Raw genomic sequence first — 57,671 nt, 5'->3', positions numbered from 1 at the left:
ACACCTGCCAGCCCTGCACGACCACCAGGCCCAGCAGCGCGATGGATGCCACGCCAACGGCGGTATCGGAAACGCGGTCCAGCGCGCGCTGCAACGGCGGGACCGGGACGGCGACGGTCTCGGGTTCGGTCATCGGGTCACCTCTATGCAAAATCGCGGATGCGGCGGTACAGCGCTTCGATCTCCGGCTGCTTGCGGTACTCGGCCAGCAGCGGCGCGGCGGCGGCGCGGAACGCCGGCATGTCGACCTGATTGAGCTTGACGCCGTAATCGATCACCTGCTTGCGCGCCACGGTCTCCGAGGCATCCCACAGAGTGCGCATCACCGGTACCGAGGCGCGTGCCAGTTCCACCACCAGGGCGCGATCGTCCGGGCGCAGCGATTCGAAACTCTGCCGCGACATCACCAGGATGTCCGGCGCATAGGAATGCTCGCTCTGCGACCAGTAATGCGCGGCTTCGAAGTGCCGGCTGGACTGGAAGCTGCGCATGTTGTTTTCCGCACCGTCGATCATGTGCGTTTCCATCGCCGAGAACGTCTCGCCCAGCGACATCGGGGTGGGGTTGGCACCCAGCATGCGCATCAGCTTGAGGAAGATGTCCGACGAGGCCACACGCAGTTTCAGGCCCTTGAGATCTTCCGGGCGGTGCAGCGGGTGCTTGGTGTTGTAGAAGCAACGCGCACCGGAATCGTAGATCGCCAGGCCCACCAGGTCGCGCTGCTCGAAGCTGCGCAGCACGCTGTCGCCGACATGGCCGTCGATGGCGCGGCGCAGATGCGGCACCGAGTCGAACACGTACGGCAGGCACAGCGCCTGGGTCAGCGGAAAGGTGTTGTTCAACGCGCCCGAATACACCCGGGTGATGTCGATGGCGCCAAAGCGCGCCATGTCGATCGCCTCGGACTCGCGGCCCAGCTGGCCGGAGTGGTACTGGCGCAGCTTGAGCCGGCCGTTGCTGCGTTGCTCCAGCTGCTTGCCGAACCACCGCACCGCCTCCACGGTAGGGTAGTCGCCGACATGCACGTCGGTGGCGGTCAGCAGCTGCCCGCCGGGGATCGGCGTGGTGGCACCCGCGCCCAGCCAGGGGCCGGCGGCGGCGGCACCGAGCCCGGCACCGAGGAAATGTCTGCGTGTGATCATTGGCGCCCTCCCAAGCGTCTGGTCACTGGGTCCGGCGTTACTTGGCGGACACAGCCGTACAGGAAATGTCGCCGATGCCGGCGAAGCGAATCAGGGCATGCTGTCCCACTTCGATGTCATGGATACCGGTGGCATTGCCCGTGGCGATGAGATCACCGCGCTTGAGCGGACGCCCGCGCCGGGCCGAACGACTAAGCGCAAATGCGTAGGCCGCGCGCAAGCCGCCCGGCAGCGTGGTGGCCCCGCCGGTGCCGACCAGCTGGTCGTCGATCAGGGTTTCGGCGGTCAGCGCGGATTCGTCGCGCGCCAGCCAATCGGTCACTTCCGGCCCCAGGATCAGGCCGTTGTTGTTGCCGAAGTCGGAGATCACCACGCGCGGGCCTAGCTTGTTGATGGTCGCCAGCGGACTGCTGGCGATTTCCACGCCGATGAACAGCGTGGCCGGCAGCTGCGCCGCCTGGTCAGGAGTGAAGTGGGTCTGCTCGGCCGGCGCGTCTGCGTCCAGGCGCAGCACGTACTCGGCCTCGACCGCACCGAAGCCGCCTTCGTAGATCGGGAATTCGGTTGTTCCACCGGTAGCATTCCAGAGCTTGTGCGAGAAGATCGGGCCCAGCAGGCGCTCGTCGCCCGATGCATCACGGCGCTCGGCGGCGATATAGCCCACCTTCCAGCCGACCACCTGGTCGTCCCACTGGCTGATGGCGATATCCTGCACCTGGTAGGCGGTGAGCAGATCGTCGGGGATCTGCCCTGGAAAGTCCGGCAGCGATGCCCCTGCACGGCGTGCCTCCACAAAGCGCTGGGCGATCTGCGACAGCGAGGATGTGGAGGATGGTGGGGTGGCGGCGTCGTTGCTCAAGGGTGTCTCCCTGATAGGTGTTTTTGTTGCACTGCCAATCGACAGTGGCACGGTGTGCTGTATATGGTAAACCGGTGTCATTGGCAATGTGCAGTGCGGCAAAACTGGCCGCAGCAACGAAGCAACCCTGGGAGGGGTGGATGGAACAGACAAGCCAGACGCGTGTGTTTGCCGCGTTTTCGAGCGTCATGCGCCGGTGCATGACGGTGGTGGTGATGGCGGGAGCGCTGCTGGCCGGACCAGTGCTGGCGGCCGAGGTGCCCGGCGCCGATACCGCAGCCGAGCAGGCCAGCCGGATCCTGCTATGGCCCAAGGGGATGGCACCGGGTGACAAGCCGCTGCAGCAGCCACAGCGCATCGTCCAACGCAGCAGCGACCCGGCCCTGCCCGATCGCTACATCCAGCAGATCAGCACGCCTTACCTGGTGGTCTACCGGCCCAAGCGGCCGAACGGCACCGCCCTGCTGGTCACCCCCGGCGGCGGCTACCAGCGCATCGTGCTCGACAACGAGGGCAGCGCACTGGTGCCCAGCTTCGTCGACCAGGCCGGCATCACCCTGTTCGTGCTGCGCTACCGCTTGCCCGGCGAAGGCCACCCGAACGGCGCCGACGTGCCGCTGGCCGATGCACAGCGCGCGCTGCGGCTGATCCGCGCCAACGCCACCCGCTACGGCATCGACCCCCAGCGGGTCGGGGTGATGGGGTTCTCGGCCGGCGGCCATGTCGCCGCCAGCCTGGCCACCCGCTACGCCGCGCAGGTCTACCCCAAGGTGGATGCGGCCGATGCACTGAGCGCGCGGCCGGATTTTGCGCTGCTGATCTACCCGGTCATCGACATGGACAGCGCCAACGCGCACCCGGGCTCGCGCGAGCGCCTGCTCGGCAGCAGTCCAGCCGATGCGCAGGTGCGCGCGTATTCGCCGCAACTGCATGTGGATGCGCGCACCCCGCCCAGTTTTCTGCTGCATGCGCAGGACGACACCGTGGTGTCGGTGCGCAACAGCATGCTGATGCACGACGCGCTGCTGCGCGCCGGCGTGCCGAGCGAGCTGCACGTCTTCCCGCAGGGCGGCCATGGCTTCGGCACCGCCAGCGGCAGCGGCCTGACCGTGGCCGCCTGGCCGCAGCTGGCACAAGCCTGGATCGCGCATGTCACCAAGGCGCAGCCGCCGGCAGCTGCATCGGGACCGGCGCAGGACGTGGCGCGATGACAGCGCCGTCCACTCCCGACGCGCGCCGACGCACGCTGCTGCGTGGCGGCCTGCTCGCCACTGCCGCCGCAGCGCTCCCCGGCTTTGCTGGCACCGCCGTCCCGCCGCCGCCGCGCGAGGCCAGCGCGCCGCTGGCACGCGTGCGTGGCGGCGCTTTGCGCGGTCATCGCGACCAGGGCATCTGCGTGTTCAAGGGCATCCCGTACGGCGGCGATACCGCCGCGCGGCGCTTCCAGGCAGCCGTGCCGGAAAATCCATGGCAGGACGTGCGCGATGCCAGCGCCTACGCGGCGGCTGCGCCGCAGCTCAAGGCCAGCGAACCCACCAGCGAGGACTGCCTGTTCCTCAACGTATGGACGCCGGGCCTGCGCGATGGCGGCAAGCGCCCGATCCTGTTCTATATCCACGGCGGCGGCTACACCACCGGCTCCGGCAGCGACCCGCTGTACGACGGCGTGCGTCTATGCAAACGCGGCGATGTGGTGGTGATCACCGTCAATCACCGGCTCAACCTGTTCGGCTACCTGTCGCTGGCGCAGCTGGGCGATGCCGGCTTTGCCGACTCCGGCAATGCCGGGCAGCTGGACCTGATCCAGGCACTGCAGTGGGTGCGCCAGCACGCGGGCGAATTCGGCGGCGATGCCGGCAATGTCACCGTGTTCGGCCAGTCCGGTGGCGGCGCCAAGATCGCCACCCTGATGGCGATGCCGGCCGCGCGTGGCCTGTTCCACCGTGCCTGGACCATGAGCGGGCAGCAGGTCACCGTGGCCGGCCCGCGTGCGGCCACGCAGCGTGCGCAGTTGCTGCTGGATGCCTTGAAACTCGCGCCCGGCGAGCTTGCGCGCATCCGCACGCTGCCGGTTGCGCAGCTGCTGGCTGCCGCGCAACTGCGCGACCCCTCGCGGGTGGAAAACAGCGCGCTGTACTTCGGCCCGGTGCTGGATGCACGCAATGTGCCGGTGCATCCGTTCTGGCCGACCGCGCCACTGCAATCGGCCAGGATTCCGCTGGTGATCGGCAATACCCGCGACGAGACGCGCGCGTTTCTCGGCAACGACGCGAAGAACTTTGCGTTGAGCTGGGACGAGCTGCCGGCCAGGCTGGAAAGCCAGCAGTACGTCGACCTGCTGCCGCAGGTGGTGATTGCCGAATATCGCCGGCTGTATCCGCAGTACTCGCCATCGGACGTGTTCTTTGCCGCGACCACGGCGGGCCGCTCGTGGCGCGGCGCGGTCGAGGAGGCCGAGGCGCGTGCACGCCAGGGCGCACCGACCTGGGTGTATCAGCTGGACTGGGGCTCGCCGTTGGACGGCGGCAAGTTCGGCGCCTTCCACACGCTGGATATCCCGCTGGTCTTCGACACCATTGCGCAGCCCGGCTCGCGCACCGGCGACGGCGCCGCTGCGCAGCGTATGGCCGAGCAGATGAGCGAGGCGCTGCTCGCCTTCGCACGCAGTGGCGACCCGAATCATCGCGGCCTGCCACGCTGGCGCCAGTACTCGCTGCAGCACCGCGACACGTTGCTGTTCGATGTGCCGAGCCGGATGGACAACGACCCGCGCGGTGGCGAACGACGGCTCTACCAGCAGGCGCCCTTCATCCAGCGCGGTACGTTCTGAGCGCTTTCGTTCCGGCGGGGCGATCAGCACGTGGTGTGCGGTCGCCACACGGGTACGAACGTTCCAGACCGGAATGTCTGCGCAGGACACGCCAATTCCGCAGCGCTGGCCGCCCCTATTCCGGCGAGCGCGCAGCCGTGTTTCAGTCGTTTTCGAGGTGATGCATGCGTAAGTACTCTGTTGTTGCACCGATGCTGCTGACAGCGCTGGCCGCTGCCTGCCTGATGTTTGCCGATGCGGCCGCTGCCGCACAGGTCGGCACACCGCGCGCATCCAGGGCATCAGCCTCCACCGCCGCTGCGCCCGCGCTTGCCGCCAGCAAGATCGTGCTGGTCGGCGACTCCACCACCGCCGTGCAGGGCGGCTGGGGACCGAGCTTTTGCGCGCAGCATGTGACCTCATTTCTGAGCTGCCTCAATCTGGCGCGCGGCGGCCGCAGCACGTCCAACTACCGTGCCGAAGGTTCGTGGGACATCGCGTTGCACGAGCTGCGCAGCGGCGGGTATCGCCAGGTGTATGTGCTGATCCAGTTCGGCCACAACGATCAACCGGGCAAGCCGGGGCGTTCCACCGACCTGGCGACCGAATTCCCCGCCAACCTGCGCCGCTATGTGGCCGAGGCGCGTGCTGCCGGTGCGATTCCGGTGCTGGTCACGCCGTTGACGCGGCGGCAGTTCGCGCGCGGTCAGCTGCTGGACGATCTGGCGCCCTGGGCCGAGGCCACGCGCACGCTCGCGCAGGAATTGCAGGTGCCGTTGATCGACCTGCACGCGCGCAGCCGCGCCCTGGTGCAAGGCATGGGCCCGGTGCTGGCAATGCGCCTGGCGCAGCGGCCGGCCGACCCGGAGCAGGTGCTAGCCGCGCAATCGGGCACCACCATCGGCAAGACCCCGGCGCAGACCACATCGACGCCCGCCACGCCCGCTGTCGCCACTGCGCGTGCACAGGACAACGCCAGTGCCGAGCCGATGGGCCAGGCCAAGCTGGCATTCGATTACACCCATCTGGGTGCCGAAGGTGCCGATCTGTTCGCGGCGATTGTCGCCGACGAGCTGGCCAGGCAAGTGCCTGCGTTGCGGCCGCTGTTGATTCCGTGATGGGTGAGGTGATGCCTGCAATGTGACGTGATGCATCGCAAGCGCAGGGGTTTGCGATGCACCCACCACGTGTGAGCCTCAGCCCCGCATAGGCACCGGTGCATCCGCTTCGATCACCTGCTCGCGCTTGAGCTCTTCCCATACCGCTGCCGGAATCGCCACGCGCATCGAGGCCGCATTCGCAAGCGCCTGCTCGGCCGTGCGCGCACCCGGAATCACTGCGGACACCACCTTGGGCGCGGCGGCAAACTGCAGCGACACTGTGCGCAGATCCACGCCGTGGCGCTCGCAGATGGCGAGTGCTTTCTGGCGCTTGGCCGGCGCCCATTCCGGCACGGTGCCGTCGTAGAGATATCGCTCGCGCCCGGCCAGATAGCCCGCCAGCAGCGGCGCACCGACCACTACCGACGCACCATGCTTTGCAATCTTCGGGAAGGTGTCGTGCAGCGCCTGCGCGTGATCGAGCAACGAGTACTGGCAGGCCAGCAGGAAGATGTCCGGGTCGGCCTCTTCGATCGCACGCAGGGCCGGCTCGGGGCGATTGACGCCAAAGCCCCAGGCCTTGATCAGGCCCTCCTTGCGCATCTTGGTCAGCTCGGGCATCGCGCCTTTCACCGCTTCGGCAAAGCGCTGCTCCCACGGCATGCCCAGGTCTTTCTCGTTCTCCGGCGACAGGTCGTGGATGTAGGCGATATCGATCTGCGACACGCCCAGGCGTTGCAGGCTGTCCTCGATCGAGCGACGCACACCGGAGGCGCTGTAGTCGTAGCGATAATCGAAGGGCGACGGCTGCTGCCACATTGTCTTCGGCGGTTTGTCGGTGGCGGTCAGCAGGCGCCCGACCTTGGTCGATAGCACATAGTCGTCTGCAGCGTGATTGTGCAGATGGTGACCGGTACGGCGCTCGGACAGGCCCAGGCCGTACCACGGCGAGGTATCGAAGTACCGCACGCCCGATTCCCACGCCGCAGCCAGGGTCGCTTCGCTTTGCGCATCGCTGGTGGGCGCAAAGCCATTGCCGATCGCCACGCCACCAAAGCCCAGTCGACTCGAGGGCCGATAGCGTGCGCCCTTGCTTGCGGAATTGGTCGGCAACGCCGATGCGGCGGACTTGCCGCGCGTGGGCATCACGCTGCCCGGTGCGGAAGTCTGTGCCAGCAACGGGGCGGCGGCCAATGCGGCGGTGCCGGCAGCAGCGGCGGAAAGGAACTGGCGACGGGTATTCATGGGGGAAATCCTTGCGGCGACTCGATGCACAAGGATGGTCCCGCCTGCGTGCAGACAAGGTCAGTGCAGGGACCGCGGACCTACACATGCAGGCAACGAACGACTCGCGTGCGGGTTTGGACAAGCAGGCACGTCAGCACAGGTTGTCAGCGGTCGCTGCTGCTGGTCATCGCATGCACCGCAAGCTTAGGACATGCGGCGGTGGCCTGTGCGCCGGGCCGATGCACTTCATCGCACGGCATTGTCTAAAAGCGGCCAACAAAACGTAGCGATCTTCAGGTGGGTGCGGACGGCGCGCTCAGAAGCGCAGTGCACGCATGGCACATGCCGATTCCGGGCAGCGACCGCGCCCGTCTGACGCCCGCGCAGTCGTTTTGTTAGCCGCTGCAGATCCCTGCACAAGTCTCTGTTACACGGAATCCAACTTCCATCAGCGTATTTCCAGCAATTGCAGCTGCGCACGCGGCGGGCCATCGCCCAGCCACAGCGTGCCCACACTGATCGGCAAGCTGAAGCGACGCGGACCGGCGCTGCCCGGATTGATGTACAGCACACCGTCGTGCGTGTGTATCGACGGTTTGTGCGAATGCCCACTGATGATCACATCGGCAGCAACATCCGCTGCCAGCGTTTTCAGATCGTGCAACACATGGATGCGCACGCCTGCGATCAGCAGATCCAGCGTTTGCGGAAGCTGCGCTGCCCAGGGCTTGTTGTCGATATTGCCGGCGATCGCATGCAGCGGTGCCAGCGCCTGCAGCGCGGTGAGGATCTCCGGCTTGCCCACATCGCCGGCATGGATGATCGCCGCGCAGCCCTGCAAGGCAGCCACCGCCTCTGGCCGCAGCATGCCGTGCGTGTCGGAGATCAGGCCAATGCGTAAGACGGCAGCCGTCATCGGGTGTGGGTGAAGGTGGCGGGCGATCAGGATGCACGGCCCGGCGATGCCGTCGCGTCAACGGGCCAGGTTGTCGGGCTAGCCGCATGGTCGGCGACCAAGTGCTCCGCCGCAGCTGATGCCCGGCACACCATAGCGTGCCAGGCATCAATCACGTCAGTGCGTCGACTCAGCGCGTTGCGCGCGCTTCCACGCCCAGACGCTGTTGGGATCGCCCTGCAGCCCGCGCCGCTTGCTTGCACGCGCCAGTTGCCAGTACGCCCATGCCAACACCAAGGCGATCAGGTCCACGACCAGCACCGTTGCGTCCTGCCACGGCAGCACCACGCCATGCGCCGAAACACAGCTGGCCAGTGGAATCAGCGCCGTGAGGACAGCGCAGGCCAGCAACGCCTCGTACGCACCGCGTGCGGTGGGGCGGACCAGCGCCCACACCAGCACGGCCGCAAAGACCGCGTAATAGACATAGCGCTCCTGTCCTTGCGCAAGCAAGCGTGCGGCGATGAACAAGGCCGAGATGCCGGCGACGCTGCCCAGGCAGACGCCGATGGTCAGGCGTGCCATCGCGTGGGTGCGGCGCGGTTGATCCACCAGCCGACGCTTGCGCCGAGTTTCGATCCACAACAGGTTGCCGCTGTAGAACAGGAACGCACCGCCCAACCCGAGCAGGAAATACAACCACTGCACCGGCGCGTGCCCGAAGTTGCCGAAGTGCAGCCCTTGCAGCCCGCGCAAGGCGGCGGTGCCTGGTGACATCGTTCTTGGTTCGAGCACGCGCAGGACCTGGCCGGTTGCCGCGTCCAAGGCCACGCCACCGAGTGTGTTGAGGCGGCGCTGATCGTTGTGGCCATACACTTCCGCGCGTGCATGGGCATCGCCTGCATCATGGAACCCGATGCTCTCCGGTACAAAGCCCGGGCTGGCTGCGCGCGCCTTGTCCAGCAGCACCGCAACCGGCAGCACCGGCGCCGCACGCCTGGCCGCTTGCACATGCGGGGTGAGTTCGAACTCCGGTGCCAGGATCTGCATCAGCTTGCCGTCGAACACCAGGAACTGGAACGGCGCCAGCAACAGCACGCCCAGGCACAACACCGCGCCGGACCAGGCAAAGATCACATGGAACGGCAGCGACAACATGCCAACCACGTTGTGCGCGTCCTGCCACAGCCGCTTGAGGTTATGGCCCGGCCTCAGCGCGAACAGGTCCTTGAAGAACACCGGCGCGTACAGCACCACCCCGCTGAGCAACGCCAGCCCGTACAGCACGCTCACCACACCGAACAGATAGGTGCCGAACACGCGTGGCAGGCCGGCGGTGAAGTGCAGGTCGTAGAGGAAATCGGCAAAGCCCACGCGCTGCGGCAATTCCAGCAGGCGGCCATCGGCGGCCTGTTGATACTGCCGCATGCCGCCACTGGCCTCGGCCTGCGGCCCATACCAGTACAGCCGCGGAGTCGGCCCGTGCTCGCCGGGCAGCAGCACCAGGAAGGATTCGGCCACCTGCGGATGCTGGGCGATCACCGCATCCAGCAAGGTCTGCGTGGCGGCGACAGGATCTTCCGGCGCAGGCTGTGTGACAGGCGGCGTGGCCTGCCAGCCGCTCAATTCATGCGTGAACACGGTGATGGCGCCGGCGTAGAAGGCGATGAACAAGGCCATGCCCGCCAACAGACCCATCCAGCTGTGGACCGACAGAAACGCGCGCAAGGTCGATGCTTTCATGCGCCCAGCTCCGTCCAACCCAATGCCTTGATGCCCGCAAGCGCGAGGTAGCACAGCAGCGTCAGCCCACCGAGCACGACCCAGGCGCGCGATGCGCGACGGAACACGAACGGCAGCGCCATCGCACCCACCCAGGCCGGAAACATCAGCAGCAGCCATGCCAGCGTGTAACTCTGCTGCGGCCCCGGCAGCAACAGGGCGCACAGGCCCACCACGCCGACCGCCAGCGGCAGACCCAGCACCACTGCAGCCAGCCATCTAGCCCACATGGCGCACCTGCCTGCGTTGCGTACGCGCCTGCTGCCAGGCATCCAGATACGGCAGCGCCACCGCCACCAGCATCAGCGCCGTCACTGCGGCGAAGATGCCGGCCCAGGTGCCCAAGGCCTGCATGGCGCAACCCAGCGACAGCAGCAGCAATGCGCTGGCGACGATGCGTAGCGCGCGCGCCGACAGCCGGCGCTGCGGCCACAGGCGCTGATGCCGTGTTGCCAGATAGAACGCCAGCGCCGACGCCGCAGCGGCGAGCAGGTAGCACCAGGTCATCAAACCGCTCATGCCTGCGCCCGCGTCGAAGCGGAGAAACGCAACACACCGAGCTGCGCTGGCCGCGCGCCGCCACCTTGCGCGCCGGCACACAGCGAATATGTAACCCACACCAGTGCATGCGCGCATCCAGCGATGCGCACAACATGGATAAATGGCTCAATCATCGAAGAAGCCACAGCCATCAAAACGCCCACGCACAACACTCCCGTACACACGGTCGACGGAAGGCATGGCGGCGGCTGTGCCCGGCAGCCCTCCGGGCTGCCTAAGTAGCGGGTGGCACTCCTGCTGCACCGCCCGGTGGGTGGGCGCAGCGAGGTGTTGGCCGCTCTACGGCGCGCAATCTAACAGGTGCCACAGCGCCGGACCAGCGGTCCGGCGCTGTGTGTGCTGCATCAGCCCTGCGGCGTCAGCACGATGACGCCCAGCGGCGGCAATAGCAGCGGCAGGGATTGCGCATGGCCATGCATGGACTGCTGCTCGGCGCTCACCACACCGCCATTGCCCAGATTCGCGCCGCCGTAGATGCCGGCATCGCTATTGAACACCTCGCGCCACTGGCCGCCTTGCGGCACGCCGATGCGGTAGCCGTGCTGCACGATCGGGGTGAAGTTGATCACCACCAGCACCGGCGCATCGCCGCGCTTTGCCTTGCGCAGGAACGCGACCACGCTGTTGGCCGCGTCATCGCCGACCACCCAGGCAAACCCGGCCGGGTCGTCGTCCTGCGCGTGCAGCGCGGGGTATTCGACATACAGCCGATTCAGATCGCGCACCAGGGTCTGCACGCCGCGATGGCGCGGGTCGTCGAGCAGATGCCAGGGGATACCGCCGTCGTGGTTCCACTCGGTGGGCTGGCCGAATTCGCAGCCCATGAACAGCAACTTGCGGCCCGGGTGGGTGAACATGTAACCCAGGTAGGCGCGCAGGTTGGCAAAGCGCTGCCAGTCGTCGCCCGGCATGCGGCCGAGCAACGAACCCTTGCCGTGCACCACTTCGTCGTGCGAGATCGGCAGCACGAAGCGCTCCGAATACGCATAGACCATGCTGAAAGTCAGCTCGCCATGGTGGTAACGGCGGTAGATCGGATCCAGCGCCGCGTAATGCAGGGTGTCGTGCATCCAGCCCATGTTCCACTTGTAGTGGAAGCCCAGGCCGCCGTGCGCCACATCGGCAGTGACGCCGGGGAACGCGGTGGATTCCTCGGCAATCATCACCGCACCCGGGGTGTGCTCGCGCACTACCTCGTTGAGCCGGCGCAGGAAGGCGATGGTCTCGTAGTTCTCGCGGCCGCCATGGATGTTGGGCACCCACTCGCCGGCATTGCGGCTGTAGTCGCGGTACAGCATCGAGGCCACCGCATCCACGCGCAGGCCGTCGACGTGGAAGCGCTGCAGGAACTCCAGCGCACTGGCGATCAGGAACCCGGACACCTCGCGCCGCCCGTGGTTGTAGATCAGCGTATTCCAGTCGCGGTGGAAGCCTTCGCGCGGGTCGGCATGTTCGTACAGCGCGGTGCCGTCGAAATGCGCCAGGCCATGGGCGTCGGTGGGGAAATGCGCCGGTACCCAGTCGACGATCACGCCGATGCCTTCGCGGTGGCAGCGATCGACGAAGCGGGCAAAGCCATCCGGCGAGCCGAAGCGCGCGGTCGGCGCGAACAGGCCCAGCGGCTGATAGCCCCACGAGCCACCGAACGGATGCTCGGTCACCGGCATCAGCTCGACATGGGTGAAGCCCATATCGGCCACGTACGGAATCAAGCGGTCGGCCAGGCCATCCCAGTCCAGGTCCACGCCTTCCTCGCGCAGCCAGGAACCGGCATGGATCTCGTAGATGCTCATCGGTGCGTCGTGCGCCTGGCGGCGCGCGCGCGTGGCCATCCAGCCATCATCGCTCCACTGATGCGGGGTGGGATCGGCCACGATCGAGGCGGTGCCCGGCGCCAGCTCGGCACGCCGCGCCACCGGGTCGGCCTTGGCCGGCAACTCGTTCCCATGCGGGCCGCGCAGCTGGTACTTGTAATGCGCACCGGGGCCGACGTCGGGCACGAACAGCTCCCACACGCCGGACTGGTGCCGCAGCCGCATCGGATGCCGACGCGCGTCCCAACTGTTGAAATCGCCCACCACCGCCACGCGCGTGGCGTTGGGTGCCCATACCGCAAAGCGCGTGCCGCGTACGCCATCGACTTCGATCGCGTTGGCGCCGAGCGCATCGGCCAACTGCAGATGATGGCCTTCGCTGATCAGATGCAGGTCGAAGTCGCTGAGTTGCGGGCCGAACGCATACGGGTCGGCGGTGTCCTGCTCGCCGCCGGGCCAGCCGATGCGCAGGCGGTAGCCGCCCTGCGCCGGCAACGCGCCGGCGAACAGGCCCGGCTCCGGGCCCGCCTCCAGCGCGATGACCTGGCCATCGTCGAGCACGGCATTGACGTAGTTGGCACCCGGTTGATAGGTGCGCAGCAGCCGACCGCTGTCGGTCGGGTGCGCGCCCAGGATGGCGAATGCATCGCCATGGCGTGCCTCGGCCAGGGCGCGGGTTGCGCCGGGATCCCATCGATTGGTCACTGCTGTCATCACTCCACTCATCATGTGTCTCCCGCACCAGCGCGCGCGCGGTGCAGGATGCGTCGCAAGCCCTCGATCGGCACCATCAGCCAGCCGGGGCGGTTGGCAGCCTCGTAACGCACCTCGTAACAGGCCTTCTCCACCAGGAACAGCAAGGTGGCTGCGTTGAACGCTGCCGGTGCGATCCACGGGTGCGTACTGGCGTCGAGCACGGCATGGTACGCGTCCAGAAACGCCTGTGTGGAGCGGCGACGGAACTGCACCAGGAACTCGTCCAGATGCGTGTCCACGCCCACGCCCGCACGGGCGGCGGTGCCTTCCTCGCCACGTGCCGACACTTCGCTGGCGTAATCGAGCGAGCGCAGGAAGCCGGCCACATCGCGCAGCGGGCTGGCCTTGGCGCGCCGCTCGGATAGCGGCTTGGCCGGCTCGCCTTCGAAGTCGATCAGCACCACATCGTCGAAGGCCACCAGGATCTGGCCCAGGTGGAAGTCGCCGTGCACGCGGGTCAGCAAGGAATCGGCCAGCACGCTCGGTGCCTGGGCGAGCAAGGCATCCAGCTGCGGGCGCTCGGCCAGCACCGCCTGCAGCGCTTCGCGTTCGGTCGCATCGTCGCTGCCGGCCAGGCGTGCATTGACCGTGTCCCACATCTCTTCGACCTGGCGTGCAACGCCGGCCACCACATCGTTGGCGGTTGGCAGGTCGATGCGCTGCGGGGCGAAGTCGGCATCGTCGGTGTCGCGCGACAAGGCCTCGTGCAGCTCGGCCAGGCGCTTGCCGACCACTGCGGCGAAGGCGTCGTAGCCGGCGATGGCCTCGGCACGCGATTCGTCGGTCTGCGCGGTGGCGTACTCGTCGAAGCTGCGTGCCAGATGGTCCAGCGTCCAGCGCCAGGCATCGCCCTGGTTGCGGATGAAGCCCTGCAACAGCGCGATCGTGGTGATGGTGCCTTGCGCATCGATACGGCTGACGCTGCCCAGCAAGGGCGCAGCGTTGGCGTAGCCCATCTCGGTCAGGCGACGGCCGATCTCGATCTCCGGGTTGGCGCCGTTGGCCACGTGCCGCAGCAGCTTGAACACCGCCTTGTCGGCGACCACCAGCGAACTGTTGCTCTGCTCGGCCGACAGCCAGCGGATCTCCGGATCCTGCGGTATCTCCAGCGTGGCCAGCGCCGGTGTCGCTTCGAAGCGCACCTGTCCCTGCTGCGAGGCATCGTCGCCATCGCAGAACTCCAGCGCGGCGTTGTCGCGCAAGGCGTCGATCACCCCGCGCACCATCGGCTTGAGCGCGAAGGCATCGGTGAGGTAACCCACCTCGCGGCCCTGGCGCACGCGGGCCAGCGCAAGCTGCTCGGCCAGGGTGCTGGGCTGGTCGCGCTCCCACACGATGCCGACCGGCAACATGTAGCTCTCGTGGTGGCCGTCTTCCAGCTCCACCTCCAGCTCCAGCAGACTCATCGGCTCTGCGCCCGGCAGCGGCGTACGGCGCGAGATGCGCACGTGCTTGAGTGCCTGGTCCTTGGCCGAGAACCAGCGCCGTGCCGACAACCAGGCCGGCAGGATCTCCGCTTCCAGCGTGGGCAGATGCGGCAGCAGCGCATTGCTCTCGTCGGTATCGCTGCGCAACACCAGCGTGCGGTAGTCCGGCAACGGCACCGGGCTGGGCACATGCCAGTCCGGCAAGGTGCCCTCGCTGACCAGCTGGAACGCGTAGAAGCCGAACGGCGGCACGGTGAGCAGATAGGTCAGCCGCCCGACCGGCGGGAAGCTGCCGCCGCCGATGATGTCCACCGGCACGCGGCCCTCGAACTCGGACAGGTCCAGCTCCACCGCCTGCAGCGTATGCGACAGGTTGGCCATGCACAGCACCGTCTCGTCCTGGTAGCACCGCAAGTAGGCCAGCATGCGGCGGTTGCCCGGATACAGAAAGCGCAGGCTGCCACGGCCGAAGGCCTGGTAGCGCTTGCGCACGCTGAGCACGCGGCGGGTCCAGGTCAGCAGCGAGTGCTGGTCGCGGATCTGCGCTTCCACATTGACCGCCTGGAAGCCGTACAGCGGGTCCATCACCGGCGGCAGCACCAGCTGCGCCGGGTCGGCGCGCGAGAAGCCGCCATTGCGGTCGATCGACCACTGCATCGGCGTGCGCACGCCATCGCGGTCGCCCAGATGGATGTTGTCGCCCATGCCGATCTCGTCGCCGTAATACAGCACCGGCGTGCCGGGCATGGTCAGCAACAGGGAGGTCATCAATTCGATGCGGCGGCGGTCGCGCTCCAGCAGCGGCGCCAGCCGGCGCCGGATGCCCAGATTGATGCGCGCGCGGCGGTCGGCGGCATAGGTCTGCCACAGGTAATCGCGCTCCGAGTCGGTGACCATTTCCAGCGTCAACTCATCGTGGTTGCGCAGGAAGATTGCCCACTGGCAGCTCTCCGGAATCTCCGGTGTCTGGCGCATGATGTCGGTGATCGGGAAGCGGTCTTCGCGCGCGATCGCCATGTACATGCGCGGCATCAGCGGGAAGTGGAACGCCATATGGCATTCGTCGGCGTTCTGGCCGAAATACTGCTGGGTGTCTTCCGGCCACATGTTGGCCTCGGCCAGCAGCATGCGGTCCGGGTACTCGGCATCCAGCGTGGCGCGGATCTTGCGCAGGATCGCGTGGGTTTCCGGCAGGTTCTCGTTGGAGGTGCCGGAGCGCTCGATCAGGTACGGCACCGCGTCCAGACGCAGGCCGTCCACACCGCGGTCCAGCCAAAAGCGCATCACTTCCAGCACCGCTTCCAGCACCGCCGGGTTGTCGAAGTTCAGATCCGGCTGGTGCGAGTAGAAGCGGTGCCAGAAGTACTGCCCGGCCACCGGGTCCCAGGTCCAGTTGGATTTTTCGGTATCGCAGAAAATGATCCGCGTGCCTTCGTATTCCTGGTCGGTGTCCGACCACACATAGAAGTCGCGCTCCGGCGAACCGGCCGGCGCGTTGCGTGCGCGCTGGAACCACGGATGCAGATCGGAGGTGTGGTTGATCACTAGCTCGGTGACGATGCGGATACCGCGTGCATGCGCCTGCGCCACCAGCTGCTCGAAGTCTTCGATGCTTCCGTAGTCCGGATGCACCGCCATGTATTCGGCGATGTCGTAGCCGTCGTCGCGGCGCGGGCTGGGGTAGAACGGCAGCAGCCAGATGGTGTCCACGCCGAGTTCGGCGATGTAGTCCAACTTGGAAATCAGCCCCGGGAAATCGCCGATGCCATCGTCGTTGGAGTCGAAGAACGACTTGACGTGCACCTGATAGATGATCGCGTCTTTGTACCAAAGCTGGTCTGCAACCACCGCGGACTGTTCCGCGTCGGCTTGTAACGATGGGACTGCATTCATGCGACCTCTCCTGCGCGGATGCGCCATAACGCGAACGGCCGCGTCGCCTCTAAACGGATGTGTTGCTGTTTTCCCTGCCATGTGAAGCGGTGGCCGTCCCACAGGTCGTCCACTGCCACGCTGGCGTGATCGGGCAGGCCCAACTCCCACAATGGCACTTCGATTGCGGCATCCTGCGCAGCGTTGGGGTCCAGGTTGATCGCCACCAACACCATGCTGCGGCTGCGCGACAGGTAGCCGGCATCCAGGAACTTGCCGAAGTACAGCACCTGGTCGTTGTGCGCCTGGTAGAAGCGCGTGCCCAGGTGCGACTGCAGCTCCGGGTGCATGCGGCGCAGCTGATTGAAGCGGGTGATCTCATCGACGATGTCGCCGGGCGCACGCTCGGGCCAGGCGCGCAGCTGGAACTTCTCCGAGTCCAGATACTCTTCCTTGCCCGGCGCCAGCGGCGTGGCCTCGCACAGCTCAAAGCCCTGATACATGCCCCACAGACCCGACAGCGTGGTCGCCAGCGCGGCGCGGATCAGATGCCCGTTACGCCCGCTGGTCTGCAGGAACAGCGGATTGATGTCCGGCGTGTTGACGAAGAAGTGCGGGCGGAAGCATTCACGCGGCACGCCCTGGTTCAACTCTTCCACATACTCCTGCAGCTCGTGCTTGTGGTTGCGCCAGGTGAAGTAGGTGTAGGACTGCGAGAAACCGCACTTGGCCAGGCGGTACATCATTTTCGGCCGGGTGAAGGCCTCCGACAGGAACACCACATCCGGCCGGCGCCCGCGGATATCGGCAATCAACCACTCCCAGAACGGGAACGGCTTGGTATGCGGGTTGTCGACGCGGAACAGCGTCACGCCCTCGTTGACCCAGAACAGCACCGCATCGCGCAGCGTGTTCCACAGGTCCGGCACCGCGCCGCTGGCATAGAAGTCGACGTTGACGATGTCCTGGTACTTCTTCGGCGGGTTCTCCGCATACGGAATCGAGCCATCTGCGCGCCAGGTGAACCAGTCCTTGTGGTCCTTCAACCACGGGTGATCTGGCGCGCACTGGATGGCGAAGTCCAGTGCCACTTCCAGCCCATGCGCACGTGCGGCCTGGATCAACCTGCGGAAGCCTCCGAGCCCGCCGAGCTCGGCATGCACCTCGGTATGCCCGCCATCGGCCGCGCCGATCGCATACGGGCTGCCCGGCTCGCCGTCGACCGCGGTGACCGAGTTGTTGCGGCCCTTGCGGTTCTTCGCGCCGATCGGGTGGATTGGCGGCATGTACAGCACGTCGAAGTTCATCGCGCGGATATGCGCCAGGCGCTTGATCACATCGTCGAAGGTGCCGTGTTGCTGCGGATCGCCGCTTTGCGAGCGCGGGAACAATTCGTACCAGCTGGCGAAATGCGCCGCGCGCCGCTCGGACTCCACCCGGAAGGTCACCGGCGTCTCGGAGCGGAACGGCTTGTCGTCGGCCGCTGCCATCGCCTGCGCGGTGTCCGGCTCCAGCACGATCGCCAGCTGCTGCAGCGGCTCGCTCTGCGCGCCGATACGCGTGAGGACGGCCTGCAGGCGCTCGGCCAAGGCACCGCTGCTGCGTGCATGCGCGGCCTGCACCACGGCCACCGCTTCCTGCACGTCCACCGGCAGCACCGTGTTGGCGGCACGCTTCTTTTCCAGATCCGCATGCAAGGTGGCGAACACATCGCGCCAGCCTTCCACCCGGAACTCATAGGTGCCGATGCGCTCCAGCGGGAACTCTGCACGCCAGCGATCGTTGCCCAACGCACGCATCGGCGCGCTGGCCCAGGTCTTGGCATCGGCCGGGCGCCACAGCACCGCCACCGCGATGCGGTCGTGCCCATCGCAGAACGCGTCGGCTTCCACGCATATGCGGTCGCCCACGGTGCGCTTGACCGGGAAGCGGCCGTTATCGACCGACGGCGTCACCGACTCGATGCACACGCGCGGCCAGGCGGCCGCGGTCTGCGGGCGCGGGCGCATGCGCGGCACCGCAAGCACGTGCCGTGCCGGCACGCTGCGATAGACCCGCACCTCGCCCGGCTCCAATGCTTCCAGCGTCGCGCCGGAGAGCGTGCTGCCATCCTCGCCCACCAGGGCTTCGGCATCGCCGAGCAGGCGCAGCAGATCCGGCGCCGGGACCGGCACCACATGATCGGCATCGCCATTGATCAACAGCAGCGACGGCAAGCCGCCCAGCGGCTCGATCGCCACCGCCGTCAGGCCAGTGCCCTCGCGCAGCAGCGGACGCAACCGCAGGCCGGCATTGCTGGGCGGCACGCCATCGCTGGCCCTGATCGACAAGGGCAATGTCTCCAGCTGCGTCTCGTCCAGCAGCCACGCACCGCCCAGTGCCTGGGCCAGCTGCCAGTGCTGCGCGGCAGTGGCCGCACGTTTGCCATCGGGCGCGCCCACCACCGCCACGACCTGCGACGCCAACGCGCGCAGCGCCGTGTCTTCGTCGAAGAACCAGCTGCCGCGCCCGTCCCACCATGCGAGCGAGGAGAACGCAACATCGAACCCGGCACCGGCCAGCTGCTGCAAGGCCTCGATGCCCAGGCCCGGCGTCCACGCCGCAAACACCACCTCCGGTGCCTGCGCATGCACGCGGGCGATCAACTCGCGCCAGCGCTGCGCCGGCACCTGCTGCGGCTGCAGCAGGCGGAAGCCGGCCACACCCTGCGAGGCCCAGTCCAGCAAACGTGCGCTCCACCATTCCACCAGCGCCGCACCTTCCTGCGCATAGGTAAAGCGTGCCTCGGCCACTTCCGGCGTGGCGCGCGGCTGGCGCGGGTCCGGCACCGCCGTGCTACGTGCCCGGAACCACTGCGGGTTGTCGCGCACCACGGCGCTGGCACCGCCCACTTCATCCAGGCGCACATCGAGCAGCAGCTTCACGCCGACCCGGTGCGCGGCCTGCACCACCTCGCGCAGACGCTGCGCGTCTTCCTCGCCGGTGGTGGCGACCTCGCTCAGCCGGCCTTCGGCATCGCGTGCAAACGGCGGCGCGAGCACCACATGGTCAAAGCCCGCCTCACGTGCCGACTTGCAGCGCTGCTCCAGCCCGGCCTGCTCGCCGGCTGCTTCATTGAGAACACAGATCCGCATGGCGCCCCCTCAGCAGACCACGGCGCGCGCACGCACCGTGACAAAGGAGACGACGCGGGCCGACCCACCCCGCAGATCCACCAGCGCGCGGTCACGACGCACCAGTCCAACTCCCGTCCGGATCGACCCCTGCCTACTCAAGGCCTGGTCGACCCTTTCTACCGTGACTGCACTCATGCGCAACTCCGCAACGATTCTTGACCGATGCAGTCAAGCACCCCCACTGCGAATTTCATGTGTCGGTGGAATTGACGAAAATCAAACAAGCCCGGCAGTGGTGAGGGCTCAGGCAGCGCTGGCCAAGTCCCAAGGGTTGTAGGCTAGGGCCTCAACCTGCAGGGAGAGCAAGGATGCGGAGCTACGTCATGGCGGCACTGCTGGCCATCGCCACAGTTGCAACGGCAAAGGATCAGAGGCTGAGCCCGAGCCGTGCCGGAGAGATCGTAGGGCTTTGGCAAGACGTCAGCGTCAACGACGACATCGTCAAGGAGGACTACGCCGGCTTCGTGCAGGTCGTCGACCTGGACAAGGATGGAGTCGATGAGATCGTCTATTTGAGTTCTTCGTATTGCTCGGGTTCCACTTCCGACTGCCCCAACAGCATCGATGTATTGCGCAAGCACCCACCCAGGAAGGCACCCAACGTCAGCGCTCCGATCGACCAATGGGAAACCAGGGCACGCAAGACCGGTTACACGCCAGACGCCAGCGAGCAGATTCCTGGCGAAGTGATGACTCTTGCGGTCCAAGGCAATCGCATCGAGGTCGTGTTCGTCGTGCAGGAGAGCTCGCCAATCTGCAAACGGGAACAACCCAATCCGGACGGGTCGCAGCGCTGTCCCGCCCCCGGCCGCTACAGCTGGACGTACACCTGGAAGCCAGGCGCGTTGACGCGCATTACCGGCGCTGGCAGCTACGAACCACACGTCCCCAAGGCCCATTTTCCCGAGCAACTGCGAGGCGCCTGGGTCACCGCAGGGGTCGTCTGCCGCGACGCCGAGACAGCGGACCCCAAGCACCTCATCCAGTTCGGCTGGGATCACATGACCGGCAAGGGCGAAGACCTTTGGCCTAACGCGGTCATGCTGCTGGCGCGCACACCATGGACATGGCGCATCATCACCGCGTCTGCCAACGCGCCGAAGAAGGACGTTCCTGCAGTCTTCATCCTCAGCCAGATGGAAGACCGCCTGATCATTGCAGAGCAAACCCGCGTCAGAACCTTCGATCGGTGCCGCTGAGCAGAAGGTCGGTTGCATCACGTGTGCGGCAACGCGACGTGGGCTCGAACGCATTGCCAGAGCACGTTTGATCGACGTCCGCGCAGGTCCCTGACGTTTAAAAGGGCGACGTCACGCTCACTCGCCGCTTGCAGACCAGGCGTGGCAGACCGGCGATCTGCCACGCCCACGCTCACATCGCCTTCTTGATGGCTTCCGCCTTCGCCAGGTGCTGCTCGACGTGCGTCTTGGTCTCGGTCAGGTGCTGCTTGACCGGCTCGGTCGACGCCACCGTCATCATGTGCGTCTCGATCAGCTGCAGCGCGTCCTTGTGCCCGGCGATCATTGCATCGATGTAGGCCGCCGCGTAGTCCTTGCCGGACTTCTGCCCCAGCGTGGACAGGTCCTGCTCGCCCTTGCTCTCCAGTTTCTTGACGTCTGGGGTTTCAGCCAGCGTCCCCAGCGCCTTGGTTTTTTCCAGGTTCTCGGTGTGCTCTTTCTCCATCATCTTCGCGTAGTCCAGCACCGCGCCGGTGACCTTCTTGTCCTGCGCCTGCTTCGCTGCGGCGATCTCGTGATTGTCCACCGCCCCGAGCAAGCCAAGGGCGATGTCGTCTCCGGAACTCGCGCGCGCCGCGCCTTCAGGCGCCGGGCTGGCTTCGCCGACAGGCGGCGTGGTCGGGGTCGCCGCGCCACCGGTCGGCGTCGGCTCGGTGGACGCGGCAGGCGCTGCGGCCTCCTTGTCGGCATTCGGCTTGCAGCCAGCGAGCGCCAGCGCCGCGACGATGGACAGGACCAACAGTGACTGTTTCATGCTCCACTCCCTCTCGATTGGAGACAGCAGCATCTGCCTGCCCAGGTGAAGAAGGCTCATACACGTCCACTGAGTGATTCAGACGTACGCATCTCCCGCAGGCGAATGCACAACGCAGCACCATGCGCGGTACCACGCCGCAATCGGCAGCCCGCGCTTGCGCGCGGGCGTGGAGCTGGACGTGGTCAGCGCAGCTGTGGCATGCGTGGCGTGTGGTGGCACTTTCCTGCTGAAAGACGGCCCGGTTTGCCGCACACTACCGCGCCACATTTGGAGTGATTGCCATGCACAAGGCCTGGATGCTTGCCCTGTTGGGCGTTTCGCCGCTGGTCCACGCCGCGCCTGCCGACGACGATGCCACCTGCCGCAATGGGTTGTTCACCAGCGCGCCGGTGGCGTTCTCACTCGGCAAGGTCATCCCGCCGCGCCTGTACCTGCTCAAGGACACCGATGGTTGCCCGGACACGGGCGGGACCGCATGCCAGGGGCGCGCCTACGTGGTCAAGAACGATATCGTCCTGACGGCGCAGCGCCGCAATGCCTACGTCTGCGTGCTCTATCCCAACAAGGGAGGCGGCAATGCTGGTTGGGTCGCACAGTCCAGCCTGCAGATGCAGCCAAGCGCGACCACACCCACAGCGCAGGCGTGGAACGGCCACTGGCACAACGGCGACAACACGCTGCAATTGACCACCAACCCAGACGGCAGCATCACCGTCAACGGCGATGCGTACTGGCCCAGCGCCTTTCCCGACCCGGAACAGACGCCGGGCGGTCCGCACACGGGCTCGATCACCGCGCGTGGCTATCCAGAAGGCAACCGCGTCGAAGTCAACGAGGACACGTGCAAGGTGCGCCTGCAATTGCTGGGCGACATGCTGCTGGCCGACGACAACCTGGAATGCGGCGGAATGAACGTTTCCTTCGGCGGGGTGTACCGAAAGAAGTAATCGCAAGCCTAGCCACCCAGGTGCGCCGCACGCCTGCAGTGGAAGGCGCATCGAGGCAGGCACGCCATCGACCACCGCGCGACATAAAAGCCGATGCGAAGCAGCGCGGTGCGGTCTGCGGTGACCCGCACCGACCAGCACGGGTTCGGCTCGCTCGATCCCGCAAGCGGTGCGGTGGATGCTGATAGCAGCAGGACGCGCCAGAAGACCTTGTCAGGGGTGACGCACCGCGTAGACCGGCGTCATCTATCATTGCCGATTGCTGTTTTGAAGGAATTGCGTTGAGACGTTCCGCCACGCGTTTGATGCGCGCACCGCTGCTTGCTGCCATGGCGTTGCTTGCCGCTTGCAGCACAACCAACACCACCAACAAATCGTTGCTGCCGTCGGCGGACAATCCCGGCAACGCTAGTTACTGCATCGGGCGTCTTGCCGTGACGACCGATATGTCCCTGCATTTTCTGGGAAGTTCCGCGCAGTTTTACTGGGGCGACATCGATACCTACCGCGAGGACGCGGCCAGCTATGCGCAGCGCCTGCTGAGCGCACAAGCAACGGCCAGCGATGGTAAGGTGCGCCAACTGATCAAGCCGGTGGAAACGCTGGCACAGGACGATGGCAGGGTCATCGTCGCACACGCGGAAGACACGTTGCCGCTCGACCCGAATGTCGTACAGGTCACCGGTTTCGCCCATCGCGATGGCACCACTTTTCGCTTTCAAAAGACGGCGATCAGCCGCCTGCAGGACATCACCGAACGGCGCACCAAGGAAATCCTGGCTTCGATCACCAGCAGCGCATCGCCCTTCCCGCCAGCGGCACAGTCCCAGCAGGGGTTTTGCATCATGCACGGCACCGTCAATCTGGCACCCGGACACGACTGGCACGAAGCCTCCAGGGTCGAGGGAGAATTCACCCTGCAGGAAACGCGCTACCGTTTCAGTCTGCGTTCGCGCTACCTGCGCTCGCTGTCGTTGAACGAGCAGGAAGTGACGAACCAGCGCGATCTGCTAATGGCACTGGCGGGCGCCGTACCGAACTCCGGCCTGGCGCCGATCAGTGAACTGTCAGGTGCCGCCGGCAACCCATTGCAAGGCAGTGCCCGCCTGCTCGATATGACGACAGCCGACGGCAAGCAACAGGTCTACGAGTGGCACATGCCGGCCGTCAGTACAGCACCCAATACGCCAGCAACGTTTCTCTACATCTGGCCAGCGTCCGGGCAAGCGTCAGCGCAGGACCAGGCCAATTTCGCGCGTTGGGTTGTGTCCCATCCGCAGCAGGCGACACCGCTGCTACAGATAAAGCCGATGGCCAGCAACGGTGAACATCAACAAGCGACGCCAGCAGTAGAAGAGAGCAGGCTGGTGTACCGGATGCAGCTGCATTACCACGGCGACCAAGCTGCCGGCGGGCGCCATTACGTGATCTACAAGGATGGCCAGAAAGTCGACGATGGGCGCAGCGATGCCAACGGATTCACCAAGGCACACAATGCCGATTACGACCAGATATGGACAACCAAGGTGCTCAACAAATGAGTCCCTGCTTCAGTGCACCAGCCAAATCTCAAGACCCGTAATTCGGCTTCCTCCTGACTGTGCGGACCTAGCGCCGCAGCTGCCGCTGGAGGAGCAAGCGCTCGCCCCATCTTCTTGATGCCTGCAGGTAGCGGCTTACAGATGCCAGGTGTAACCAGGGGCGGCCGATGGTCGCAAGCACTACACAACCGGCCACTACGCCTGCGAGTGCGAGGAGCCAGAGCAGGAAACCAGTCGGGTTTGGTCTGTATGCCATAACTATCTAGTGTCTCCAATCAACGCAGAAAGCCATGAAATCATCGTCCCTTCTGCTTACCAGGAAACCTGCAATCTGCTGTATCGAGACGACAAAGCTCTCTCCTCACCGCAAGCACAGCAAATCTCGATTCACTCCTACTTACGATGCGCCGATGACGTAGGAAGACGGGGTGACAGGCGAGCATGGTGTGATAGCCGGGACGTAAGTGCTGCAGCGAGGCAATTCCTACCTGAGCGAGTTGTCAGGCGCTCCGTTGATGCTTCCCAGCAAGAAATGCAATTGCCTCTGGATCCTGGCTAGTGATGTGATCCGTGATGTGAAACACCTCCTTGCACCACGGGTGATTCAGTGCCTGAGCCCGGTCGAGCACGGCCCCAAGAAACGTTGCTTTGGACCATGGCGACTCTGCGGCATCGGTGAGCCCAACGTTATACGTCCCCTCTGTGGCCCAGAGGCGGAACGGAAATGCAATGCGGTCTGCTGGCGAGGCCGATTCACCCCACTCGCCGAGGCTGATCAAACCGCTTATATGCTCCGGTTCGTGCCCTGGCGTGTACTGAAGGTAGTAAACAGCGTGCGCGTTACCGTCATCTGTAACGAAACGCGTGAGGCGAATGGTCTCTTTCCCGCAGCACTCGCAGGAGGAAACGCTTGGTGGTTCAAACTCGATTGCAATCATATATTTTTGGCGCCTGACATCAGAGGTACGTCGCGCCGCACAGTGGCGACGGTATGAATGCGTGGTCAGAGAGATTCCAGTGAATCCTTACTTCTCATTCCCAAGTCATGCAATGCGCGTTCGACGTGTCAGACCTCATAAAGCTCGCCAGCTACGTCATGAGGGATAAGCTCCTGAATTGAACCGCGTCGCGAGGTGGGTTCGGCTTGAATGAGTTGTCAGGCTTTCCAGGAAAGGAGACCAGCAGCGATAAGCTTGAGACGCACCATGGCCTCATCGGTGCCGAGCCTGCAGGCCTTGCCATAGCTGGCACGACTCTCGGGGGTCTCAGGATGGATGTGAGCCAGGACGGTCTCGGCCAGTGCGCGATGTGGAGCTACGCGGGCTGCCAGCCGGCCTAGCAGCGCCTGGCCTGCAGCGTCGGACTCATGCCCGTCCAGTGCGTATGCCCAGTAAAAGTTATCGTACGCTGCACAGAAAGCTCCGAACGACAACGCACCGGCAGCACACTGCCGCACCAACTCATCGTGGTGATCGAGGGCGAGAACAAGTTCCGGCTCTGATGGGTAAGTGACCATATGCTCCAAAGGACCTAATGCCCGCGTCACCTCGCCGTCGCCGTGGAGGCAGTGCCGCTCACGTTACCTGCCATGCGACCGCCTGGATAGCGCCTCCAGCGCCGGTAGGTCACGCGTGGTCTCCAGTGGTGCGGTCCCTGAGCAACTGCCAAGGATAAGAGGCTGGGAACCGCTCGCGTATACCAACAGATCGGAGCCCAAGAGTGGAACGAACCCATCACTGACAAAATTGATTGAATCTTCCGCTGTTGCCTGGACACGGTCTCCTGGCTTCAGCTGACCTTTCCAGACCTTCAGCACGCGAAGCTCGACGAACTGCACAGCATCACGACCAAAACCGGGTGCCGCATAGCTCCTCTCGACATGCGCAGAGAACACGTGCTGAGCAGAGGAGTAGGCCTGCGCCGTGGATTGCTGCCTACCGCATGAGATGGCCATGGCAGGCGCAGTGACGGCGAGGCAAGCAGTGAGAACGGCGACTTTCAGCATGCTGCCCACCCGTTGAATAGATCTATGCCACGCCTGGATAGTTTAGCGCTCAACAAGCGTGAACTCATCGCCGACCGTGGCGAATGGCTGGCCCAGCTGGAGCGCCCCACGCGCATCACGCGAGTGCGGTACGAAGACCTCAACTGTCTCGCCCGATACGTGCGCCAATCACGTACAGATTGCACCCGTCTTGTCCTCCTGTCCGGGTGGCACCACAGACATCTCCATGCAGATGCAGGCGGCCCGGATGGCGCCCAAGACGGGCAGATTGCGAGAAGGACGCTTGAAGTAGCTCAACCATCTCCGCCGATACGGAACGTTCAACCCCAAGGTCACCAGCAACCTGAGCAATCGTTCCATCTGGGCGCATCAAGACACCGAATGGGATGAACTCGCCATGTGCCAGCAGCATGTACTCGGCAAATCCACGCGCCTCGTTACAGAGGGCATTCAGATCTTTGGAAGCCACACTACAGTCCTGATCCTGCCTGCTACGGGAGTACGGCAACGCGAATGCCTGGCGATACGTTGGTCGCCGGCAATTGCTATCGGTGATCGAATCCATCGCCTGACAGTCTTCATCCGCCACGTCGACGACCACCCAGCGGCCCTGGATGAAGGATTGTCAGTTGCCACTCGCGGCCTGGCCGAGTACCGGCTGAGCTGCACGGAACTCCGCACTGGACCGAGGGTGCCAAGGAAACAGACCGGACTTGGACGGCCACACAATCTGGTAAAGCGGAAAGTCGTCTCCCTGGTAGTACCAGCGGGCAAAGCCTACATGCTCGTAGTACTCCGACAATGGCGCTTCGGCAAAACAGCAGGAATAGTGATTAATGAGGGCATCTGTTGGTTGTGACAGGTCGAACGGCGTTCCGGCCTGCGCCGCATCCGCAACGATCGAGAGGATCTGGTGCGATACCCTTGAGGACAAGCCGAAGATGATCAATTCCGGGTGTCCAAACGTCTGGTACATGCCAGCGGTGAAGGAGTACCCAACCTGCTCGCCCTCCTCCATGATGTGGATGCAATGCCATCCATATTCGGCAACGTCATCAAGTAGCTGCCGCTCACTTTCGTCTACACCAATGCTGCGGACCATGCTTTGCGCCTGACTGCGACCCGACAGCCCAAGTGCGGTACGGTAATATCCTCGCCGAGCGGTTAAGTAAGGCCAGCACAGCCCGCCGGATACACAGGGGAACGATGCACGCTCGCTGGTGCAGCGTGGCGTGGTACCTCGACTGGCACCAGGCCTGGTCCTTTAAGCAGGTTCTGGTTACCCGCCTTTCGGAATCCGCTACGCTCAAACCCCAACACGTGGACATGAGACAGGCAATGAAGCTGACAGCTGCGCAAATCCTTTCAACGCCTGGCCAAGTCGAAGAGAACATCAGTAAGCACCTCGATGTCATTCGCCTGGCGGCGAGCAAGGGTGCGGATGTGCTGGTCTTTCCCGAGCTTTCCCTCACTGGTTACGAACCCGGATTGGCGCAGGTGCTGGCGGTGCAGCTGGCTGATCAGCGCTTTGATCAATTTCAGCTGGCAAGTGACCGGCACGGCATGCTCATCGCCGTTGGCGCGCCCACGAAGGGGGCAAAAGGCACCGAAATCAGCATGCTCTGCTTCCAACCGGGGCTGGAGCGCACAAGCTACTCCAAACAGCAGCTGCATCTCGACGAGTTACCGTTCTTCACCGCCGGTACCGAGCAGCTTGTTCTCAGACACGGAGATCAGCTGTTGGCGCCTGCCATTTGCTATGAGTCACTGCAGGCAAGCCATGCAGAACAAGCTGCAGCGTCAGGTGCTGGCGTGTACCTGGCAAGCGTGGCCAAATCGGAAAGGGGCGTGGCATCGGCCTATAGTCATTATCCGACGATTGCAAAAACGCATTCCCTGACTGTCTTGATGGCGAATTGTGTAGGCCCCGCCGATATCTTCGTAGGAGCGGGGCGGTCTGCCATCTGGAGCAATGACGGTGACCTCGTTTGCAGCGCTGATGTCTTCCAGGAGGCATTGGTGGCGTACGACACAAGGAATGGAGAAGCGAGCGTCTTCAGATTGCCTTGAGGTCACACTGTTGCTCATCCATCGCTCTCTTGCTTTTCATTGGCCCGGTTAATGTCGTGCAGATTAGAGACCTCAGCACACTGAAATGAAGCGGCGTGAGCCAACTCTCACAGCAAGCTGCGTTGATAGAAGATTGTCAATGCACATCTATCAAAGTCAGAGTTAGACAAAGCCTATCTGCCATCAGGCTGCTTGACCGTAAGAAAGCCAAGCGTACACAGGATGACACCCATCACGGCAAGGCCAATGACAACCAACTGCCGGATCTCATCGCTGGGCGAAGGAGCCTTGATTAGGCCCCTCAAGAAAACCAGTGCGGCCACCGCCAATAATATGAGACCGATTTTGCTATACGTGTTGATCAGGCCACTAAGAGAAAGGCGCATCTTCTTATTCATCCATGAAGTCCTTTGTAATCCGCAGTGAGCGATTAAACTACTACTGTAATATATTCCCGCACTCTGGGCTCTTGGTCAATCATTCAACGGTATCGAGTCCAGCATAAAAATGGCAACCACGTTTGCATTGCGGATGCGCCATGAAGGAATGAGAGGTCAAGTCGACTCATTAGATTAACCTGACCCCCACTTCTTGTGGCCTCATCGCCTTGTGTAAGGTACAGCCCAGCTCACCTGCGGCGCACTACGCCAGAGCTAGACAGTGTCTGCTGCATATGCGCGGCGCACTTCGTTTCTTACAGAGAATCTGTCTGTAGAAGAGCATGAAGATCTTCGGGTCCGGGCGCTATGAGTGACGTTGAACCGTTGCATGTGGCTGTGAGCCTGAACTTGGACTTGGTTGATTGATCCTCGATAGCGCGAACACCGTCGATAACGCACAAGACGCCGAACAGCGTTGCATCGGCCGCCATTTGCAATACGGCGACAACGTTGGCTTTGTCGGCAGGAGCGAGACCGCGATACCAGACGGACAAGCTAACCAAAGATTGTTCGGGCCTACGGCCCGGCGGGGCGTTAAGAAGTTCCACGCAGTCGTGAACGGCTGCGTCCGCGCATTGGGTCTTCAGCCCGATAACAAAGTCATCTGGAGTCATCTCGGGTCCTGGCTGATGAAGAGTTCGCTAGCTTCCATCTTCAAGCGATCGAAGCTTGCCGCCAATGGGGAGGGTGTTGCCATCTTGTCGTAGGGGCGCGCCATGCCTGTGACTGCGCTCAGGCGGAGACTGCGAATTTCCAGCCGAGTTATTTATCTCGATTTACAGTAATAAATTCCCTCTCCATCGGAAACCCATTCAATTCCATAGATCCAGTGAGACTTGTAAGAATGCTCAAGCAAAAGCATCATTCTCTTTTTGCAAAATCGATAGCTAATCGAATAAGGTGATTTTGCGGGTACAACCTCTACCCACCCTGTTTTTAATGCGAGGCTCCTAAAATTCGCTAATGGAGGAACCTCCCCAGGACTCAAATGAATGTTACTTGACAGACCGCCGGCAACGCTGACTCGATCAAAAAAATTTATGGGCGTCCCCCCAAAGCTCTGCGCAAACGGGTCGATTTCAGCTTTTAACGTACTGATTCCAGGCTTTCCGGAAAGATCAGTAGCTTTTGACTTCTTTGAAGACAAATAGATGCCATATGCTACGCAAGCACAAATGGTAGCAAAAAATAAGTAATTTAGTATTTTCACCATTCCCAGCCCCAACCATCGTTACTAATAACCTCACCTTTTTCACCACCAAACCCACCGGTACCACGACCTTTAGTGATAGAAACTCCTGTGCCCACTCCGATTTCAGTGGTAGAACCCGCTCCAGGTGAGTAGCTATATGCTCCGCCGAGTGGCCCATACGCTCCAAACCCAGCCAATCCAGGGCCGGTGAAAAGATTATTCAATTGAGCGTCGTTCGGGCGTCCTTCACATTCGTTAACCCATCCCATGCTTGCTGAAACGCCTGCGGATATCGAGTGAGGGTATATCTTTGCCAGCCCTTTACTCATATAGACTCGACCATTCCTTCCCCGAGTAAAGGAAAGGGTACCGGGACCATAATTGAGTGATACCTTTACAAAATCGGGGCCTCTAAGGTTTACGCCATCTTCCCAAGAGAGTCTTTGCCCTCCGTTATTAAAAGAGCCTACTGACTCTAGGCCCAGTAGGTCAAACATTTCGTAAGGATTTGCAGAGACGTACGAATAGGTGCTTATGTCAGCCGCTATACCAATCGGATCACTCTGCCCATACCGGCCTGCCGCCGCGTCGTAGTCACGAAAGTAGTTCTGATTGAACCCGCTCGCTGCATCAAACCGCTGGCCCGGAAAGCGCATATCGAACACCATCGCGGTGCCGTCTCCATCCGGATCCTGGTTGGGTGCCGTATTGCCGAAGGCTTCGCCCTTCAGGCTCCAGTTCCACACGGCAACGTCGCGGGCGGCATCCACGACCACACGCGCGCTGCCTAGGTGGTCGGGTTCGATATAGTGCAGTTGACCACCGTTGGCCAACAGGCCGACCGGCAGGTCATCCAGCCAGATCGCTTGTTGCTTGGGTGCACCGTTAGTGTCGTAGTCGCCGAGCCAATGGCCGGCCTCGTCGTAGAGCGTATAGGTGTTGGTGGTGCCCAGGTAGCGACGTACCTGCTCGCCTCGGCCGTTGTAGCGGTAGTTCATGACCGCGACACCTGCGCGCTTGACCTGGGTCATGCGCCCGGTGTTGTCGTACAGGTACTCGCGTGCCTTGCCGCCGATGGTGAGGGTGTTGCCCATTTTGTCGTAGGTGCGTGCCACGCCTGCGACTGCGCTCAAGCGGTGGTTGGTCGTTGGATAGGTGTAGACCTGCGTGGCGCCGCCGACTTTGGCACTCATGCGGTTACCCGTACCATCGTAGCTATAGCCGTCGATCACGGTACCTGTACTGCCATCCTTGAGTGCGGTCAGCCGACCAAGCGCGTCGTAGGTCAGTTGAAGCTCTGGCGTCGGGTTACCGGCCGGGGTCAGGTCAGTGAGGTCGCCAACAGGGTCGAAGCCGAAGCCAATCTCCAGGCCGCCTGTGCGGCTGTCCTGAATGCTCTGTGGGCGGTAATCCTGATCGTACATGCGCGCCAACGTGCGGCCGTTGCCGTAGGTCCAGCCGGCAGATGGGCCGAACGGATAGTAGGTCGCTCCGCTCAGCAGACGTTGGCGGCTGCCGCCTTGTGCCGTCACCCCAACCTCGGTCGTCTGGCCTTGCGCGTTGCGGACATAATCGACCGTGGTGCCGTCCGGGTAGACCATCGACCGAAGGCGGCCGCCAGACGTGTAGTCGTAGCGCAACACCAACACCTTGCCGTTGACCGTCTGCACCTTGCGCACCACCTCGCCGAAGCGGTTGTAGCAGTATTGGGTGGTACCGCTGCCATCCTGGAGCTTAGCCAGCCGCCCGACGGTGAACGTCTCACCGCTGGCGCACACGCTCTGCGTGAGGTCATAGGTGTAGCTGACATTGAAGGCGGTGGTTGGGTAGCTGATGCTCAGGACACGGTTGAGCGCGTCGTAGCCATAGGTGGACGTGATGCCGCGTGCATCGGTCTGCGTGGCGCGGTTGCCGGCGCTGTCGTAGGTATAGCTAGTGACGCCGGTGTCCGGGCTGGTCAGCTTCAGGGTATCGCCGAAGCCGTTGTACGTGTAGCGCGTGTCCAGACGTTTGGGATCCTTGACCTGCAACGGGCGATCCTGCGTGTCGTAACCCACATTGGTTTCGGCCTTGATGCCATCGACGTCCTGCAAGGTGCGCGCAAGCCGACCGAGGGGATCGTGCTCTTGCAGGGTGTTACGGCCAAATGCGTCGGTGATCAAGCGCAGGTTGCCGTTTGCATCGTATGCGTAGTCGGTGGGATTTGCGGCTGCGTCCGCCTGCGTTTTCAGTTGGCCCAATTGGTTGTAAATACGGCTCAAGCTGTGCTTGAGCGTACCTTGCGCATCCTTGGTCTGCTCCTCCAGACGATTGCCGGCATCATCAAGCACGTAATGAAGGGTGTTGCCCAGCGTATCGGTGACATCGGTGAGGCGTTGGGCCTGGTCGTAGACAAACGTGGCGTAGCTGCCGTCGGGCTGGGTGATGCGCTTGACCAAGCCGGTGGGCCAATACTCCAACGTGGTGACGCGATTCTGCCCGGAAGTAGCGCCATGCACCGTGGTCGATGCCAACCAACCACGCGGGTGGTAGCTGTAATCGGTCAGCACCCCGTTTTCGTCAACGGCAGAAAGAACGCGGCCTGCCGCGTCATAACTCAGATTCTCGCGGATCTGGCCGCGGGCGTTGATGGTTTGCTTGAGGTCGCCCTTGCGATACGGGCACGGTCCGGTGCCGGTCTCGCACCCGGCAGCATCGATGGGGTAATAGTTGTAGGTCGTACGGTCGTCGATATCCGTGCGCGGGCCATCGATGGACTTCAGGAGGCCAAGCACGGGGCAGTCGCCACCAGCAGCGACATCGGCTGCCTCGCAGTAGTTCATACTGAGAACTCTGGTCTGACCACTTGCGACGTCGGTCGTGATGACTTGCTGCGGCTGCAGCCGCGCATTTCGGACATAGCCTATTTTCTTGTCACTTGATTGAACTGACATCAATCGATTGCTGTCGACAGTGGTGCGCGTACTTGTGATTCGCTGGCTGGGTAAACCAGCCGCCTCGGTGACCGTATGCACATTGACTGGCACGCCAGCATCCGCAAGTTCGGCATAGGCGTGTTGCGTGACAACCCCGGCACGATCGGTAGAAGCTCTCAAGCGCCGCCGAAAATCGACACTTGCGTCCAAATAGTCGCTGCTGAGCGTGCCTGCGCTGTCGGTGATGTCATCTATTTTTCTAGGACCTGCGGAACGCTGGCTCAGCGTATATGTCGTCTGTTTCCCCAACGCGTCGGTTACAACGGTGGCGCCATCGGTGTAATCAAGCGTCACACCGTCTGCGCCGTCGTGATGCTGGCTTGACACAACACGCCCCGTAGCGTTGTAGGCGAATGTGCTGTAGCGCATTCCATCCTCCGCGACCACGCCGGTCAGGAAGCGGTAAAAATCCTCGTCTTCATACAGATACGACCTGACCCGGCCGTCCGCATAGGTCACGCTCTCCAGCACCGCGCTGTCCGGGAAAGTGTCAGAGTAAGCGTAAGTAGCCAACGCAACCCCGTCCAGCGCAACTCGAATAAGCTGGGCATAACGGGAACCATCAGCGTAGTTAAAAACCAACTTACGGCCCGTCGAGTGCGTGATCGACTCCAACCTCAATGACCGATCGTACGCATATCGAAGATAAGTACCGTCGTCCTTCGACACCAAGCTCAACGCGCCTGTAGCATCAAATTCCGAAACCGTATCCGACCTAAAAAGTCGCCATCCATTAGCTATTTTCTCAAGCCGATCCCCAGAACCATCAGAAGCAATAAAAGAATTTCCGACCGATTTGAAATTGCGTTGAAGCCCGTTTCCTTCAGCAAGTATTGCGTAAGAGCCACTTGCAGAAACGCTGACTTCATGTGAGTTGAACCAGCCCGCCCCAAGGTTGGATCGCCGTCCAATCTGCGAGGACCGAAACGTTCGAACGAGACGTATCCATCCAAGATCGAAATCCTGTTCAGGTTGTGATTTTTCCCCGGTCTTTACATCGCACGGGTTACCAACCGAACACGTATCCTCTAAAGAAGGCCCGGTCAAGTAAGCAAATATTTCCAGATTTACACAGGCTTGATAGTCATCGTTCCAGGTCGTATATAAAGGACAAAATAGCCTGCGCTGGCGAGTACCGAACCCGGTGTGCTTTACGGGCAAGCACGTTCCATCGTCATAAATTACGTTCGATACAACATCAAAACTTTTTGAATCAAAACGACCCTCGAATTCCGCCGAATATGGCGTCCATTCGGTTGCTGGCTTCAGCGAAACCTTGCCACATTCGTTAAATTCAGTGTAGAAGGACTCAATACGTGCAACCATCTCGACCTCACTTGCGTAAGAGCTACCTAGTGCAGAGTAAGTCCATTCGGGATCGGAAGGTTGATCGTTACCAAGCCAGTACGTGAGCGTAACTGTCTGGTCTTCGTTTGTTTTTGTTTCTTTCACATGCGTAGCTAAACCATACGCATACTGTGCATCGCTGGGACCAGCGATTTGCGCCATGGCCTCAATTGCACGATGTTGATTGTCGAAAACGCCAACGGTTGTGGTCGGAATTTCTGGGTGCTTGGCAACAACCGTCCATTCTTGCTTGACCTCCTGCGCGCAGACTCCGCAGACAGTGCTTAGCAACAATGCGCAAGCGTAACGACGCAGCCGCAGGGGCTTCAGAACTTCCATGTCCTATTCCTTCAAATTTTGGCAGCTGGCGATGCTGCAGACGACATCAAGATGCCGCAGCTAAAGATCGTCGTTATCATCTCGCGCAGAAATTGTCTTCGTCAAGCCTTATTAATCGGCTTCAACTACAAAGCATTCCTGCACGCGGCCAGTGCGCGGCTGATGTGCTTTTCCACCATCTTGATCGAGATGTCCATGGCTGCGGCCACTTGCGGGTAGGTGAGGCCGTCGATGCGGTTGAGGATGAAGGCCTGGCGGCATCTGGGCGGTAGTGCGGGCAGCGTGTGGGTGTGCAAGTGTTGCAGGATGCGGCGGGTGTCGGCGATCTGGTCGACGTGGGCGCCATCTGCCGCCAGTGGCGCGATCAGGTCCAGTGCGACGTGGGCGTTGGCATGGCGGCGGTGGCGCGTGCGCCAATGCTCCAGCACCACGTTGTGCGCGATGCGGTACATCAGCAGCGCGTAGTCGCCGATGTCGGGCGCGTCGCGGTAGGCCAGCAAGCGGAGCAGCGTTTTCTGGGTGAGGTCGTCGGCGGTGTCGCGGTCACGCAAGCGCCGGCGCATGTAGGCGAGCAGGTCGGCATGCAACAGGCCGATGGCCTGGTCGAAACGCGCCCTGCCCGCTGCCGGCTCCTCGCGTACGCGCCAACGCGTGGTGTGGCGTATGCGGGTGTAGTCGCCCATAGATGCGGCGCGCGGATGTGCGACGTACGGCGTGCGTGTAGTGGCGGTGGTGCCTGCGGCGCTGCGTCGATGCCAGGCGGTGCAGGTGTTGGTCGCGCGTTCGACCGGCAGCGGCACCCATTTGCTGCCGAAGCGCGGGTATCTGCCGAAGGTGCCGGCCAGGTGTCATTCACCATGCGAGTTCTCCAACTGCGGGGTGCACGCGCGGAGCGCGGGGTGCGGCGGGTTGGTCACTCTGCAGGTGCGACGGTGACGACCAGCTCGCCGTTGCGCATGCGGACGTGGAGTTTGCTGCCGATAGTGAAGCCGAGTTGTTCCAGCCAGCGGCCGCGTAAGCGCAGCGTGGGGATGCGTTGGTGGCTGTCGGGGTAGTAGCCGTAGCCGACGGTGCAGTGTTGCGGGGCACGCGGGTGGCCTGGGCGGCGCGGCTTGGTGGGATCGGGGCGGGGCTCGGGGATGGGGGTGCGCTCGAGGTAGGGCCGCGGCGGGATCGAGGGGTCAAGCGAGTGCCAGCCGATCTCGGTGGGCGGCGGCACGGTGACGCGCTTGCGCGCTGGCTTGGGACTGGACGTGGATCGACGCATGGCAAAGCCCTCCTTGACGAACAGGCCACGCCGCCGGGTGGCGACGGGATGTCGGGAGGTTAGAAACCGCAGAGAGCCGGCGGGCGTATTTCCCCGAAGGGTGTTGTATTAGCCGCCCTCCCGACGCAGGCATCGCGTCGGTTGTGCCCGCAAGATGCTGCAGGCACAAAAAACCCACCGGTTTGACGGAGGTGGGTACCGCTCTCTGAGGAGTTTCTACGCTCCTTGCCGAAAAGACTGCTACGCGCTGCGTGACATGTCAACTGGCTGATGCTGGCAATCTGGAAAGCGTTGATGGAAGATCCTTGCGTCAACGTTTGAAGCAGCAGGGTCAGAGTTGGATTGAACCTAGAGAGATTGCTACTCCAAGCGCATCCCCACCTTCCCGCAAATAGCTTTACGTTCTCTCGCTATCCATCAACATCGCGCCACTCAGATTCGGGCGCGGTAGTACATGACACAGACGGCACGGGTGAGAATTGACCAGCAGCGCGATGCCGCGTGAGTCGCAGGATCCCAATGATAAAAATTAGCCTCCGAAACCTGTTTCCCTTGCTGCTGCTTTCAATAGCGCTGCCAAGTGCATGTGCTCGCACACCCCATGAAGCAAAGCGGGATGCAGGCACGTCATCTGCTGCGACAGCGACGCCGCCCCCTCAAGAGAAGAGTAGAGGTATCGACAACGGTGCCGACATCGTCTCTACGAATACTACTTTGCAAGAATTGCAGCGCCGGCTGCTGCGCTTCATTGATGGACTGACAGTGCCAGCGGATCTGGACTATCCCCAGATGGAGTCAGCACTTGGCATCAAGCTTGGACCACCGTCTGATCCGGCATACCCGTGGCGTGAAGTAAAGGAAGTTTCTCTGGCCGATGGCTTTGAGCTCTACGCGACGCATCGCCCAACGAAAGATGGCTTCTCGAGGATAGAGGTTGCAGTGACTCTACCTGACCATAACGACCCCACGCGCGTGCCTACGTCCACCTGCATCTGGCAAGCAGAAGCACTCTCCAAAGCGCTCGAAGGGATGGGATATACGCGCGGCGGCCAGCGGCCGTTTCAGGGTGGATGGCTACGCCAGCATTGGCGCGCGATCAACGGCGGAAGTCAGATTTTTTCGGTATCGTTGCTTCTCTATCGAACCAAGGAACAAGGCAGGCCACAAGAGTGCGCTTATAGCGTAAAGATCGATGGAGGCAAGCCATGACCCGGGTTGACCCACGTATCGAGCCTCTACTTGCCCGGATGGCGAAAGACCCTGCACATCCTGCTGGTGCAGAGGACAGCATTCGCCAGACGATCGCCGACTCACCTTATCTGTCGAACCTGCTAGGCGATGCCATTGAGAAAGGTCGAATTGGCGCGATTGCTGTTTCGCATGGACAGAACAACGGGGGCCACTTCCAGGATGGTAAGGACGGCAATGCGGGCACACTCAATATCAGTGAAGCAGCGTTCAAAGACTTCGCAGGATCAGAGCGCATCGACTATCTGACTGAGGTCATGGGCCACGAAACAATGCATGGCGTATTGGCCCAGCATCGTGCCGACGCCCTTGCCGAGTTCGGCAAGAGCATGGGCAACCGGATGCAGGAGGCCTACGACAATCGGGAACATCAGGTCGACCTGACTGGCCCTACCCGTGTTTACCTGGATTCGACTCGCGCAGACGAAGCACTGTCGGAAATCTCGGGAATGCGTGCCCTGCATGATCGAATCAAACATCTGAACCCTGAGATGCCCGACAGTGTGGTTGAGAAGGAGTTGCTCGACCGGTCGAGTAATCGGTGTGTCGTGCGACAACCGAACGGCGCTCCGCAGTTTGCAGACGGACTGACCTACGATGCACTCACCAAGCACCCTTTTACCCGCAATGATGCGCTGACCAAGTCGGTTGAGCACTGTTTCTACGACAGCAGTGGCACGCTAGGCCCACATGGCGATTCCGACTACCGCAACTACTATGGCGTGAATCCGATCAGTCACATCGCGCAGAACTACGCGCATCTTGCGCATGACCGCCAGCCTCCGGAAGTTCGCATCGATCTTAAATCGCTGGGCCTGGACCCAAGACAGCTGGAGCGCAACGGGCTGGAGCTAGGATCTGCAAAGACCTTCAACATCATTGACCTTGGCAAGGACGGCTATGGCATGGTCCAGCTCAAGGACACTGGCGCACGCGGCGTCAGCTCTCCCAATCTTGCGGCACCGAATGAGCCAAGCCGCATATTGACCCCTGCAGAAGCGGGACACCCGGACCATGCCATGCATCAGCAGATCCGAAGCAAAGTGGAGCAGCTAGATGCAGCCAACGGCCGCACGTTTGATGCCACCAGTGAACGGATGACAGCGAGTCTGCTGACGCTAGCCAAAGACAATGGGCTAACTCGGGTGGACCATGTGCTGCTCAGCGAAAAGACCAAAGACTCGCCCGCTGCGCAGACCCTGTTTGTAGTGCAAGGCGATCCAAAGGATCCAGCCATGCTGCGCGCCCATATGCCAACGGCCGACGCCGCGCAGCGGTCTGTTCAAGAAAGTTTTACGCAACTGGAATCTGTCAACCCGCGATTAGCGCATGAGCGCACGCAAGAGCTGGCAATGGAACAGCAGCGCTCACAGGAGCAACAACAGCGCGGCCCCGTTCCGTCGCTTTGAGGCGATGACACGGCGCACCTACCATCATCAAACGGTTAGCAGCCCCTTGCTCTAAACATGGAACGGGGACTGACGCGTAAGTGAATCTGACCCCATTCTTTAGTGGCCGATGGAACCCGTCTCACGGTGGATAGGGCGCTTGCGCGCACTGCCTGCGGCAGTGCGCGAGCAGATGATGCTTAAGGTGTAAAACGTGAGGATACCTTAGAACCTGACCCCGCTATTTGCTCCCCTGCCATCAAATTAACATTAAAGCCTGTTAATTTGCGCTGGACTTGGCTTACGTGTACCCAACTTTATAGCCCAGGGCACGGGTTCAGCAGAATACATAAATCGTCTGGCGTTATGCGCGGTCCGGCGATTAAACTGGACGACCATTCCTGCACGGGCATCTTGGAACTGTCGTGACTTTGCGCACTGCCTGTGAGCCAGCAGAGTAATTGACGTAGAGAGCGGCACGCTCAGCTCAGAATTAGCTCTGCCTATGCCAACGCTGCAAAAGAAAAAAAGTGGGTCGTCGCAAGTAAGGTACGGGTCAGAGGTACTCACCAAGAACGTCCAGTTCATGCCATGTAGCGCAGACATCATCTTGGGAGTAGCACCGTCGCGGAGCGCATGGTGCCAGTAGTAGTCGGGCGGTCCGTCGACTAGGCCTTCAAGTATGTCCGACACCCTCTGTCTTGCCTCAGCACCCTGATCTACTGACATTGAGCCGTCAGCGACCATCCCCTCGATTTGGGAAAAGTACCCTTGCTTGTGCTCCGCAGCAAGTTGCGGAATGTGTGAGGCTGTTCGATCGCGACCTGCCGGCACTCGTTTCCACATCGTGATTAGATAAGTAGCGAGCGCCTGTCTCTCTGAATCATCTATCGGTTCGAATCGACGTATGCGATCAATGGTGTCTTGCGCCGGCCCTTCAATTTTTTCGGCAAGATGGCGCTCCAACTGACTAGGCCAGAGATCATTAACGTTGGCTTCTGACTTTGGCTTTCCACGACGCGTGAGCTGCCGCTCTAGATCATGGACCCATAAGCGTTCTTTTATCGCAAACCCATTGAGGTAATGCTGTGGCAGATAGTGATCGCCCATGCTGTTCGTTCGCTTCGTCTTAGGTGATCCGACCCGAGATTTCCGGATTTCTTAGTTTGCATATCGCGCTTCGGGCGACCTCGTCTATTGCCGATAATAAGCTGACATGCCTTTTCCTCAGAATTCAACTGAGGCCCACGCCGACCTCTTAGGAAAACTGACCCAGTTCTCCTAAATTTTAGGATGCACTATGAGAATGTCCTTTTCGCCATACTGCTATTTGCGGCAAACTAGGGTCAGATTGCTTTGATTAAATGAACCTGAGCCCGCCCTTCGAACCTGAGCCCGCCCTTCGATTGCATTAGACTCGCGAAAATGGCACAGCATTTTTTATGTACACGTTGAAAAACTGGCCTTTCGATGGGGCCGCTTGAAATTGATCATAGAGGTGAGAGCTTACGTTGTAATACTGATAGACAGAGCCATCCTTGAATTCTAATTCTAATGTCTCAGCCTCAGGATCGTAGCCAGCAGATATAATATTTGATGAAGATACAGCCTCACGATCCATTTTCATTCTTCCTCTAAATTATCATTGATAGGTGAACGAGCAATACCAAGGTCTTTTAAGACTGCATTAGTCTGCTGACTTCGCCATGAAGCCACGACACGGTCATAGCCTTCCGCCGAGCGGCGGCTGGACCAGGCCTGGGTCACCTTCGGATCGTTGCTTCTGGGCAAATGCTCTTGGCGCGGCAAGGCTATACGGCATCTCACAGGAAGCCGTGCAGCTTCGCCAGTGATGATTGCTTCCCCGGTTCTTAAAACAGGGAGCAGATCCATTAACCCAGCAAGATTGTCTGGCAGTGTTCCTTTCACTCGAGCACGGTCAACGGGATTGGATAACCGAAGAGCAATAATTGTTCCGCATTGGGATAACACTGTTTCGTCTACCTCAGCAGGCCTTTGAGAAACAACCATTGCCCCAACGCCATATTTCCGTCCTTCTTTAGCAATCCGCTTTACGACCTCAGATGCGACAGTGCCCGCATCGGGGCCTAAGTAGCGGTGGGCCTCCTCCATTACTACGAGTAGTGGGCGTTCAATCCCGCCTTCCGACTTCTCTCTGCTCCAGAAGAGGGCTTCGTACACTATTCGTAGGATAGAGCCAATGAGGCGCGTCAGCACAGTGCTGGGAACTCCTGAGAGATCCAAGATGGTGATCTGCTTATCGTGACCAAGCCAGCCCTGGAGAAGTTTGTCTAGATCATTTTTTACTGACCCGGTTAAGTCTGGCTCCCAATCCCCAGGATGCAAAAGAAAATCGTATCGACGATCAAGAAGGCGTGACCTAAGCAGGTTTAATGGCCTACGAATACCTTTTGCGACTGTGTTGGTAAATGGTCCCCTAGTTCCCATAGCATGCGACTTGTATTTTGGGGGCACCAATGTTGCCGCATCTCCCTTCGATTCAATCGCGGGCTCGTCACGATTTGGCCCTTCATAAGTGGTCGTTTCAAAATCAATTAACTCATACCAAAGCTGCTTCAAACTAAATGGAACCGGGCTGTCGACCGTCATGGTTCTTGAATCAACTCCAGCCCTAGGATGAGATGAAAGACATTTTTCTTTAAGCTCGGTTATTTTATCGGTGAAAGCTATCTCGTGTGCCTCAGACAACCCGCCAGTAACAAAATCTAACAGCTCGCCAGCCTCCAACGCCCAGTAAGGAACAAAAAGCGGCTCCTGTCCTTGGCTAGGAGTAGCACTGAAAATAGTGGCGACGTCCGCCAATGCTTTGGTGTATTCACCATGGATATCTAGCATCAGAATTCGAGCACCGGGGGATCCAGCAGGTTCGTCCTTCCTTATAATGGAACGTAGTAGACTCGCAACAGTTGTAGATTTCCCCGCTCCCGTCGATCCGAGAATCGCAGAATGCCTGGTGACGAGAGCATCTAGGGAAAGACGAACATCTATATTCTCAGCGCTTGCGAGATGTCCGATGATCACTTGATCGTCGCTAATTGAGCCATAAATTCTTCGTAGGTCTGCCTCGGTCACCAAATGTACAGCGTCGTTAATATTTGGATGCTGACTTAACCCACGCTCGAATTGGCCACCAATGGTTTCACCTGCTAGCTGGACGGTCATCCACCTTCCCGATTCGGAGCTAGAAATATCTGCTTGCGCTGGCGCAGCACTAGCGCCCACTTGCGAGACTATTCCAAATAAGTCTTGATAGCCCTGAGGAATCCTAACGAAGCTACCCACTTGACCGACACGATAAGTATGGCCGTTGATAACGGCGAACCCTGAGTCAATTGACTGAGCAAGCCTCACCGTCAAGGTCGCGCCTGACACAGCACTAACAACACCTAAGCGTGTAGGATCGTTCCCGCTCATTGTGGATCATCCGCAGCCGGAGCCTCAGTATCGGCTTCACTCACCGTGTCGGCTATATCATGATCAGGCTCATCTCTCTTTAAAGATTGCGCAATAAGATCGTTAGCTTGGGCCAATGCGCAGAAGCGAGAAAATGCAGAAAAGTCTCCCAGCAAAAAGACCGGTTGAGTTTTCGGCCATCGGGAAGCCCAAAACGTATCCCGAATACTACCCCAGTTTTTAGGAAGCTCCCCGGGACGCCACTTTCCTGATACTCCACCAATTACCGCTCCATCGGCTGCGTATACGCTCAGATTGGGCCTGTCATTGGCCAACTTCACAACCGGCTCTTCTTTTTCTAAGGTCTGATACTGGAAAGCCAGAACAGCAGTATTAGCATTCATAGCTAAGCTCTCATCGAGAACTGCGCATATGTGTGCGTCTCTGAATGAGAAACCGATCGCCAATAAAAGTGTGTCCGGTGTAAGTAAGAATCTTTTAAGCCTCTCGAAGAGGGCAGAGTATGGCTGCTTCTGGGTAAGATCATATTTAAGGTGGTCTGGATAGACCAATTCGGTTGCGCCTCTCCCATGTCCTCGGACCACGGCCCCTTCTTCTAATGCCCAGCCAAGAGAACCGTGCATTTTCCATAGCTTAGCCCATCGAGCAGGCAGGTCGTCGCCTGCGACTGACACTGGATCGAAGAATGGCTTACTCCCTCCCGAGAAACCGTCAAAGTAAGGGCTTCTAACTCTCTCGAAAGCCTCTTCAAAGAGAAAATCGTAGTTGGTTGTGAATATTTCTACAGAATTTGACCTGACGGTACCAGTGATCCAGGAAATCAGCTCCGAATATGGGTTCCGCCCTTTCGGCAACTTCACACCGACTATTGCGCCAATATTATTACAGATATCTTTTCCGAGTTCTTTGTAACCATCTGAATCTAGTCCTTGGACCTCAGTTTTACCCAGCGCCTGCTCCAAAAGTCGAACCCTTGATAAGACGGTTTCGATGTTTGCACTTCCGCCCAAGCTCGCCTTAATCGAATCGATTGCTAACGTCTGCTTCTTACTTAGCCCTGAAGTAGATTTTTGAGTGAGCTCATCTACGCCTGGAATTAATGACCTTCCGCCAGGGTCCATCTCATTATTTTCGTTTACGCGAAGAGCAAGTGGTGCCCCTGCGCCAACGAGAAGGCCGATTCGCTTTCGCCCTTGCGAAAGTACCTGTCGCAGGTCGGACATAAACCGATCTGGATTGTGGAAGGTTTCCATTGATTACTCCTTGCACCCAGTGCCACCGAGGCCTCGATAGGACCTATTCGGCATCCGCGCTAATAGTTAGACTATATTTGCCCGCCCGAGTTCTCGCATTACGCTGCACTTCCGAGTGGCGTTGGCTTGAGGCCTGCTAGGACTTGTGACGCCGATAGTGGTTGTTGGTACTTGTGCTGCGGTAGCTGCCACCCTTGTGCAAGGCGCCGTGGCCTGCGCTGTAGTGACCACCGTGACTGGTGGTGTGGTGCGTGCCGGCGGCCCTGACGCGTGCCTGCGCGGATGCGGTAAACAATCCCAGTGCCGCCACACTAAGTGCCACGATGCTCCATGCCTTGCTCAACATTGTTTCTTCCCCCTGAAGAAATGTGTGGCTTTGCGGCTGCATTACATACTGCGTGACTTGATCCTCGCCGAGTTTTTGGATCGCGTCAATGCAATTGCGCGAGTGGTCGCTGGCTTTATCGACCTTGGCCTCATCCGCCCTTCGGGCCCCTTCTCCCACGCGCGGGAGAAGGGCTTGGTGTCTCGGGTTATTGGCTGTTTTCTGCGGTTGCCGGCTTGGCCGGGGCGGGGAGAGCAAGATTATTGTTGAGGTCGGTAATCTCTGGCACGTTGCTTTCGGTAACAACACGCAAGCGCGCGGTTTTTAGATTTGCCGCGTTGGTCAGCGGCAGGCGCACCTGCGTGGTGATGGGCTGCAGATCGCGTGGGGCGGCAAGCGCCGGAAACGCCGCCCGTGCCAGCTCCTTCCCACGCCCATCCTCCAACACTACAAACCCTGCAGGCGCATCGGCATGGCCGAGGCTGTGCACGGTCACTTCGATGGCATCTGCAGTCACGCGCACATCGCCGTGGCCGATGCCCAGGTCCGGGCGTAGTTCGACCGGGGTGGTGGCTGCGATGCGTTCAAGCTGCAGGACGGTGGTGCGGCCTGCGGGGAAGTCGATGTCGATGGCCGCGCTTTTTTCGAAAGCGAGCTCTTGCGTCTTGGCGTTGCTGTCGAGCTTGCCGTCATGGGCTTTGCTCACGCCTTGAGTGATGCGCCATTGGCCTGGGGCGACGTTCCAGCCGGTCATGCTGGCGCGCTGAGGTTTACTGGAGGTGTTGTAGGCGATGACGGTGAAGCGGTCTTGCTGGGGTGCGGGGATGGCGATGGCTACTTGGGTGGCGGCCTCTGGATCGGCGAAGCGCCAGCTCACGGTGTGGCCGGGGTAGGTCTGGTTGCGCTTGAGGGCCACGCCGCCAAGGCGTGCGCGCTGCAGGTTGACCGTGGGGGATTCCACGCGGTCGCTCCACCAGTGGCCTTCGGTGTTCATGTAGAAGTTCTGCAGTTTCTCCCGCGCCTCGCTGCGGTAAATGGCGGCGAGATAATCCAGATTGCCGGTCTGCTCCCAGGCCACGTGGTGCGGGAAGTCCGGGGCACTGCCGTCTTCTTTATTTGCGGCATCGATGAGCTTGGCGCTCCAGTCGCTGCGCTTGCCCATGACATCGAGGAAGTTTTCGTTGAGTAGCGAGAGGCCATTGGGGCCGCTGTTGGCGACGCGGTAGTTAATCGGCTTGAGATAGCGATCTTCACCGGTGAAGCGGTAGGCGGCCCAGAAGGTGTGCAAGGTGTCGGCGCCGCCGCTGCCTTCGAACAGTTCGCCGCCGCGGGTTTTTCCGGTTTGCCAGTTGATCTCGTTGGGCAGGACCCAGTTGCCCTTGGCGTTGGTGTAGGCGTGGGCGAGATAGCCATCCGCCAGGCCGGTGACGATGCGGCGGCTGTTGGGGTCGGCGTTATAGCCGCCCAGCAGGATGGCCGGGTGCACGATGGGGAAGGAGTACGGTTTTTGCCATTGCCAGTTGGGCTCGCGGTAGACCTTGCGGCCGCCGAACCAGTTGCTGGCAAACAGCAGGTGGCCTTGCGGGTTGACCTGGATGATGGTGTCGAAGGCTTTCACCGTTTCCATCAGGCGCTCGACGGTGCGCGGGTCGCCCCAGTTGAGATACAGCAGGGCGCTGTTGAGGTTGATGCCCTCCTCGTAGGAATGCAGCTCGTCGGTTTCGATGGTGGACAGGCCGTTGGTGAACATGCCGTTGCGGTAGTTGGCATCGGACAACGCCAGCATGGAGGCATTGAGCCTGTCCGGGTCCACGCCCATCAGCGCGACGCCGGGCCATTGCTGCACCAGGTCCGAGTCGTCGGAGATGCCGCCACCGAAATCGCCGTAGGCCACCTGGCGCTGCTCGATCCACCAGCGGATATAGCGGCGGGTGGCGCTGAGGTCCTGCAGCTGCCAGAACGCCCAAGCGGGCACGCCCTTGGGTACGGCGGGCAGTTCGACAGGCAACGCGCCCTGGTTGGCGTAGCTGATGTCGTTCCAGTACTGGCGGCCGAGGGCGTGGTCCGGGTCGACGCGCAGCAGGTCGGTGATGTCGGCGTCCAGGCGCTTGTAGAGCAGCTGGCGCTTGGAGGTGGTGTGTTCTTCCACCAGAAAGCCCCAGTTGTCCTTGACCTGGTTGAAGCGGTCGGCGACGTGCTCGGTGAGGGCCTCGGCGCGCGGCTTGAACACCAGCTGCAGCTGGGTGCCGTCGAGCGCGTTGGCATCGAAGCCGGGCGCGGCGGCGGCGATGCTGAGCATCAGGCTGTCGTTGCTGAGGATGCGGTCGCGCAGGTCCAGCCACAGCGTGCGGGCCTGGCCGGGGGTGACCGCGACCGAGACATCGATCATGTCGCGTGCGGGCCAGATGGGGTCCTTGATGCGGATGTTGAGCGGGATGCTGCCGTTGTGGGCGGCCGGCAGGTTGAGTGCCGGCAGGGTGATGGCGATGCCGTCCAGGCCGTCGTGCATGTTCTCCCAGCCGTAGGACCAGCTGCGCATCAGCGCCTGGTCCGGCGGCGGGTCGCCCAGGCTGGAGGGCACCAGGATGTGCACGATGGGTTGCTGCGCGCTTGCTGCGGCCTTGTCGCTGGGGCGCTTGCGCGCCGGTGCCTTGGTGGGCAGCGCGATGACGGTCTGCCGCTCGCCGGGTGGGTAGCGGCCGGCAATGACATCGCGCAAGGGTGCGAGGTTGTCGTAGTCGGGCTGGATGTCGCTGCGCACGGTGTAGCTGAGTTGCGCGCTGCCCTTGGGCACCTCGCCTGGCTGCACGTTGTAGGCCCAGATTTCCTGGATGGGGGTTTCCTGCGCGGTGTTGGCAAAGCGCAGCGTGCCGCCGCGGCGCTCGGGGAACTGGTCCACGCTGCGCACCACGCCCTGGCTGCGCGCGAACAGCGGCTGCGCCTGTGCGTTGGGCGCGGTGTAGCTGGCCTGGCCGTAGGCGGCGCCGCGCAGTTCGATGCGGTTGACCGGCTCGTCCGGCAGGGTGAGATCCAGCGCCTTGCCGCCTTCGACATAGGTGTTCCAGTCCGGCAGCTGGAAGTAGTCGTCGCGCCCGGGCAGGCGCGAGCGGTTGTAGACGCCGGGCCAGGTGGTTTCGGCAATGCCGTCGGTGGCCTTCCACATCCATTGCTTGAGGTCGCGGGCGTCGGCGAACTCCACCTTGCGGATGCGGGTGACCGGTGCGTCCAGCAGTGGCGGTGCGTGGCCGTTGTCCCAACCGAAGCGGTGCAGGAAGGCGGCGTGTTGCGATGCCGGTGTGGCCGGCTCGGCGCTGGCGGGCTCCTGCAGGCGTGCGAGCGCGGCGGCGCCGCTGGCGTCGAGCATGCGGTCGTAGATGCGGATCTCGTCGAAGTCGCTGCCACGCAGGAAGTTGTAGCGGCTCTGCACCTGGTGCGGCGACATCACGCGGCCGGCCAGGCCGAACTGGTCCAGCGCGGCGTCGAAGTCGAGCGCGCCGCCGTTGGCGCAGGGCGCACCGCAGTCCACGCGTGCGGCTTCCTTGCCATCGACATACAGGCGCACGCCGCGGGTTTCGTCCCAGGCAAACGCAATGTGGGTCCAGTCGCTGGCAGCCGGGTTTTTGTCGAGCTTGAAGGAGACGCGGGTGCGCGCGAGGTTGGCATCGGTGACGAAGGCATCGAAGCCTTGGCCGTTCCAGTCGATGCGCAGCCAGGCCATGTCCCAGCTGGTGTGGTCGGCATAGCCGACGCGGAAGATCACGAACGGCGCCTCGCCGACCGGATAACGCGAGCGCCAGAAGAAGCCGAGCGTGCCGCGCTGGGTGTAGAGGTTGCCGGGCGCATTCCACGACAGCACGCCGTCGTCGGCCCATTCGATGGCGTTGCCGCGTTTGCCGGTGGGCACCAGGGTGATCTTGTCGCGGAAGTTGGGCACGCCGTCGCCGCGGGCCACATCGGCCTGCAGGTCGCGGTCGGCCGACACCCGGAACAACAGCTCCGGCGCGGTGGTGGTGGCCGCGCTCACCGGCAGCGCGATCAGGCACAACATTCCCAACAAGAACTTCGACACGCTCACCTCGTCAATTCCAAAACGTAAAACAGCCACCGCGCGCTTGCACGCGGTGGCGACGACGCACTTACAGACCGTTGGCGGTACGCCACTTGGGAATGTCGTCCTTCAACAGCTTGTCCGGCCAGGTGCCGTGCCAGGCATAACCGACGCGGCGCTCGTTGGGCACTTGCATGTACTCGGTCAAGGCCTTGCCGTCGCGGTTGGCATAGAGCGGGCGTTGATTCTGCAGGTCGTAGAAGCGTGCCCATAGTGACGCACCCGGTTGCGCGATGAGGATCACGTCCTGGCCGGTTTCCTGGGTGGGGTCGTCGATCTTCTTGGTGGCCAGGTCGCGCATGCGGTGGGTGTCGAACCAGCGTGCGGCGGCCTCGACCGCGGTCTTGATCTGTGCGGACGGGGTGGGCTGGCGCATCAGAAAGCGCACGATGCTGACCGACTCGCTGGAGGCCAGCGAGGCCAGCTCATACGCACGCGCCTTGGCCGGCTTGAGCGTGACCTCGTCGTACTGCGCGCCCCAGATGGTGAGCGTGCCGCCGATCTTGACCTGGGTGGCGAGCACGCATTCCAGCCCCTTGGTCACCGCCTGGCGCGCGCGTGCACCATGGCTGGCACGCAGCAGCGCGCCGGTGTCGCCCTTGCCCTCGCTGATGTCCTGCAGCAGGTTGAGCACGCGCACCATCGCATCGTCGTTGTAGGTGATCTGGTGATGGTAGGACGACAGGTCCGGATAGAACTGCGGCCAGCCGCCGTTGGCGTATTGCGCAGTGAGCAGATAGTCCACACCGCGCTTGGCGGCGGCCACGTACTTGGCGTTCTTGTCGGTCTTGTAGAGCGTGGAGAGATAGCCGATCTCGTAGGTGGTGGCCTTGTTGTCGATGGTGGCGTCGTCCTTGCGCCCGGGTTGCTGCAGCTCGGCGATTTCCGCAGCGGTGAAGGTGCGGTTGTAGTCGACGGCGACGCCCTTGTACTGCTTGGACCAGCCGCCGGAGGCGGTCTGCAGCAACAGCATGTTGTCGGCGATCTTATCGGCCAGTGCGGACAGCGGTGCCAGCAGCAGCGCGGTGGCGAGGGCGAAGGTGGTGAGCTTGCGCATCAGAACGGCCTCCAGGTGCCGAGGATGGTGTTGCGATCCAGCGCGGCGGCCTGCGCAGCGGTGAGCTGGCGCGACCACTTGACGCGGCGCGAGGGGTTGGCGCCGGCGCCGCTGCTCTGGTATTCGCTGTAGCGGGCGGTGGCCTCGTTGGCGGCGTTGCCCCAGTTGTTCCAGCCCTCGGGCAGGATGTGCGCGCCGAGCTGGCTGCCGATGAAGCTGACGCTGGCATACGGCCGCCACGGCCGGCCCAGGAACACCCGGGTCACGCCGCTGGCAGCGGTGACGCGCGCATTGCGGAACACGAAGCCACGTGCGCTTTCCTGCGGGGTGGAGGCGGCGGTGAGATAGCCGTCGCCCAGCGAGTGCAGCTGCACGTTCTCAAACAGCGCGGTGCCGGCGCCGAACACGAAGTCCACGGTGCCTTCGACATAGCAGTCGAGAAAGTAGGACAGCTTGGCGCCGCGCAGATACAGCGTGTCCTGGTAGCCGAGGAAACGCACGTTGCGGAACGCGGCGCGGTCGCCATCCACGCGCACCGCCACCGCCTGCCCGACCGGGCCGGCGTGATTGCCGAAGCTCAGTTGCTCGGCAGTGAAGTCGTTGCCGGCAATGATGACGCTGGACGAGCCGGACGTGCCGTACTCGGTGCCGGTGGCCGGATTGATGCGTGAGGCGTAGTTGTCGTAGGTGATGATGGTCTGGGTGGCGCCGGCACCGGTGAGCTTGAGCGCCGGTGCGTTGGACGGCACCACGATCAGTTCCTGGTAGGTGCCGGCGCCGATGTTGATCTGCGCGCGCTTGCCGCCCTGCACGGCGGCATCGATGGCGGCCTGCACGGTGCGGTAGCCGGCGCTGCCCTGCTTGGCCACGGTGTAGACCGGGTCGGCGGCAATGGCGGCATTGCTGCACAGGCCTGCCACGGCCACCAACGCGGTGGCGGCCAACTGACGTAAGACGGTTCTGCGATGCACTTGCATGTCGCTCTCCTGGTCAGAACTTGTAGCGCGCGCCGATGTAGTACTGGCGCCCGGTGACGGTGTACTTGTCGGGCAGTTCCAGCGTGGAATCGACGTAGCGGCGGTCGGGGGTGTCGAGCAGGTTGATGGCCTCAAAGGTCAGCGACAGCTGGTCGTTGAGCTTGTAGGACATGTTGAAATCCACGTTTTCCACGCTGTATTTGCCGGTCACGTCGGCCGTGACCAGGCGCTTGCCGTCCAGGTCGTAGACGTCTTCCTGGGCGAGGATGTTGTTGATGTAGCCATCGCGATAACTGGTGGACACGCGCGCACTGAAGCGGCCGTCGTCGTAATAGACGGTGGCGTTGTAGGACTGTGGCGAGAGATTGAGCAGGTCGCGCTCGGTGGCGGTGGTGGTGATGCTGGTATTGCTGCTGCCTGCGGTACTGAACAGGTAATTGATCTTGGAATCGACCTGGGTGTAGTTGAGCTGCACGCCGAAGTTGCGCCAGAAGCCGGGCAGGAAATCGAAGGCCTGCTGGTAGGTCAGCTCGAAGCCCTTGAGCGGGCCGCCGGGCGTGTTGAAGTAGCTCTGCACGTTGAAGATGGTGTCCGGCGTAAAGCCGGCCGGCAGCAGGTCCAGCGAGTAGCCCATCGCTTCCCAGGTGCTAAGCACGCGGGTGCGCTGCACGTAGCTGTCGATGTCCTTGTAGAACACCGCCGCCGACAGCAGCGAGCCTTCGCGGAAATACCACTCGGCGCTGAGGTCGTAGTTGGTGGAGCGGAACGGGTCGAGCTTGGGGTTGCCCAGATTGATCGAGAAAAAGCGCCCGTCGTCGAAATACTGGGTGGGGCCGCCGCTGACGCTGGGCGACAGATACGCCAGCGTGGGGCGCGCCATGGTCTTGGCCGCACCGAAGCGCAGCACCACCTCGTCGCTGACATCCCAGGACAGGTTCAACGAGGGCAGGATGTCGCGGTAGTTGTGGTTGACGGTGGTGGGCACCAGCAGGCGCTCGCCGGCCGCGGCGGTGGCGCTGGCCACGCCGAAGAACGACTGGCAGTTGGGCGAAATCGCGCCGGCGGCGGTGGCCGTGCACGGCGCATAGCCGCTGGCGGCGATCTGCGTCTGCACGTAGCGCACGCCCAGGTTGCCGCGCAGCGCGCGGCCCCACAGGTCGGTGTTGAAATCCAACTGCAGGTAGGTGCCCAGGTTCTTTTCGTTGACGGCGAAATTGTTGTTGGACGAGCCGAAGTGGCCGACATCGGCCAGCCGGTAGTCGCCGCCGGGCACGCCGGTGTCGCAGTCGCAATTGATGTTGAGCAGGTCGGCGACCTTCTGGAAATCCGGAATCACCCAGGTGGTGGGGAAGCTGCCGTTCAAGCTGCGGCCGAAGCCGTCCAGGTTGGTGCTCAAATCGCCCACGCCCACACCGGCCGGCAATGCCTGCGCCAGTCGCCCGTAGGAGATGTTGCGCGACTCCGACGTGTCCATGTCGTAGTTCTTGTAGGCCAGCCCGGTGCGGAAGGTGAAGGTGGGGCTGATGTTGAATTCCAGATCCACCTTGGCGGTGTCGAAGGTGTTGCCCACCGACTGCGGGTTGAGCCGCACCTCGCTGATGTTGGTGCCGCGCGCGGTGCCGTTGCTGTTGACCGGCACTGCGCCGTAGCCCAGCCACTGCCAGTTATTCGGGTTGCCCGCATCGAACGGGAAACTCATGCTGGGGTAATCGCCGCCACCGCGCCGGTCCAACACAAAACCATCGAGGTTGGTGTTGTCGAAGCTCACCATCGAAAATTCGGGGCGTTCGTAGTCCGAGGTCGAGTGGCCGACCAATGCATTGACGCGCACCTGGTCGTTGAAGCGGTGCTGCAGGTCCAGGCTGAACTGCTTGAACTCGGTGGATTCTTCGATGTTGCTGGATTCGGTGCGGAAGTCGACGTTGTCGAACACGCCGTAGGTGAGGCGATTCTGGTCGTCCACCTGCGCCTCGCGCACCGCGATCTGGGTCTTGCCGCCGAAGTTGGCGGTGCGGTGCAGGTTGGCACCGACCGAGTCTTCGCGCTGGTCCTTGTCCAGCTTGGAATACAGCATGTCGAAGTTCAGCAGGGTGTCGTCGCTGACCTTGAATTGCAGCGCGCCGGTGACGCCCAGGCGCTTGATCTCGTGGTCGGTGCGGATATAGCGCGGGTAGCGCGGAATCCAGGCATTGGTGGCGGTTTCGTAGGCCTGGATGTTCTCCGGCGTGTTGGCCGGGCGCGCGATGCCGGTGCCGCAGTTGGTGGCGCTGATGCCGTAGCTGCCCCAGCCGTTGTTGCGGTCCTGGTTGGCCTGCGAGCCGACCCCGGCAGGGGTTTCGTTGGCCAGCGGGTTGCGCGGGGTCTGCGGGTTGTAGCCCACCGGCGAACAGAAACCGTAGGTGCCGTTGTTGGTGGCGGTGCTCTGGTTGGAATTGCGGTAGTTGCCGTGCTCCCAGCGCACTGGGTTGTAGCCTTCCTCGCGCAGATGGCGCTCGCTGTAGGACACCGACATCAGCGCGCCGACGCGGCCATCGGCCCAGATGTTGCTGATCAGGCCGGAAAAGCGCGGATCCTTTTCGCGCGAGAGATCGTTGTAGCCGTATTGCGTGGACGCGGCCGCTTCGAAGCCGTCGAAGTCGAACGGGCGCGAGCCGCGCAGGTCGACCGTGGCACCCAATGAGCCTTCGTCCATCTGCGCCGACTGGGTCTTGCTGATGGTGACGCGGCTGAAGAGTTCGGAGGCAAAGGTATTGAAGTCGAAACCGCGGCTGCGGTTGACGCCATCGCTGCCGCTGCCGGCGGTGGCCAGCGCTTCCAGCCCGTTGATGCGCACGCGGGTGAAGTCCGAACCCAAACCGCGCACGGAGATCTGCTTGCCCTCGCCGCCCTCGCGGTCGATGGACACGCCGGCGATGCGCTGCATCGATTCGGCCAGGTTCAGATCGGGAAACTTGCCGATGTCTTCGGCATAGATGGCATCCACCTGCTCCACGCTGTAGCGCTTGGCATCCAGCGATTGCTGCAGGCTTTCGCGGTAGGTGGCCTTGACCTGCACGCGGTCCAGATCCACCGCATCGGTGGGCGTGGCCGGCGGGCCGACGGTTTGCGCGGCAGCGCTCACACCGTGCAAGGCCAGGACGATGGCCACCGACAGACGTGCGGCGGACAGGCGGACGCCTGCCTCGGCGGCGGGACGACGCAAACGGGCTTGCATGATGCACTCACTCCAATGGCACTGGCTGCAATGACGCGCTCAGCCTCCCCACGGGCCACCGGCGTCGACATGAGCGACCGACAGCACCGCTGCGCAGTCGTCGGGCGACTGTCCGCTGCGTGGTGCCTGACGCTTCCAACATCACGCCCACCGCGTTGCATGCGTGCAGCAACGGCAACGCATGCGCAGCGATCAGGCGTCGGATCGGGGCCCGCTGCGCGTGTGCGCAGCGGGCAGACAGCGGGTCAGAACTTGTAGCGCAGGCCCAGCAGGTACTGGCGGCCGGTTTCGGCGTACTGCAGCGGCAGCTGGCCGGTACGCGGCGAGGACACCCATTCGTCGGAGGCTTCGTTGGTGAGGTTGATGCCTTCCAGGCTCAGCTCCAGCTGCTTGCTGATCTTGTAGCGCAGCGAGGCGTCGAGGATGGTGGTGCCGGTCATGCCGTGCACGCCGTCGACGTTGAAGCCGGTTTCCGCACCCGGTGCCTGGGTGAGGTAGTCGTCGCGGTTGGTGGCCGATACGCGCCCGGCGAAGGATTCGCCTTCGTAGAACAGTGTGGCATTCCACGACGAGCGCGACAGCCCGAGCAGGTCGTTCTTCATCACCGGTGCGCCGCTGCTGGCCAGGTACTGGATCTGCGAATCGACCCAGGTGTAGTTGAGCTGCACGCCCAGGTTGGCCCACTTGCCCGGCAGGAAGGTGAAGGGCTGGGTGTAGTTGGCTTCCACGCCCTTCAATTCGCCGCCCGGGGTATTGAGCGGGATGCTGAAAGCAAAGTCGTCGTTGACGGTGGCGCCGGTGCCCTCCAGCAACGAGGCCGGCAGGCCGCTGCTGGAGTACGGACGCACTTCGCGCGCGGTCTGGATGAAGCTCTCGATGTCCTTGTAGAACAGGCCGACACCGAGCATGGCGCCTTCGTTGAAGTACCACTCCAGGCCAAGGTCGACATTGGTGGCTTCGATCGGGTCCAGGTCCGGGTTGCCGCCGGCCACGGTGCGCGCACCACCGGCCACCGCCACGGTCACGCCGGGGGTGAGGCTGCCCAGGCCGGGGCGGCTCATGACCTTGGCCGCGCCCAGGCGCAGCAGCAGGTCCGGTGCCAGTTCGGCGACCAGGTTGAACGAGGGCAGCGTGTTGTTGTACTTGCGGCCCACGGTGGTCAGCGCCGGTGCGTTGTTGATCAGCGCATAGCCGGTGGACTCCTGCTCGGTGCGCACATAGCGCACGCCGAAGTTGCCCGACAGCGGGATGGAGCCCAAATCGGTGGAGAACTCACCCATCAACCAGACGCCGCGGTCCTTTTCCTCGACGCTGCGGCTGTTGTTGACGCGCGGCGCCACGGCAAAGGTGCCGCTGTTGCTGTAGATGCCGAACAGGTCGGCCACCGCATCCAGGTTGGGCACCACCCAGCTGGACGGGCTGCCGTTGATGCCCTTGAGCCCGGCCTGTTCGGTCAGGTCGGCCGGCACGATGGTGCTGCCGTTGGCGAAGGTGGGCACGGCCAGTTCGTTGGCGCGGCGCAGCTCGACGGTGCTGAAGCTGTAGTTCTTGGCCAGCACGCCGCCCTTGAGGCGGAAGCCGGGGCTGATGTTCCAGTTGAAGTCGATCTGGCCGGTGTCGAAGTCGTTGTCCACCGACTGCGGACGCAGACGGATTTCGGCCAGTTCCCAACCGGCGGGGTTGGTCGGGTCGATACCGTAGTTCAGCACCGGCGCGCGGCTGTTGCCGCGGTAGTCGTAGCTGTACCCGTCGACGTCGTACTTGTCCATGATGATGGTGGTCTGCACCGGGTTCTCGTGCGCAGAGCGCGAGGTGCCGACCCGGGCATTGATGCTGAAGTCGTCGTTGAAACGATGCTCCAGGTCCAGGCTGACCTGGGTGAACTTGGTGTTCCACTCGTCGTGGCGGTTTTCCGAGCGGATATCGACATTGTCGAACTCGCCATAGACCAGCGCGTTGTTGCGGATCTCGCCGTTGCGCACGATGGTGCCCGGCTTGCCGTCGCGCACCGGCCGGCGCGGGGTGAGCCCGTCGCGGTTGCGGCTGAAGGAGATCGCTTCGATGTAGTGCTCGTCGCGCTTGGCGTCGATCTTGGAATACAGCGCGTCCAGCGACAGCGTGGTGCGGTCGGTGGGCTTCCACTGCAGCGAGCCGGTGACGCCCAGGCGTTCCTGGTCGTGGATCTGCTGGGTGTAGCGCGGGAAGCGCGGGTGGTAGACATCGGCCGAGCGCGCCGCGGCGTACGGCGAGGCGGGACTGAAGTTGCCGTTGCTGGGGCCGTTGGCCCAGCGGCCGGTGTTGGCGCCTTCTTCCAGCACCTCGCGCTCGGTGTAGGCCACCGACAGCAGGGCGCCGAAGGTGTTGTCGGCCCAGGTGTTGGCGATCAGCGCGGCCACGCGCGGGTTGGCCTTCTCGGCCATGGCGTTGTAGGCGGCCTGGCCGCTGGCGGCGAAGGTGAAGCCGTTGTAGTCGAACGGGCGCGCGGTGCGCAGGTCGACGGTGGCGCCGAGCGAGCCTTCTTCCACATCGGCCGAGGCGGTCTTGCGCGCGATCAGCTGCGAGAACAGGTCCGAGGCGAACACGTTGAAGTCGAAGCCGCGGCCGCGGTTGGTGCCGCCGCTCTGGTCGCCGGCGCCGACGGTGGTGAGCGCTTCCATGCCGTTGATGCGCACACGGGTGAATTCCGGGCCCAGGCCACGCACCGAGATGGCGCGGCCCTCGCCGGCCTCACGGGTGATCACCACGCCGGGGATGCGCTGCAGCGACTCGGCCAGGTTGAGGTCGGGGAACTTGCCGATGTCCTCGGCGACAATCGCATCGACCACGCCGGCTTCGCCGCGCTTGATGTCCAGGGCCTTTTCCACCGAGGCGCGATAGCCGGTCACCGTGACGGTGTCCAGGTCGACGGCCGGTTCTGCGGGCGCTTGGGTGGTTTCTTGTGCTGCCAGGTGGCCGCTCAGCGCAAGGCCGATCGACAACGCCAGCAAGGTAACCGGTGTCTTCCGGCTGGTGGTCCGAAATTGCATGTCCTCCCCTCCCAAGGGTCCATGAACAACATGAAAGTCTGGTTGTGAGCGGTAATGACACCGCTGGTCAAAACGACGTTACCAGCTGAATCCTCCCGTAACATCTTGCAGCGCAGCAGAAAACGTCACCAAATTTGCCCAAAAGGGGTGCAAGCGGTCACTGCGCGTCGCATCATGGGCCTCGCCCGGCGCGTTGGGCGCCGGCTAGAATGACACCGATGGTCATCCTGACGCGCAGCGGTTCCCCCACACCGTGACGCACCACACAGCCGAGGTAATTGCCGCATGAGTCGTGCCCGTATCCTGTGCTTTGGAGAGTTGTTGCTGCGCCTGGGGGCGCCTGGTCACGAGCTGCTGCTGCAGCAACCGCGGCTGGACGTGCATTGCGGCGGGGCCGAGGCCAATGTCGGCGTGTCGCTGGCGCATTTCGGCCATGACGTGGCCATGGTCAGCACGGTGGCGGACAACCCGCTGGGTGCGGCGGTGCTGGGCGAGTTGCGCCGCCATGACGTGGACACGCGGCATGTGCGGCGGGTGGATGGGCGCATGGGGCTGTACTTCCTGACCACCGGCGCGATCCACCGCCCCAGCGAGGTGGTCTACGACCGCGCCGACTCGGCGTTTGCGCTGGCCCCGGCCGACGCCTACGACTGGCCGGCCCTGGTGGACGGGGTGCAGTGGCTGCATCTGTCCGGGGTCAGCCCGGCACTGGGTGCGGACGTGGCGCAGGCCACGCTGGCGGCCGCGCGCGCCGCGCGTGCGGCCGGGGTCAAGGTCTCGTTCGACGGCAATTACCGGCCCAAGCTATGGCAACGCTGGCAGGGCGATGCGCGCGGCATCCTGCACCAGCTGTTCGCCTGCGCGGACGTGGTGTTTGCCGACTACCGCGACATCGGCGTGGTGCTGGGCGGCGAGTTCCCGCAGGACACGCTGGAAGCGCGCGTGGAAGCGGCCGCGCGGCAGGCCTTTGCCGCATTCCCGCAGCTGCAGCTGATGGCCTGCACGCAGCGCGTGACGCATAACGTGGACCACCACAGCCTGGGCGCGCTGCTGGTGCCGCGCAGTGGTGCGGTGGCGCGCGCGCCCAGCGAGGAACTGAGCCCGATCATCGACCGCATCGGCGGCGGCGACGCGTTTGCCGCCGGCGTGCTGCACGGCCTGATCGAAGGCTGGTCGCTGGACGACACGGTGCGCTTCGGCCTGGCGGCCGGCTGCCTGAAGCACTCGATTCCCGGCGATTTCAATCCGCTCTCGGTGGCCGATGTGCAGGCCTGCGTGGGGGATGCGCGGTTTGATGTGAGGCGCTGACGCGCTGGGAATCGGGAATCGGGATTGGGGAATCGTAAGGAGCTTAAGAGCGCTGGCTTTCGGCGCTCTGTCCAGGCTTGTTGCTAACGGAGCGCGGTGCGCTGAGGGCTGATGCGCCCGTGGGCAGCGGGCAGGTGCTTGCTAGGTGTTGTTCGCTGCGCTCACGCGTTTCAGGCGGGCGCACGGCTGCGGCGTTTGTTGGTGATCCATTTGAAGCCTGCGCTCAGCAGCACCACACACAGCGACGCCGGGACGCTGAAGAACAGCGTGATCAGCAAGGCGTGGTTCCAGGGCGGTGCAGAGCCGTCCTGCATCACCACGGCGCAGACAACGGCCGTGGTGATCAACAGATTGGCGATCGCCTTTAATGACCAGTGCAACCTGACGAAGCGCAGCAACACGGCACAGGCCACGCTGACCACAACGGCCAGCACCAGAAAGGCAATCAGTTTGTCCATTGGGGGCGGGGATTTGGGATTGGGTAGTGGGGATTCGTAACAGCAAGGGCAACCGGCATCGATTGCCGATTGTCCTTGCCGCAACGCATTTGGATCCAGCGAAGATCAACGATGCAGCCACCCACCGCTCTTGCAAATCCCAAATCCCGATTCCCGAATCCCTGCTCTCAGCTCAGCTCGATGCAGTCGAACTTCACGTCCGTGTCCACATCGGCGTCGTAATCCACATCATCGCGCTCGAAGCCGAACAGCTTGAGGAACTCGTGCTTGTAGCCGGCGTAGTCGGTGAGCTGGAACAGGTTCTCGGTGGTGACC

Annotated in this window: 40 protein-coding genes and 1 other RNA gene (2 of these 41 running past the window's edge); 10 read left to right on the top strand and 31 right to left on the bottom strand. The window is 62.5% G+C overall.

The window, feature by feature from the left end; genetic code table 11:
- The 3 genes in view from KHN93_RS00895 to KHN93_RS00885 are tightly spaced (at most 37 nt apart) and all read right to left on the bottom strand, a layout consistent with a single transcriptional unit that may run on beyond the window.
- On the bottom strand, positions 1-133 hold the beginning of the coding sequence (locus KHN93_RS00895) for a TRAP transporter small permease (protein WP_211921570.1). It extends 389 nt beyond the left edge of the window; the window shows 133 of its 522 coding nt (coding positions 1-133); it begins with the start codon at positions 131-133; its stop codon lies off the left edge, out of view.
- Between the two features lie 10 nt (positions 134-143).
- Positions 144-1,142 (bottom strand): TRAP transporter substrate-binding protein, encoded by a 999-nt coding sequence (locus KHN93_RS00890; RefSeq protein WP_047124526.1) that lies wholly within the window; start codon positions 1,140-1,142, stop codon positions 144-146.
- Positions 1,143-1,179: 37 nt separating this feature from the next.
- The gene (locus KHN93_RS00885) at positions 1,180-2,001 is read right to left on the bottom strand and encodes a 2-keto-4-pentenoate hydratase (RefSeq protein WP_039514172.1); all 822 of its coding nucleotides are present in this window, start codon (positions 1,999-2,001) and stop codon (positions 1,180-1,182) included.
- 140 nt (positions 2,002-2,141) lie between these two features.
- On the opposite strand from KHN93_RS00885, the gene KHN93_RS00880 reads away from it, so the two are divergent.
- The 3 genes from KHN93_RS00880 to KHN93_RS00870 all read left to right on the top strand — a co-directional run bounded on the left by KHN93_RS00880 (position 2,142) and on the right by KHN93_RS00870 (position 5,928).
- On the top strand, positions 2,142-3,212 hold the full coding sequence (locus tag KHN93_RS00880) for an alpha/beta hydrolase (protein ID WP_211921568.1): 1,071 nt from the start codon (positions 2,142-2,144) through the stop codon (positions 3,210-3,212).
- Positions 3,209-4,831, top strand: coding sequence for a carboxylesterase/lipase family protein (locus tag KHN93_RS00875; protein WP_167705020.1), 1,623 nt, complete (start codon positions 3,209-3,211; stop codon positions 4,829-4,831). Before KHN93_RS00880 ends, KHN93_RS00875 begins: the two co-directional genes overlap by 4 nt.
- A gap of 164 nt (positions 4,832-4,995) precedes the next feature.
- Positions 4,996-5,928, top strand: a complete 933-nt coding sequence (locus tag KHN93_RS00870; RefSeq protein WP_211921565.1) for a rhamnogalacturonan acetylesterase — start codon at positions 4,996-4,998, stop codon at positions 5,926-5,928.
- Between the two features lie 78 nt (positions 5,929-6,006).
- Here the strand turns inward: KHN93_RS00870 and KHN93_RS00865 are convergent, their stop codons facing one another.
- From KHN93_RS00865 to KHN93_RS00825, 9 genes are all read right to left on the bottom strand, one after another.
- Positions 6,007-7,155, bottom strand: a complete 1,149-nt coding sequence (locus tag KHN93_RS00865) for an aldo/keto reductase (protein ID WP_211921563.1) — start codon at positions 7,153-7,155, stop codon at positions 6,007-6,009.
- A gap of 253 nt (positions 7,156-7,408) precedes the next feature.
- Positions 7,409-7,481: non-coding RNA, sX9 sRNA (locus tag KHN93_RS00860), on the bottom strand.
- Positions 7,482-7,585: 104 nt separating this feature from the next.
- Positions 7,586-8,053 carry a metallophosphoesterase family protein gene (locus KHN93_RS00855; protein ID WP_211921561.1) on the bottom strand — a complete coding sequence of 156 codons (468 nt, stop codon included), beginning with the start codon at positions 8,051-8,053 and terminating at the stop codon, positions 7,586-7,588.
- Between the two features lie 156 nt (positions 8,054-8,209).
- Positions 8,210-9,775 (bottom strand): PepSY-associated TM helix domain-containing protein, encoded by a 1,566-nt coding sequence (locus KHN93_RS00850; protein WP_211921559.1) that lies wholly within the window; start codon positions 9,773-9,775, stop codon positions 8,210-8,212.
- Entirely contained in the window at positions 9,772-10,044 is a 273-nt protein-coding gene (locus tag KHN93_RS00845; protein ID WP_024940563.1) for a hypothetical protein, read from the bottom strand. Before KHN93_RS00845 ends, KHN93_RS00850 begins: the two co-directional genes overlap by 4 nt.
- Complete coding sequence (locus tag KHN93_RS00840) at positions 10,034-10,333, bottom strand: hypothetical protein (protein WP_211921557.1); 300 nt, start codon at positions 10,331-10,333, stop codon at positions 10,034-10,036. Before KHN93_RS00840 ends, KHN93_RS00845 begins: the two co-directional genes overlap by 11 nt.
- Positions 10,334-10,719: 386 nt before the next feature.
- Positions 10,720-12,903 carry a 1,4-alpha-glucan branching protein GlgB gene (glgB, locus tag KHN93_RS00835; protein ID WP_039518359.1) on the bottom strand — a complete coding sequence of 728 codons (2,184 nt, stop codon included), beginning with the start codon at positions 12,901-12,903 and terminating at the stop codon, positions 10,720-10,722.
- An 11-nt stretch (positions 12,904-12,914) separates the two neighbouring features.
- Positions 12,915-16,265 (bottom strand): maltose alpha-D-glucosyltransferase, encoded by a 3,351-nt coding sequence (treS, locus tag KHN93_RS00830; protein WP_211921555.1) that lies wholly within the window; start codon positions 16,263-16,265, stop codon positions 12,915-12,917.
- Positions 16,262-19,378 carry a maltotransferase domain-containing protein gene (locus KHN93_RS00825; protein ID WP_211921553.1) on the bottom strand — a complete coding sequence of 1,039 codons (3,117 nt, stop codon included), beginning with the start codon at positions 19,376-19,378 and terminating at the stop codon, positions 16,262-16,264. The genes treS and KHN93_RS00825 overlap by 4 nt, the downstream gene beginning before the upstream one ends.
- Before the next feature lie 365 nt (positions 19,379-19,743).
- Between KHN93_RS00825 and KHN93_RS00820 the strand changes: the two genes are divergently transcribed.
- Complete coding sequence (locus KHN93_RS00820) at positions 19,744-20,619, top strand: hypothetical protein (protein WP_211921551.1); 876 nt, start codon at positions 19,744-19,746, stop codon at positions 20,617-20,619.
- Positions 20,620-20,791: 172 nt separating this feature from the next.
- On the opposite strand, the gene KHN93_RS00815 is transcribed toward KHN93_RS00820, so the two are convergent.
- Positions 20,792-21,472, bottom strand: coding sequence for a DUF4142 domain-containing protein (locus tag KHN93_RS00815; RefSeq protein ID WP_244812180.1), 681 nt, complete (start codon positions 21,470-21,472; stop codon positions 20,792-20,794).
- Between the two features lie 224 nt (positions 21,473-21,696).
- On the opposite strand from KHN93_RS00815, the gene KHN93_RS00810 reads away from it, so the two are divergent.
- Both KHN93_RS00810 and KHN93_RS21485 read left to right on the top strand, forming a co-directional pair.
- Positions 21,697-22,362: a hypothetical protein gene (locus tag KHN93_RS00810; RefSeq protein ID WP_211921549.1), complete on the top strand. Its 666-nt coding sequence runs from the start codon at positions 21,697-21,699 to the stop codon at positions 22,360-22,362.
- Positions 22,363-22,643: 281 nt separating this feature from the next.
- A complete protein-coding gene (locus KHN93_RS21485) occupies positions 22,644-23,903 on the top strand; it encodes a hypothetical protein (RefSeq protein ID WP_244812179.1) in 1,260 nt (419 codons plus the stop codon).
- A 2,144-nt stretch (positions 23,904-26,047) separates the two neighbouring features.
- Here KHN93_RS21485 and KHN93_RS00795 read toward each other — a convergent pair.
- The gene (locus KHN93_RS00795) at positions 26,048-26,473 is read right to left on the bottom strand and encodes a hypothetical protein (RefSeq protein ID WP_211921547.1); all 426 of its coding nucleotides are present in this window, start codon (positions 26,471-26,473) and stop codon (positions 26,048-26,050) included.
- A 60-nt stretch (positions 26,474-26,533) separates the two neighbouring features.
- Positions 26,534-27,010 (bottom strand): DUF4262 domain-containing protein, encoded by a 477-nt coding sequence (locus KHN93_RS00790; RefSeq protein ID WP_211921545.1) that lies wholly within the window; start codon positions 27,008-27,010, stop codon positions 26,534-26,536.
- Between the two features lie 236 nt (positions 27,011-27,246).
- Between KHN93_RS00790 and KHN93_RS00785 the strand changes: the two genes are divergently transcribed.
- On the top strand, positions 27,247-27,978 hold the full coding sequence (locus KHN93_RS00785; RefSeq protein WP_211921543.1) for a carbon-nitrogen hydrolase family protein: 732 nt from the start codon (positions 27,247-27,249) through the stop codon (positions 27,976-27,978).
- A 173-nt stretch (positions 27,979-28,151) separates the two neighbouring features.
- On the opposite strand, the gene KHN93_RS00780 is transcribed toward KHN93_RS00785, so the two are convergent.
- From KHN93_RS00780 to KHN93_RS00765, 4 genes are all read right to left on the bottom strand, one after another.
- Positions 28,152-28,376, bottom strand: coding sequence for a hypothetical protein (locus KHN93_RS00780; RefSeq protein WP_211921541.1), 225 nt, complete (start codon positions 28,374-28,376; stop codon positions 28,152-28,154).
- A 1,248-nt stretch (positions 28,377-29,624) separates the two neighbouring features.
- Positions 29,625-34,271: an RHS repeat-associated core domain-containing protein gene (locus tag KHN93_RS00775; protein WP_244812178.1), complete on the bottom strand. Its 4,647-nt coding sequence runs from the start codon at positions 34,269-34,271 to the stop codon at positions 29,625-29,627.
- Between the two features lie 125 nt (positions 34,272-34,396).
- A complete protein-coding gene (locus KHN93_RS00770) occupies positions 34,397-35,071 on the bottom strand; it encodes an RNA polymerase sigma factor (RefSeq protein ID WP_244812177.1) in 675 nt (224 codons plus the stop codon).
- A gap of 113 nt (positions 35,072-35,184) precedes the next feature.
- Positions 35,185-35,538 (bottom strand): SymE family type I addiction module toxin, encoded by a 354-nt coding sequence (locus KHN93_RS00765; RefSeq protein ID WP_211921538.1) that lies wholly within the window; start codon positions 35,536-35,538, stop codon positions 35,185-35,187.
- A gap of 519 nt (positions 35,539-36,057) precedes the next feature.
- On the opposite strand from KHN93_RS00765, the gene KHN93_RS00760 reads away from it, so the two are divergent.
- Positions 36,058-36,747 carry a hypothetical protein gene (locus tag KHN93_RS00760; protein ID WP_211921536.1) on the top strand — a complete coding sequence of 230 codons (690 nt, stop codon included), beginning with the start codon at positions 36,058-36,060 and terminating at the stop codon, positions 36,745-36,747.
- Positions 36,744-38,195, top strand: a complete 1,452-nt coding sequence (locus KHN93_RS00755; protein ID WP_211921534.1) for an XVIPCD domain-containing protein — start codon at positions 36,744-36,746, stop codon at positions 38,193-38,195. Before KHN93_RS00760 ends, KHN93_RS00755 begins: the two co-directional genes overlap by 4 nt.
- A 249-nt stretch (positions 38,196-38,444) precedes the next feature.
- Here KHN93_RS00755 and KHN93_RS21750 read toward each other — a convergent pair whose 3' ends face one another.
- The 10 genes from KHN93_RS21750 to KHN93_RS00705 form a co-directional block, all read right to left on the bottom strand.
- Positions 38,445-39,284 carry a DUF4238 domain-containing protein gene (locus tag KHN93_RS21750; protein ID WP_211921532.1) on the bottom strand — a complete coding sequence of 280 codons (840 nt, stop codon included), beginning with the start codon at positions 39,282-39,284 and terminating at the stop codon, positions 38,445-38,447.
- Between the two features lie 301 nt (positions 39,285-39,585).
- On the bottom strand, positions 39,586-39,795 hold the full coding sequence (locus KHN93_RS00745) for a KTSC domain-containing protein (protein ID WP_080565692.1): 210 nt from the start codon (positions 39,793-39,795) through the stop codon (positions 39,586-39,588).
- A 2-nt stretch (positions 39,796-39,797) separates the two neighbouring features.
- The gene (locus KHN93_RS00740) at positions 39,798-41,630 is read right to left on the bottom strand and encodes an ATP-binding protein (RefSeq protein ID WP_211921530.1); all 1,833 of its coding nucleotides are present in this window, start codon (positions 41,628-41,630) and stop codon (positions 39,798-39,800) included.
- Positions 41,627-42,883 (bottom strand): SIR2 family protein, encoded by a 1,257-nt coding sequence (locus tag KHN93_RS00735; protein ID WP_080565691.1) that lies wholly within the window; start codon positions 42,881-42,883, stop codon positions 41,627-41,629. The genes KHN93_RS00740 and KHN93_RS00735 overlap by 4 nt, the downstream gene beginning before the upstream one ends.
- Positions 42,884-43,019: 136 nt before the next feature.
- Complete coding sequence (locus KHN93_RS00730; protein ID WP_212579571.1) at positions 43,020-43,229, bottom strand: hypothetical protein; 210 nt, start codon at positions 43,227-43,229, stop codon at positions 43,020-43,022.
- Positions 43,230-43,416: 187 nt separating this feature from the next.
- Positions 43,417-47,256, bottom strand: coding sequence for a LamG-like jellyroll fold domain-containing protein (locus KHN93_RS00725; protein ID WP_425600187.1), 3,840 nt, complete (start codon positions 47,254-47,256; stop codon positions 43,417-43,419).
- Positions 47,257-47,344: 88 nt separating this feature from the next.
- Entirely contained in the window at positions 47,345-48,373 is a 1,029-nt protein-coding gene (gene pelA, locus KHN93_RS00720) for a pectate lyase (RefSeq protein ID WP_211921526.1), read from the bottom strand.
- Positions 48,373-49,350 carry a pectinesterase family protein gene (locus tag KHN93_RS00715; RefSeq protein WP_211921524.1) on the bottom strand — a complete coding sequence of 326 codons (978 nt, stop codon included), beginning with the start codon at positions 49,348-49,350 and terminating at the stop codon, positions 48,373-48,375. The genes pelA and KHN93_RS00715 overlap by 1 nt, the downstream gene beginning before the upstream one ends.
- Positions 49,351-49,363: 13 nt before the next feature.
- Positions 49,364-52,564, bottom strand: a complete 3,201-nt coding sequence (locus KHN93_RS00710) for a TonB-dependent receptor (RefSeq protein ID WP_211921522.1) — start codon at positions 52,562-52,564, stop codon at positions 49,364-49,366.
- Between the two features lie 245 nt (positions 52,565-52,809).
- Positions 52,810-55,590, bottom strand: coding sequence for a TonB-dependent receptor (locus tag KHN93_RS00705; RefSeq protein ID WP_211921520.1), 2,781 nt, complete (start codon positions 55,588-55,590; stop codon positions 52,810-52,812).
- Positions 55,591-55,875: 285 nt separating this feature from the next.
- Here KHN93_RS00705 and KHN93_RS00700 point away from each other — a divergent pair, with 285 nt between their 5' ends.
- Positions 55,876-56,898 carry a sugar kinase gene (locus tag KHN93_RS00700; RefSeq protein ID WP_211921518.1) on the top strand — a complete coding sequence of 341 codons (1,023 nt, stop codon included), beginning with the start codon at positions 55,876-55,878 and terminating at the stop codon, positions 56,896-56,898.
- A 170-nt stretch (positions 56,899-57,068) separates the two neighbouring features.
- Here KHN93_RS00700 and KHN93_RS00695 read toward each other — a convergent pair whose 3' ends face one another.
- Both KHN93_RS00695 and fabV read right to left on the bottom strand, forming a co-directional pair.
- Entirely contained in the window at positions 57,069-57,356 is a 288-nt protein-coding gene (locus KHN93_RS00695; protein WP_054591801.1) for a hypothetical protein, read from the bottom strand.
- A 167-nt stretch (positions 57,357-57,523) separates the two neighbouring features.
- Positions 57,524-57,671, bottom strand: partial view of an enoyl-ACP reductase FabV gene (gene fabV / locus KHN93_RS00690; protein ID WP_211921516.1) — the final stretch only. Its footprint extends 1,061 nt past the window's final position; the window shows 148 of its 1,209 coding nt (coding positions 1,062-1,209); its start codon lies beyond the right edge, outside the window; it ends in the stop codon at positions 57,524-57,526.

It is taken from the genome of Xanthomonas arboricola pv. juglandis (assembly GCF_905367715.1).
In the GTDB taxonomy this organism is placed as follows: Bacteria; Pseudomonadota; Gammaproteobacteria; order Xanthomonadales; family Xanthomonadaceae; genus Xanthomonas; species Xanthomonas arboricola.
The sequence above is the reverse complement of the archived record's forward strand: the minus strand, read 5'-3'. Positions and strand labels throughout refer to the sequence as shown.

What these genes read in the sequence shown, in the direction of transcription:
- KHN93_RS00890 (WP_047124526.1), bottom strand. Translation starts at nt 1,142, where the DNA reads ATGATCACACGCAGACATTTCCTCGGTGCCGGGCTCGGTGCCGCCGCC.
- KHN93_RS00880 (WP_211921568.1), top strand. Translation starts at nt 2,142, where the DNA reads ATGGAACAGACAAGCCAGACGCGTGTGTTTGCCGCGTTTTCGAGCGTC.
- KHN93_RS00875 (WP_167705020.1), top strand. Translation starts at nt 3,209, where the DNA reads ATGACAGCGCCGTCCACTCCCGACGCGCGCCGACGCACGCTGCTGCGT.
- KHN93_RS00870 (WP_211921565.1), top strand. Translation starts at nt 4,996, where the DNA reads ATGCGTAAGTACTCTGTTGTTGCACCGATGCTGCTGACAGCGCTGGCC.
- KHN93_RS00865 (WP_211921563.1), bottom strand. Translation starts at nt 7,155, where the DNA reads ATGAATACCCGTCGCCAGTTCCTTTCCGCCGCTGCTGCCGGCACCGCC.
- KHN93_RS00855 (WP_211921561.1), bottom strand. Translation starts at nt 8,053, where the DNA reads ATGACGGCTGCCGTCTTACGCATTGGCCTGATCTCCGACACGCACGGC.
- KHN93_RS00850 (WP_211921559.1), bottom strand. Translation starts at nt 9,775, where the DNA reads ATGAAAGCATCGACCTTGCGCGCGTTTCTGTCGGTCCACAGCTGGATG.
- KHN93_RS00845 (WP_024940563.1), bottom strand. Translation starts at nt 10,044, where the DNA reads ATGTGGGCTAGATGGCTGGCTGCAGTGGTGCTGGGTCTGCCGCTGGCG.
- KHN93_RS00840 (WP_211921557.1), bottom strand. Translation starts at nt 10,333, where the DNA reads ATGAGCGGTTTGATGACCTGGTGCTACCTGCTCGCCGCTGCGGCGTCG.
- glgB (WP_039518359.1), bottom strand. Translation starts at nt 12,903, where the DNA reads ATGACAGCAGTGACCAATCGATGGGATCCCGGCGCAACCCGCGCCCTG.
- treS (WP_211921555.1), bottom strand. Translation starts at nt 16,265, where the DNA reads ATGAATGCAGTCCCATCGTTACAAGCCGACGCGGAACAGTCCGCGGTG.
- KHN93_RS00825 (WP_211921553.1), bottom strand. Translation starts at nt 19,378, where the DNA reads ATGCGGATCTGTGTTCTCAATGAAGCAGCCGGCGAGCAGGCCGGGCTG.
- KHN93_RS00820 (WP_211921551.1), top strand. Translation starts at nt 19,744, where the DNA reads ATGGCGGCACTGCTGGCCATCGCCACAGTTGCAACGGCAAAGGATCAG.
- KHN93_RS00815 (WP_244812180.1), bottom strand. Translation starts at nt 21,472, where the DNA reads ATGAGCCTTCTTCACCTGGGCAGGCAGATGCTGCTGTCTCCAATCGAG.
- KHN93_RS00810 (WP_211921549.1), top strand. Translation starts at nt 21,697, where the DNA reads ATGCACAAGGCCTGGATGCTTGCCCTGTTGGGCGTTTCGCCGCTGGTC.
- KHN93_RS00795 (WP_211921547.1), bottom strand. Translation starts at nt 26,473, where the DNA reads ATGGATTCGATCACCGATAGCAATTGCCGGCGACCAACGTATCGCCAG.
- KHN93_RS00790 (WP_211921545.1), bottom strand. Translation starts at nt 27,010, where the DNA reads ATGGTCCGCAGCATTGGTGTAGACGAAAGTGAGCGGCAGCTACTTGAT.
- KHN93_RS00785 (WP_211921543.1), top strand. Translation starts at nt 27,247, where the DNA reads ATGAAGCTGACAGCTGCGCAAATCCTTTCAACGCCTGGCCAAGTCGAA.
- KHN93_RS00780 (WP_211921541.1), bottom strand. Translation starts at nt 28,376, where the DNA reads ATGAATAAGAAGATGCGCCTTTCTCTTAGTGGCCTGATCAACACGTAT.
- KHN93_RS00775 (WP_244812178.1), bottom strand. Translation starts at nt 34,271, where the DNA reads ATGGAAGTTCTGAAGCCCCTGCGGCTGCGTCGTTACGCTTGCGCATTG.
- KHN93_RS00765 (WP_211921538.1), bottom strand. Translation starts at nt 35,538, where the DNA reads ATGCGTCGATCCACGTCCAGTCCCAAGCCAGCGCGCAAGCGCGTCACC.
- KHN93_RS00760 (WP_211921536.1), top strand. Translation starts at nt 36,058, where the DNA reads ATGATAAAAATTAGCCTCCGAAACCTGTTTCCCTTGCTGCTGCTTTCA.
- KHN93_RS00755 (WP_211921534.1), top strand. Translation starts at nt 36,744, where the DNA reads ATGACCCGGGTTGACCCACGTATCGAGCCTCTACTTGCCCGGATGGCG.
- KHN93_RS21750 (WP_211921532.1), bottom strand. Translation starts at nt 39,284, where the DNA reads ATGGGCGATCACTATCTGCCACAGCATTACCTCAATGGGTTTGCGATA.
- KHN93_RS00745 (WP_080565692.1), bottom strand. Translation starts at nt 39,795, where the DNA reads ATGGATCGTGAGGCTGTATCTTCATCAAATATTATATCTGCTGGCTAC.
- KHN93_RS00740 (WP_211921530.1), bottom strand. Translation starts at nt 41,630, where the DNA reads ATGAGCGGGAACGATCCTACACGCTTAGGTGTTGTTAGTGCTGTGTCA.
- KHN93_RS00735 (WP_080565691.1), bottom strand. Translation starts at nt 42,883, where the DNA reads ATGGAAACCTTCCACAATCCAGATCGGTTTATGTCCGACCTGCGACAG.
- KHN93_RS00730 (WP_212579571.1), bottom strand. Translation starts at nt 43,229, where the DNA reads ATGTTGAGCAAGGCATGGAGCATCGTGGCACTTAGTGTGGCGGCACTG.
- KHN93_RS00725 (WP_425600187.1), bottom strand. Translation starts at nt 47,256, where the DNA reads ATGTTGTGCCTGATCGCGCTGCCGGTGAGCGCGGCCACCACCACCGCG.
- pelA (WP_211921526.1), bottom strand. Translation starts at nt 48,373, where the DNA reads ATGCGCAAGCTCACCACCTTCGCCCTCGCCACCGCGCTGCTGCTGGCA.
- KHN93_RS00715 (WP_211921524.1), bottom strand. Translation starts at nt 49,350, where the DNA reads ATGCAAGTGCATCGCAGAACCGTCTTACGTCAGTTGGCCGCCACCGCG.
- KHN93_RS00710 (WP_211921522.1), bottom strand. Translation starts at nt 52,564, where the DNA reads ATGCAAGCCCGTTTGCGTCGTCCCGCCGCCGAGGCAGGCGTCCGCCTG.
- KHN93_RS00705 (WP_211921520.1), bottom strand. Translation starts at nt 55,590, where the DNA reads ATGCAATTTCGGACCACCAGCCGGAAGACACCGGTTACCTTGCTGGCG.
- KHN93_RS00700 (WP_211921518.1), top strand. Translation starts at nt 55,876, where the DNA reads ATGAGTCGTGCCCGTATCCTGTGCTTTGGAGAGTTGTTGCTGCGCCTG.
- KHN93_RS00695 (WP_054591801.1), bottom strand. Translation starts at nt 57,356, where the DNA reads ATGGACAAACTGATTGCCTTTCTGGTGCTGGCCGTTGTGGTCAGCGTG.